Raw genomic sequence first — 57671 nt, 5'->3', positions numbered from 1 at the left:
ATATTGTATTAACATGCATACCACTGATGCCAGAAAAATGGGAGAAACGGAACAACGTTTATATTGTGTTAGCACTTGGAGAGAGTGTACATTTTACACAGATGCAGAAAAAGTAGCTCTTGAGCTGACAGAGTACGTGACTTTAATCCCGACAAAACGTGTGCCAGATGAGCTTTATCACCGAGTACGTGAACATTATGACGAGAGACAATATGTTGACCTTGTTCTAATAATCAATCAAATTAACAGTTGGAATAGAATTTCTATTGCGATGGGGAGTATAGCAACTGAAAAATAATCACTCTAAACGAATTACATTCTCTAGTGAAAAAAGCCGATTTCTGTTTCAAGAAATCAGCTTTTATTATGTTTAAAGTGGAGCAGTCATACAAAATATCAGGTTGACCAACTATTATGTGCTACAAATCATATTTTTCAATCTGAAGGTGTTCATTATGTTGCTCCTACTTTTATTCCACATATTGTAATGGTAAAATACAAGAAAGTGCAATGGTTTCCTATTGATGGAATACCTGATAACATTACCATTACAACAGATTATGCTCTAAAACAGTTTAGACTTAGGGGGGAGTATGGATACAATTTTATTTGATCTAGATGGGACCCTTCACGATAGTGAGAAATGGTATATTCAGGCATGCTGTGCCTCCTTAGAAACAATTAAGATGGGTCAACTTACCGACGAAGAGAAAAGTTACTTAATTGGAAAGCCACTTACGAGAATCATAGATGAGTGGTTTAAGGGAAAGGAAAAAGAGATACTGGGTTCATTTTTCAGACACTATGAAATGATAAATGACCAGATTCAGGAATATAACGGTGTTTACGAAGTGCTGGCTGAATTAAAAGATAGAGGGGTAACAATGGGAATTGTTTCCTCGAAATATAAAAAGTATGTTATTCAGGAATTACACAAAACAAGGCTTTATCCTTTTTTCAAAGTTATTGTAGGGTTGGAAGATTGTAGTGAGCCCAAACCAAATCCTGAACCGTTGTTAAAAGCAGTTCAGGAATTACAAAAAGCACCAGAGAATTGCATTTATATCGGAGATCAGCCTACAGATGTTTTAGCAGCTAATGCAGCTGGTATCAAGAGTTTTGGCGCTTTGTGGGGAGAAGGGAAGAAGGAAAAGTTAATAAGTGCTTCACCTACCGGTTTATTACAAAAGCCCGAAGAAATATTAGTCATTCATCATGCTATTCCAATATTGAACTGATTTTTAAGAACAAATGGTACCATTTCAAAAAAGGATGGTGCCTATCCCCCATAAGTTTTTTTCCTTGATAAAATGTATTCACGGATGGAGATCATATGTAGATATTTTATCGAGCAGTTCCTTGGGAACTAGAAAAGTGCCCTTGAACGGTATTTTACGCGATCAATTCTCCTTATCCAACTAATGTGAACAGAGGATCAATAATAGTTATATTCAAGAGGCCACATGGCATAAGACCTAGTTCAATCTGAGCTCATGTAAGGTTTCTGTGAACTCTTCCAACGTTCCTGCCCATCAAACCCCCACCAAATATACCGTTTTCATTTTTCTGTCATGCAAAGAATTTTACGATAAATAGCCTGTGGTAAGTTCTTATAGATAGAACTATTTATTAATTTTCTAATGAAGTATGTTTCCTGCATTGAAAAACTGAATCTGCAAAGCACCCATCCCAACATTAGCTTATCTTAAACAAAACGATATTTCGTTTAGCAAGCACTTTATTTAGTAGTTCTATTTCTTCATCAGAAGATGATTTAATTAGCTACTCTTCTGTAACATAAACTTCTTTATAGGTTTTTCCACCGTTGACTAATAAATGATCCCAATTTTTACTGCAAAGTGGATTTCATTTTTCCTACTATCTCTTAGACTTGCCAGGAAGGATAGATTAGCATTTATGTAATAGTTTGCATAGCCCAACTGAAAAAAATCCACCCTTGAGTGAACGTGTGCGATTTCATTCAGGTGCCGAATACCTTTGGACTTTATTATTATCTAATCAATTGACTCTCTTTTTGGGAGAAAGAAACATTCTTATCACGAAAGTCTTTTTTATGCTATTATATGTAAATGCAGAACAAATGGGATAGAAAGCTTTAGACAAATTAGCGAATGGTTTCTTTTTCTTGCTCGGATTGATTTAAGGGTCATCATCGTACAGTTCTGCCGGAAACATTTGTGAAATCAGTTGCTAATTTTGATATTTTCCATATGAGGATATTTTGAACTGCAATTCATAAATTCAGAAATAGTTGATCGCTTTACATTTGTTCTCCTGATTAAATTATGGATCCAATCATTTTACTGTATCATTAATTCTCAAATTGGATAACATCCCCCAATGCTTTTATTATTCTGCTCTTTTTTTAATAAACTTATCGAACATATGAACATTTATCCTATCTTTTATAATATAATTCCATTTCGGAAATTGGAAAAGCAACAGGAGGAAATAATAGAGTTCATATAAAAAAAATTTTAACTTCATGTCCTTCCCTTATTAATACTTGGTTCATGTACAAAGAAAACAGCGATAAAAAATATCTGACGATTTAAATTTTACTTGGGCAAAAGCGGTAATCAAATAATGCAAATGGATTTGGGCATCGTTGATCCGATTGAAATGCAACAAGAATATATTTCAGCTGCAGCGAACGGGAACATTGGTGTACGGATATATTAATGCGATGGAAGGAGACAAATGGAACAAAGAACTTTATCATCAGTTCAAAGAAGATGATTTTTATAAAGATGAAAATGGAACTAAGATTTACTTTGAGCAATGGGATTCTTACATGATGGATATGACCTCATTTCATTATCAGGAAATTTTAATGAAAGAGATAGAGAAGCAGGTTGTTCAAAAAGGTTTGGATGGTGTATTTCTTGATACGGTAGGAAATATTTCCTATTTGCAACTGCATGAGCAGCAAATGCAAAATGAAGCTATTAGGGAATTTATGAAAAAGTAAAGCGCTCCATTACACAGCCCCTTAGATTAATTTTATCATGTGGGAAGTTTTTTCGTATGATGAAGTTTGAGATGATGGCTGGGCGTTAGCTAAAATGGAACGACAAAAGCGAAGAGAGCAATACGGTTTACAGTACTTGCAATAGGTTTTGATGATGAAGTAGAAAGTAGGGAATTAGCCAAAATGTATGGTTTCAAATACTTACATAATGACAAAGGTTCCTAATAATAACGAATGGTGATAATATCGCAATAATTCTTCCCATACGGAAATAAGAGGGAGAAAAGCTTGATATAATAAAAACTTGAGAGTTTTATTTGTTACCTGCGACAGTTATTATAAAACTATCAATGCTTGGTTGAGAATTTTTTTGCCGGAAAGGAAAATATATCCGGAGGAAAAAGCTTTTCAATATTGCTGGCGGATATACAACAGTAACATTTGGAGGAAACATGGATGAAGAAGAATATCGCGCTCAGCATTGCAGGACTGGCAGCAGTTCCTTTTGGTGTTTATTTTGCTTTTACATCTAATAGTGATAATCAAATTGATGCCATTACAAGTAAAGAGGAAGCATCCAGCCTGGAAATAACAGCGCCGATTAAATATATAGCAACGAGCAAAGAAAAAATAACAGCAAAAAAAGATATTGGAGAAATATCCGATGAGACAACCCTCATTATGAGAATGATCGAAATGAGCCTTCAAAAGGTGAATATCGGAGGTAAAAAGAATACGCCTGCCGGGATTGACCCTGATTCGATTCGCCGGATTCAAATGACGAAAGGCAATATATATTATTTAAAACAACATACGGATTCGATTGAGCTCTCCAGGAATACGAGAGGCGAGCCCTATACGTATGAAAATATTTTAAACAGATGGCTCGAAGGGAATTTTGACGATATTACCGAGGAAGTGGAATTCCTTCTGAGCTTAACTTCCAAGCCGTATGGAAAATATGATGGCGGGGAAGTCACTGAAAAAAGCAGAGTGGAAGAACAGCAATATATTCAGCATTTTTTTGGGGAAGAAAATTGAGCAAATAAAAAATGTACCAAGAAGGCGACATATCCTGCTTTCTATGGTACATTTTTTCTTTTACATTTCTTTTATTAATTGAATCTCCTTGAATGCCTGATGCAGATTTGCCTTTACACTGATGTTACTTAAATCTAATCCTAGAGTGACGATGGTCTGTGCAACTTCCGGACGGATTCCTGTAATAATGGTTTTTACCCCTATCAAGGATAAGGCATCAATCACCTTGAAGAGTTGGTCGGCAACCATTGTATCTACAATCAGAACACCTGAAATATCAAGGACGAGATGAGTGAGCTGCAATTTGCCAGCCTGCTTCAATGTTTCTTCCATAAGATGTTGAGCTCTTTCTGTATCCATATTCCCTATAAGCGGCAGGACGCCTACTCCAGGTACGAGAGGGACTACAGGAACAGATAACTCTAAAAAGGAAGTTTTTGCGCTTTCAAGCGAACTTTGGAACGCTTTTACATATGTAAGACTGAAATCATGAACGGCTTTATCTAAAAGTGGATCAATAATGGATATCAGATCGAATATTATCGCTGCCGATAGATTGAGTTTTATTGCTTCTTCTTTCAGTGCTTTCCAAATATAAATCCGGTAATATGAAGTATCTTTCAATGCTTCGTCCAGTTGAATTCCAAGCTTGTAAATATATTGCCCTGTTTCTTCAGCCCACTTACGCATTTCTTCATAGGCAGTTTGCTGTTCCGACGGCCGCATCAAAGCTTCTCCGAATAGTGCAATGAAATTCGCTCTAATTTCAATAATTTGATCATTGATTTGTTGAAATGACTCTTGATCTTCTGTTGACACCCTTGCGTCCGCTAACCTTTTTTCATGGATTTCCTGAGCAATCTCTTTTTTCCTATTTATGATGGTTTTACCCAAATATAGCAATTGGTTATCCATAAAAATCTTCCTGCCTCCCTATATGAAAAATGGGTTCCATGGGCTTAATGGACTAGTTTCATATATTAATTGTAAATGGTATTTCTTTTTCAAGCAAACATCATTGACAATGATTTTAATTTGATATAATATTCAAAATAATCAAATGTTTAAAAGTGCCGGATAGTTTGCTATGAAAAATAAAGGAGGCTGAAGGAATAAAAGTTACTCTCAAAAGGAGGTACATCTTTTGTCAAATGTGGGTCTGCTATATGTCGGTGGAGTATTGTTCATCAATTCTTTAATGCTACTTGGCAGAATCGATGGAAAAAGCGCTTCGGTCTTTAATATTTTTATCGGGATCCTTCAGGTATTCACTCCTATTTATTTAATAGTAAAAGCGGACGGAAATATGCCGGAGATATTGGGTGCAGCAAGTATTTTTTTATTTGGATTCACCTACTTATATGTCGGTCTGACAAATTGGTTTGGCCTTGAAACATCCGGGTTGGGATGGTACTGTCTTTGGGTGGCAATCTTGGCGCTTGGATTTTCTTATGTCAGTTTCAGTTCTGCTGATCTGAAGTTTGGAATCATTTGGTTGTTTTGGTCATATTTATGGTTCTTATTCTATTTGGTTTTGGCAAAAAAAATGGATATAGGGCGCTACGTCGGGAAAGTAACTTTTGTAATGGCTTGGATTACTTGTACGATTCCTGCTTTTTTAGGTTTGGCAGAGCTATGGAATAGTGTAAGTAACACTGTCGCGATGATTGTGGCAGGACTCGCACTCCTTTATTTTATAACAGCATATTTTTCCGAGAGGGCATCACCTGCAGCACAAAAAAATGTACCTTCATAGAAAGGTTGTATCTGGCGAAAGAAATCTAACTTTCGCCTTTTTTCTTTTTCCTTAGTAAATAAGATTTGACAATATACCCCTATGCGTATAAAATAAGCGTCATATTGAAATTCTTAAGGAAGACGATACTCTAGAAGATCATTTTACCGGCATCAACTGTGTAGAACAGGAATACTTTAACCTTTTACGTGTCATATAAAACTCCTGTTCCAGGTACATTCATATTCGGGTTCTCTATTTAAAAAGGCATAATCAGAATTTGGATTCGTCGCCAGCAAAATAGGGGTTTTCATATTCAAAGTATTCAATCCCTGACAATCAGATGGCTTATTAAATAGAAAAAGAGCCCTATATTTAGGAATAACAATTTAGGAGGTAACTCAATGAAGTATGATGACCAAATGAAAAATAGAATTAAACGCATTGAGGGACAGCTAAGAGGGATATTGAGGATGATGGAAGAAAATAAAGATTGTAAAGAGGTGATTATCCAGCTGTCGGCCGCACGGACCGCAATCGATCGGACCATCGGTGTGGTAGTAAGCTCCAACTTGGTGGAATGTGTTCAAAAGGCCAATGAATCAGGGGAAGCCAATACGGAAGAGCTTGTGAAGGAAGCGGTAAATTTATTGGTAAAGAGTCGTTAAAAAAAGAGAGTTGACATTCTCTTTTATTTTTAATAATATTATACCCATAGGGGTACAGGTATAAAATATTTTTAAACTTAACAATACTCGGTAGGGTATAAACGAGGAGGAGCAATGTTGGAGGAAAAGAAAAAAACGACAATCGTATTGTTCAGCGGCGATTACGATAAAGCGATGGCAGCATACATCATCGCTAATGGTGCCGCAGCCTATGACCACGAAGTAACCATTTTTCACACATTTTGGGGTTTGAACGCGCTACGCAAGGAGGAAAACATCCCAGTTCAAAAAGGGTTGATGGAAAAGGTGTTTGGCAAAATGATGCCAAGAGGTGCAGACCGAATGGGAATTTCCAAAATGAACTTTGCGGGACTGGGGCCGAAAATGATTAAAGGCATCATGAAAAAACATAATGCCATTCCATTGCCTCAGTTGATTGAAATGGCTAAGGAACAGGATATCAAATTAGTAGCCTGTACAATGACGATGGATCTGCTTGGACTGCAACAGGAGGAGCTCTTGGATGGAATCGAATATGCAGGTGTAGCGGCATATCTTGCAGATGCAGAAATAGGTCATGTGAATCTGTTTATTTAGGCAGAAGGATTGAAGAAATATGGAAACAAAATCGTCCAAGAGGATGAGAACCTAAGAATGGCAGATACTCTAGAAAAAAGAGTATGCGAATCGGGCGAATGTCTATGCGGGGTGAACGCCTATTTTTAGAAGGAGGAAGGCATAATGAAGGAAATCAGTGCAAAAGAATTGGAACAAAAACTGGCCCAGGGGGAAAAATTAAACATCATAGATGTCCGTGAGGTCGATGAAGTCACAGCAGGAAAAATTCCTGAAGCTATTCACATTCCATTGGGATTGATTGAATTTAAAATGAATGAGCTCGACAAATCAAAAGAATATATCATGGTCTGCCGTTCAGGAGGAAGAAGCGGCCGGGCAACGCAATTTTTGGAAAGTCAAGGATACAAAGTAGTGAACATGTCTGGCGGCATGCTTGATTGGGAAGGAAAAACAGAATAATTAACTGGAGGTTAAAGGATGATCAACATGAATGCTGATGTCATTTTGGACGCAAAAGGGTTGGCATGTCCTATGCCGATCGTCAAGACAAAAAAGGCAATGAATGAGCTGGACGCAGGAAAGGTCCTTGAAGTTCAAGCGACTGATAAAGGCTCAAAAGCCGATGTCAAAGCTTGGGCGGAAAGCACAGGCCATCAATATTTGGGCACTTTAGAAGACGGCGATATATTGAAGCATTTTCTCAGAAAATCCTCCAACGAGGAAACAGAAGTCAAAGAGTATCCCCATGTTGTTAATAACGATGAGTTACAAAAGAAAATCGAATCAAAAGAAGACATTATCGTGCTGGATGTAAGGGAAACTGCCGAATATGCTTTTAACCATATTTTAAATGCCATCTCCATCCCTTTGGGAGAACTAGAAGAGAGGGCAGATAAATTACAGAAGGAAAAGGAAATTTTCGTTGTGTGCCGTACAGGGAACCGGAGCGACATGGCGGCGCAAAAGCTAAAAGAAAAAGGTTTTGAAAAAGTGTTTAATGTAATTCCGGGCATGAGTGAATGGACCGGGGATACAGAAGGTATCAATCATAAAGGAGGTCAGCGATAATGCCAGTTACTGTGTATACAACGACGAGATGTCCATACTGCGTTATGTTAAAGAACTTTTTGAAAGAGAAAGAAATTGCTTTCCATGAGGTGAATGTTGAAAGCAATCCTGAAAAATGAAGCAATTGATAAAAACAACAGGACAAATGGGTGTTCCGCAAACTGAAATCAACGGCCAGTGGATTATCGGCTTTGATCCCAACAGTATTATGGACGCTTTAAAAAAGTAAATTTTTTTAATAAGAAATATACCTAGGGGGGTAAAAAATGGCGGTATCAGTTATGACATCAAAAGAAGTTACGAAAAAAATCGTGAACAACGAAAAGTTGTTTATCCTGGATGTACGGAATGAAAGTGATTTTCAGGACTGGAAAATTGAAGGGAAAAACGTGGAACATTTAAATATTCCATATTTCGAACTGCTTGATGGTGTGGAAGGAATTTTAGACAAAATCCCTGCAGACAAAGAGGTTCTGGTGGTTTGTGCTAAGGAAGGATCGTCAGTGTTGGTGGCTGAAATGCTTGTCGAGCAAGGGGTGGATGTATCATACCTGGAAGGCGGCATGAAGGCTTGGAGTGAACACTTGGAACCTGTGAAAATTGGAGACTTGAAAGACGGTGGAGAGATTTATCAATTTGTCCGGATTGGAAAAGGCTGCTTGTCCTACGTGGTTATTTCGGGCAAAGAAGCTGCAGTGATTGATGCGACTCGGATGACAGATGTTTTTATAGAGTTTGCCAAAAGCAAAAATGCGAACATTACACATGTGCTCGATACTCATCTTCATGCCGACCATATTTCAGGAGGCAGAGAGATCGCTGAGCAGGAAAATGCGGCATACTGGCTTCCTTCAAAGGATGCATCGGAAGTGACTTTTGCCTATGAACCGCTTGAAGGTGGGAAAGTGATTACTATCGGAAATACAGCGATTGACATTCATGCACTCTATTCTCCAGGGCATACAATTGGATCTACATCATTTATTGTAGATGAAAAATATTTGTTATCGGGAGATATCCTGTTTGTAGATTCCATTGGAAGGCCGGACCTTGCCGGATTGGCACATGACTGGGTGGGCGACTTGCAGGAAACATTGTATTCCCGTTATAAAAAGCTATCCAAAGAACTAACTGTTCTGCCGGCGCACTTTATGATGATCGATGAATTGAATGAAGACGGAAGCGTTTCTGAAAAATTGGGAACTCTTTTTGAAAACAATCATGGGCTTAATGTTGAAAACGATGAGGAGTTTAGAAGATTAGTAACTGAAAATCTGCCGCCACAGCCTAACGCTTATCAGGAAATACGCGAAACAAACATGGGAAAAATCAAACCTGACCTGGAAAAACAACGAGAAATGGAAATTGGTCCAAACCGCTGTGCGGTAAGATAAAAAATATTAGGAGGAATAACGAATGGAAGCAGAAAAATTTTTAGATGCAAAAGGATTGGCATGCCCTATGCCGGTTGTAAGAGTAAAAAAAGCGATCAATGAAATGGAGTCCGGACAAATATTGGAGGTACATGCTACCGATAAAGGGTCAACAAATGACTTGACGGCATGGGCTAAATCAGGCGGTCATGAACTATTGAAAACCGAAGAAGAAAATGGCGTTTACAAATTTTGGATTAAAAAAGCCTGATAATAAAAAAGGGAACCGATTGGTTCCCTTTTTCAAAGAAGATTCTATAAATAGTCGGCCGTACTTTCGCATTTCTCAAAAGGAGGTTAAGCGATGGATTTTACATTTATCCTCGTCATTTTTTTAATAGGTTTTATCGGCTCTTATATTTCGGGCATGCTTGGGATTGGCGGCTCCATTATTAAATACCCAATGCTATTATATCTCCCTCCATTGTTCGGGTTAGCGGCATTCAGCGCCCATGAAGTTTCCGGGATCAGTGCCGTTCAGGTGTTATTTGCAACGATGGGCGGAGTATGGGCCTACCGAAAGGGCGGCTATTTAAATAAAACATTGATTGGATATATGGGAATCAGCATTTTGATTGGAAGTTTTATCGGGGGCTATGGCTCGAAGCTAATGACAGAGGGCGGAATTAACTTAATATATGGGATATTGGCATTGATAGCCGCCATCATGATGTTTATTCCCAAAAAAGGGATTGATGATATCCCATTCGACCAAGTGAAATTCAATAAGTGGCTTGCAGCCCTCCTTGCTATCATTGTCGGTTTAGGAGCCGGGATTGTAGGGGCAGCCGGTGCATTTTTGTTAGTGCCCATCATGCTTGTCGTTTTAAAAATTCCAACCCGCATGACAATCGCTTCATCTTTAGCAATTACCTTCATTTCATCCATTGGAGCAACTGTAGGGAAGGTCACTACAGGGCAAGTGGACTACTTTCCTGCGTTCATCATGATTGTTGCAAGCCTGATTGCTTCGCCCCTTGGTGCGATGGCAGGTAAAAAAGTGAACACAAAAATATTGCAATTCATTTTGGCAGTACTGATCGTTGCTACGGCTGTTAAGATTTGGATGGATATCATTTAGATGAAAGGCTCTGTAAAATCTTTCTGTGAATAAAGGCTTATTTTTCGAATTCACTCTTGAATTTTTATGAAGAGTCTAATATAGTTGAGACAAATCGAATAGCAATAACTGGGGGTGCCCAAAGAGCTGGGCTGAGAGCGGAAACGCGATGAAGTTTCTTGACCCTTTGGACCTGATCTGGTTAATGCCAGCGTAGGGAAGTTAATAAGTGCATCAAATTGAATTTATACATTTTTAGGCCGGGTCCAGCCATTTTTGTTGGTTCCCGGCCTTTGTGTATTTTCTGCACGTATTGCTGCCTATCAGATCTCGTCCTTTAACTAAAAGATGAAGGAGAGATTTTTTTATGTCAATGTCGTTGTCAGATGAAAAAAGTATTGCTGTCATGTCCAATTTTCCAAAGAGCAAAAAGGTATATGTGGAAGGAGCCAGACCGGATATAAAGGTTCCCATGAGGGAGATTGAATTAAATTCTACGAAGACGGAAGGAATAGAGGAGTCTAATGCTCCTGTTCGGGTATATGATACAAGCGGGCCATATACGGATCCGGAATATACAGTTGATATTACAAAAGGATTGCCTCCACTTCGAAGTAAATGGATTCGGGAGCGCGGCGATGTGGAGGAATATGAGGGCCGTTTGATCAAGCCCGAAGACAATGGCTTTAAATCAAACGATAATCCAAAAGTGGAGCGGGATGTATTTCCGGGGTTAAAACGAAAACCTATTCGGGCGAAAAAGGGAAAATGTGTTACCCAGCTTCATTATGCCAAACAAGGGATCATTACGTCCGAAATGGAGTTCATTGCAATAAGAGAAAATTTGACACCTGAGTTTGTACGCGATGAAGTGGCAAAAGGTCGTGCCATCATTCCATCGAATATCAATCACCCAGAGGCGGAACCGATGATCATCGGACGGAATTTCCATGTTAAGATAAATGCGAATATTGGGAATTCCGCTGTGAGCTCCTCCATTGCGGAAGAAGTGGAAAAAATGACTTGGGCTACTCGATGGGGTGCCGATACAATCATGGATTTATCAACAGGAAAAAATATACATACGACCCGGGAGTGGATCGTCCGAAACTCACCGGTTCCGATCGGCACCGTTCCTATTTATCAGGCATTGGAAAAGGTGAATGGGATTGCTGAGAACCTTAACTGGGAAATTTACCGAGACACATTGATTGAACAAGCAGAACAGGGTGTCGATTATTTTACGATTCATGCGGGTGTACTACTAAGGTATGTTCCATTAACCGCTGGTCGTGTAACAGGCATTGTTTCTAGAGGCGGCTCAATCATGGCGCAATGGTGCCTCTATCATCATAAAGAGAACTTTTTATACACTCATTTTGAAGATATCTGTGAAATTATGAAAGCATACGATATTGCTTTTTCTTTGGGGGATGGATTGCGCCCGGGGTCAATCGCTGATGCGAATGATGAAGCGCAGTTTGCGGAACTGGAAACGCTCGGAGAGCTTACAAAGATCGCATGGGAGCATGACGTCCAAGTGATGGTTGAAGGTCCCGGACATGTTCCAATGCACCTGATCAAGGAGAATATGGACAGACAGCTTGAAGCATGTCATGAAGCGCCGTTCTATACGCTTGGACCACTTACAACTGATATTGCCCCTGGCTATGACCACATCACTTCCGCGATTGGGGCGGCAATGATTGGATGGTACGGAACAGCGATGTTGTGTTATGTAACTCCAAAAGAACATTTGGGACTGCCAAATAAGGATGATGTACGTGAAGGGGTCATTACTTATAAGATAGCTGCCCATGCTGCAGATTTGGCGAAGGGGCACCCGGGCGCTCAGATTAGGGATGATGCCATTTCAAAAGCTCGTTTTGAATTCCGCTGGGAGGACCAGTTCAATTTATCTCTGGATCCGGAGCGGGCAATGGAGTATCACGATGAAACATTGCCCGCAGATGCGGCAAAAACAGCCCATTTTTGCTCCATGTGCGGTCCGAAATTTTGCAGCATGAGAATCTCTCATGATATCCGCAAATATGCAGCAGAAAATAACCTCAATACACAGGAAGCGATCGAAAGGGGGATGAAAAACAAAGCTGCCGAATTCAGGGAAGCTGGTAGTAGTATTTATCTATAGTTTTCTCGGGGGGTGCATGATGAGCGTACAAAAAATTAAAGAAGAAATCCAACAGTTGGAACTGCGTATCAAATTTTTGAAAATCCGGGCGAAAAAGATCCAGCAATCCTGTCATCATCAATATGATGGGAATCAGTTTTACGAAACCTGCAAAAAGTGCGGAAAAGTGAATGTCTTATATTACTGATGAAGAGTTATCATGGACGATTAAACCTCTTAATCATAGTAGGTTAAAGAAAAGAAAACCACAATCAAACCTGAACTATAATAATGAGGAAGGAAGTAGTTCAAAAATGAACCATACCATAATACACATTAGAACGGAAAACGGCGTTTGCAGATGCACCAAAGCGAAGAGTTGAGATGCCTGGAGATAATCGTCAGCACCCTGGATGTCCGCAAATTTGTGAAGAAATGGGGGGATGAGGTGGCCCACCGGATATAAGCTTTACCGGTTGTTTATGGTGATGGACATTGCGTTCGAAATCATTGCCACTTCCCTCATCCCACAACAGCTGGCACAGCATATAAAGTCAGATAATAGAGGCGCCCTTCGGGAGGAATAGCCGAGAAGGAAATATTGTAACCGGTATTGGTTTCAATTTAAACTAACTAAAAACCTAAAAATCTATTGACAGTTTCGTTCATATCAGTGTTTCCAAACCAGAAGAGTCCTTTAACCTTTCCGAGGAAAGTGAAAACCCGCGAAACATCTCGCGGGTTTTCATGGTTCTTATAAAAGCGACTCTGTTTAAACTTGGGGTCTATAGGAAGTACAGCCATTCGTAACATTTCCTTTTAAAGTTTTAAAAGATAGCAATCGTAACCAACTCAGAATGATTTCAGATAAAAGCCCCTTTAATAAATGGAACTTTTACTCATTTCATTCCTTATTTGAGTAGGATACACCTAAAATAATACCGCAAACTACACAGAAGCCGATTACCCCATAGAGCCATATGGATAACATTGGATTTACCCACATAATTATCTCTCCTTTCGGGAAGTTTTCCTTTTGATAGAGTGTTTACAAATTATCCGTCAGATGCTGGTCTTTTTAAGATAAACGCCATGCCCCACATAACTATAATTCCTATTAGGGTAGCCCAAGCTCCTGATGCCATTAAGCTTCTTTCAAACCCTCCGAAATAAATGATTAAATATGAAAACAATCCTATTACCATTGAAAGCTCAGCGGCACGTGGAGAGGCTTTTTTCCTTGTAAATACTGCATATAAAAGTGGCCCCATCGTGCCCGACGAAACACCTGCAATGCCGATCCACATAAGGTCTGCCATGAACTGTGGCGGATTTAAAACAATGAGGAAAGCAATGATCCCTACAATAATGACAGTCCATCGGCTAATTTTCAGCGCAACCCGATTAGATTTTTCTTCATCTGCTCGAATGATCCCTCTTTTAACTAACACTTTTCTATATATGTCGTTGGCAAATACTGTTGAAATCACGACAAAAATTCCATCGGTTGTTGATAAGGAAGCAGCCAAAATAACTACACCAACAATTGCTGCTAGAATAGCAGGCATTCCCCAAGTAACATATTCAAGTAGAGCCAAGTCTGCTAATTCTATAGAAGGCAGTGCCGCCCGTGCATACAAACCGCCAAAAAGCACAACCAGACAAAGAACCGCTGTCACCATATATGTTATTATCATTTTCCGCAAATCCTTAGGATTTTTAAGCGAGAGCACCTTGTTGAATAGTTGCGGTTGTGATGAAAAAGCGAACTGAATAATAAAAATAGCGGCAATTACGTAAACTCCATAGTAATTTCCCGACTCCGGGTTGATCACTTTTATAAGATTAATATCCTGTGATGCCAAATTTTCTGTAATATTTGTAAACGCTTTTGTAATACTTCCGTTTCCGAATATAACGATACCTGAAACAAAAACAATAACACCTGTTATCGCCATAATAATAGCCTGAACAGCATCTGTATACACGTCAGCGTATGAACCACCAGCAAAAACATATCCCACAACAATGAGCGCGATAAAGACCAATCCTCCAATGTAACTGAATCCCAGCATTTTGGAGAAAATTTGAGCCCCTGCTGTAAATTGTGCTGCAATGTAAAAGATGTTAAAAAGCATGATGATCCCGGTTCCTATTCGTAGGAAATCACTATTATAATAATCACCAAGCCAGTCAGGAAGAGAAAGGGATTTTTGTGATTTATTCAGTTCTCTGACAACTTTTCCTACAGCAATAATACCAAGAGCGCCTCCGCCGAATTGCCCTAAAAACATCCATAGATTACTATAGCCCCACGCATATGAATATCCTGGATAACCCATGAAGGTTGCGGCACTAAAGAAGGTAGCTGCAAAGGAAAGGCCTAAAACATAAGGTCCCAGGTTAGCTCCGCTTATCGCGAAGTCTTCAATGGTTGTAGTTTTTTTGGCAGCAATATAGCTAAGATAAACCATAGCTATTAAAAAGATTATAAGCATAATCCACAAATATACTGAAATCATAAAGTCATCTCCAATCTCTTTAAAAATGTCATATATAATCAAATTGATACTAGAACATATTGTATAAAGACGGGACCCTGTTAGAGATGGAAGGGGCCTTTTCTCTCACTCTGTTTTTTCTATTAAGGTCAATATCAGCAAATATCATAGCTTCCTCTTCACCAGTACTTGATAGGACCACTCCCATGGGGTCAACAATCATACTCCGCCCACAGAATAATTCACTGGATTGATTGGAACCGCATACAAAAATGGTATTTTCAATCGCCCTGGCTTTAATCAATATTTCCCAATGTTCTTCTTTTAAAGTACCGCTGTACCAGGCAGCAGGAGTCAAAAGAATATCTACATCATTGATCGCCAGCAGCCTGCTCAATTCTGGAAAGCGCAATTCATAGCATATAACCAATCCAAATTTACCTAGTTCGGTTTCAATTATTTGAAAAGGAGCTGTTCCCGGAACAAATTGATCAGATTCACGAACTCCCCATGCATCGCAAAGGTGGGTTTTCCTATAGGATGTTAGCAGCTCTCCTGTTTTTGAAATGAAAACAACACTATTGTAAGCGCGCTCATTTTGATCCGGAACAGATTCAAAAATACCGCATACTACATATATACCGTTCTCTCTCGCAGCATGCATGAGAGTGCTTACAAACTGGCCGTCCAGTGGTTCTGCTATGTCGGCCGGTGTTAGACCAGAAGTCTTAGAATATAGATACATATACATTTCAGGGAATAAAATCAGATCTGCACCTGCATTTTTCGCCTTTTTTATATAGTCGAGAGCCCTCTTTAAATTCAATTTTTTATCCGCCGAGGCTGCTATTTGCACACTGGCTATTCTCAATCAATATCACCACCTTTCCATCATTTCTCCGTTAATCATTCCCAAACTTCCCATCCAGCTACATATAATATTCGATCAAAGTGGATGGTCCAGTTAAGAATAACAAAGACAATTTTAATGGTCAATATAAAAAACATTTAAATTTAGATTATTATTGAAATTATCTGTTGTATTTCATATAATTTAACTGGACCAACCAGATAAGAAGGCGGAGAAAGGACAGGGTGTTCATGACAATGCCATCAAATAAAAAAAAGCGGGTGTATCAAACGATTGTCGAACATATTAAATCCGCAATTGAAAGAAAAGAAATGATTCCAGGCGATAAGCTGCCATCTGAACGAACACTTGCCGCGCATTTATCTGTTTCAAGGACATCTGTTAAAGAAGCATACAGTGTTTTGGAATCTGCCGGCTTGGTTGAAATTAAACATGGAAGCGGAGTCATTCTATTAGAAGACAACCTGGATGACGTCATTATGAAAATGAATGTTGTCGTACGTGGGGAATCCTTTGATATAGTGGAATTAATGGAATTCAGACAAGCAATTGAAGGAGAGACGACATATTTGGCTGCTGTCAGATGTAATGAGGAAGATTTAGTTACACTTCACAACGCATATTTGAAATTTGAAAAGGCGGTAACGGCAAAAGAAATTACGGTGAAGGAAATAGGCGCCAAAGAAGATTTGGACTTTCATATGTGCATTGCAAGAATCTCCAGAAATCTACTATTCGTTGAGGTTATGTATATGATTTACGGTCGTCTGTATGAAGCACTTAAAGATGCTTCCATTAAAACTGTTCAGATACCCGGTAGAAATAAAACGGTCCTTTCAGAACATTATCAGATATTTACTGCTATCAAAGATAAAAATCCCGAATTAGCAAGAAAGGCAATGTCAGACCACTTACAAAGTGTCAAACAAATCTATCTTTAAAACACAGCGAATGAAAGTGAGTTATTTTAATAGAATTCGAAGTGAGGGAAAACAAATGACCAATCAGGAAGATAAAAGGGTTGTATTAATCAGTACAGGCGGAACCATCGCAAGTAAGAGAAACCCTGAAACCGGTCTGTTAACCGCAGGAGTGCTGACAGGTGAAGAGTTATCGGAAATGTGCGATTTACCGAGCCATATTCAGGCTGAAGTCATATCAGTATTCCAAATACCGAGCAACCATATGACTTTTGAACACTTGCTTAAGTTAAAAATGAAAATTGAAGAGGTCTTTAAAGAAGATAATGTTGCTGGTGTAGTGGTGACTCATGGAACCGACACACTTGAAGAAACTGCTTACTTTCTGGATTTGACGATATCCGATGAAAGGCCTGTAGTCGTTACTGGTTCGCAAAGAGGTCCGACTGTGATGGGGACTGATGCTTTTGTTAATTTGCGCCAAGCGATCATTTTGGCATCCGATATTCAATCACGAAATATGGGAACGGTTGTTTTATTCAATGAAAGAATTTTTTCAGCCCGTTATGTAAAGAAAAAACATGCTTCAAATGTAGCCGGATTTACTTCCTTTGGATTTGGATATCTTGGGATTGTTGATCAGGAACATGTATTTATATACCAGAAGCCGGTCAAAAGAGAGACTTACAAGCTTAAGGAAGGGCTTCCGGCGGTAGAATTAATCAAATGCGCTCTAGGATCCGATGGGAAATTTGTTCAATATGCTGCAGATGCAGGTGCAAAAGGAATTATTGTTGAGGCCCCGGGGAGAGGCCATGCACCTCCGGCTATCATGGATGGGATAAATTATGCCATTCACAAGGGAATTCCGATTGTACTTACAACAAGTGGAGAGGAAGGGGAAGTGAAAGTTGTTTATGACTTTCCAGGAAGCGCCTACGATATGGAGAAAAAAGGAGTTATTTTAGGGAGGGATTACGACAGTAAGAAAGCAAGAATAAAGCTGGCTGTCCTTTTGTCAGCAGGTGTTAAGAATATAAAAGAGACCTTTACTTATTAAAAAATAAGCTGTTTTCGTGAACGAAAACAGCTTACTTTATTTAAACAGCAGCTGATTTTTTTCTGATAATTTTCCTTTGCCAAGAAGCCGAAACAAATAATGTCACTACAAGGACAACCAACCCCAGTAAAAACGGGTAGATGATGTGAACATCATAAATTAATCCTGCAATGAGCGGTCCAAGCACATTCCCTATGCTCATATAGGCATTGTTCATCCCCATGGCGAATCCTTGTTCATTCCCGGCCAACTTGGAAATAAGAGTGTTCAGCACCGGTCTTAAAATGGAAGTTGCCATGAAAATGATCAGTGTAACAATGAAGAAGAGAACGTAGCTGGAAGCAAACATTGAAAATAAAAACCCTGCCGCTGCAACTGCCAAAAAGATATTCATCACTTTCCCCTCGCCCAAGAGGGATACAAGGCGGTCGACCACAAAAAGCTGCACGATGACGCTGATGATGCCTGAAACAGTAACCATGACCGCTATTTCCTGCGGAGTTGCTTTAAAAGCATTATCGAGATATAGTCCGATAATCGATTCGTAAGCCATCAAGCCGAAGCTCATGACAAGTACGATAATCAGAGGGATAAAATAGGGTTTTCGGACGGACTGCGTCAGTTTTTTTAACATGGAGTCGTCCACGGGCCCACTGGCCGCCATTTCAAGATCTTTACTTTCTTTCAGGACAATAACAGAAAAAATTACAGCTACCACTCCCACAATCGCAGATACGAGAAGCGGCATTTTCAGCCCATAGTCTGCTAAAAAGCCCCCGATACCTGGACCAATGACGATGCCCAATGACATAGCAGCGGAGATATAGCTGTTGCCTTTTGCTCGCTGTTCAAGCGTAGTGATATCAGCTACATAAGCAAAAATGGCTGGAATCAGCAATGCGGCCCCAATTCCGCCAATAACGCGCGAAAGATATAAGATACCGACCGAATTGGAAAAATAAAAGATGAACATGGAAAGTGCCAATCCGCTCAATCCAAAAATGATCATTTTTCTTCTTCCATATTGGTCTGTCCACTTACCGGCAATCGGGGACATAATAAATTGCGCGCCTGCAAAAATGGCGATCATTAAACCGGCAGCTGTTCCGCCTTGGCCAATGGAAATTAAGTAGGCCGGCAGTATAGGGATAATGATCCCGAAGCTCCCTATAGCGATAAACATGTTAATCATCAAAATAAACAATTTTCTTTTTTGATCAGGCTGCACAACAATCCCCTCTTTCTTCCTAATAAAACTTAGCTTCTTAATAAAACAATATATGGGAGGAAAAGTCAATAACATTTTTCATTAATAAAACAGCCGCCGGTTTGTCCGGCGGCTAATGTTATTGCCTATAATACGGAAGCTGCAATCATTCCAAATATGAAAAGCAGAATATTGTAATGAAGGAAGGTCGGTACGCAAGTTTCCCATATATGGTGGTGCCTGCCGTCGGCATTCAGGCCTGCAGTCGGTCCGAGTGTACTATCGGAGGCAGGAGATCCTGCATCACCCAGTGCTCCGGCTGTCCCGATTAATGCAGCTGTGGCAAGCGGGGAAAGGCCGGCTGCGGCGCAAAGGGGAACATAGAGTGCAGCCAAAATCGGAATCGTGCCGAATGATGAGCCGATGCCCATCGTGATGACTAAACCGACGAGAAGCATGAAAAAGGCAAGAAGCATGGGAGAGTTCCCTACGATGCTTGTCGTTTTCTCCACAAGCTCAGTTACGGAACCTGTTTCTTTCAATACAGTCGCATAACCTGAAGCTACGAGCATAACGAATGCGATCATGCCCATCATCCCGATGCCTTCTTGGACGACTTTGTCTCCATCATTAAATTTAACGACTCTTGTGATGAATAAGATGATAATACCCGTCAGTGCCCCCAAGACGAGAGATTCAGAAACTATCTGAACCACTAAAGCGGCAATAATGGCAATTACGGTAAAGGTGTGCCCCATATTCCAAGAAGCAGGGGTCGGTTCATTTATAATGCCTTCAGCCATGTCTATTTCCGTGGGAGAAGATTGGATAGCGGGCTTGGAGACGCGATCTTTTCTGTAAGAAATGAAAATAGCAATCAATAGGCCGACAATCATGCCTGATCCAGGAATGATCATGGACAAACTCACGTCATTCAATGAAATATTCATACCATTGGAAATCATTTCGTCGCGGATGATTCCGTGGAAAATCAATCCGAAACCGGCAGGAATCATTACATATGGAGCCTTCAAACCAAATGTCAACGCGGAAGCGACAGCCCTCCTGTCCAATTTGAGCCGGTCAAATAACCCCAGGAGCGGCGGGATAAGAATAGGAATAAATGCAATGTGGACAGGGACCACATTTTGGGATAAGCAGGCAATACCTGCAATGGCCAGTGCAAGAATCGTTTTTTTACCGGTAAAAACTTTCAGCATTTGATTGACCAGAAGTGTCGTAATGCCTGAAAGTCCGATCATGACTGCAAAGATCCCAAGTAAAATATAGCTGAGTGCTGTGTTTGCTTGACCGCCCATCCCTGAAATCATTAGATTTACAGAGTCAGAGAAACCCATTCCGGATATAAGGCCTGCCGTCAGGGAAGCGATGAGGATTGCAAATAAGACATTCACACGAAGAAGACTTAATGCAACCATGACAATGACACTCACTATTACTGCATTAGTCACCATGACTTAACCTCATTTCTATTTTTTAATACCATACTCTATCATCCATTTGGCTGGAGAAAATGTCAACGGTAAATTGCATGGAAGTATTCTATTCTCTTTTGGTAGATTGTGTGTATAATCCAGACTTTTAACCATTTTTAAACAGTAACAGGAATTTCCCTATTTGCAGCGAAATCAATCTTAATGAAAAAATGAAAGGCGGGGTGTGACGAGTGCTGGAGGTACAGGACTCTCTAAAGAACTCTGTATGGAGCAGGTTTGTTCGGGAAGGTGTTCTGGATGAAAGCAGGATCAATAAAAGAATCTCGGAGTCTTGGTATATTTGTCGTCGGGACGGAGTGAATCCGTACAATGGGAAAGGTGAAAAGATACTTCAACAAAATCAATTTCTTCAGCGGAAAAATGCCAACAGTCAATTGCTGTATGCTGCTCTACCATTCATTAAGAATCTGCAAAAGTTTTTTTCCCAGACAAAATCCCTATTTTTGCTTGTTGATGCTGATGGATATGTCCTTTACATGGACGGAGACCCAATGGCATTGGAAAAGGCAGGTGCCATCAACTTTGTCGAGGGAGTGAAGTGGACGGAAAAAGAAGTTGGAACGAACGCTGTAGGAACAGCGCTCAGGACAAAAGAACCGATTGCCATCGTAGGAGCGGAGCATTTTGCGGTCGCGTCTCATTCATGGGGTTGCGCATCTTCGCCAATCCTCGGAGAAAATGGGTGTATTGATGGGGTACTGAATATTTCATACCCATTGGAATATGGTATTCACGATCAAATACTGCCGACAGTTGTATCCGCTGCTTACGCCATTGAGCAGAAGCTGATCAATATGGCAAAAGATAAAGAAATCGAATTGATGCAATATGCCTCCTTTATCACCTCCAAAGAAGCACTATCACTTGTTTGCAATGAAAAAGGAAAAATCATTTGGTCAAGCCCCCACTTGCAAAGAGAACTTTCGAACGTGAAGACGCTGAATGTAGAGGACGTTTTAAATGAAAATTTCATTGCTTTGGAGAAACTGCCTATCTATTCCCAAAATCAATTTGATTTGATCGGATTTAACATATTATTGAAAAAAACTGAACCAATAGAGAGAACAAAAAAATTACGGATGGACCCGGCCTTTAAATTTGGTGGTGTCTGCGGTGAAAGTGAAAAATTTCGGAAGGTCCTTTTCCAAGCTGAAAGAGCAGCCAAATCCAATATCACTATCCATATCCATGGTGAGACAGGAACAGGAAAAGAGGTCATGGCCCGTTCCATCCATTTGAATAGTGCAAGGAAACAGGGCCCATTTATAGCTGTAAATTGCGGGACCCTTCCAAAGGATTTGATAGCGAGTGAATTGTTCGGATATGCCGGGGGAGCTTTTACCGGTGCAAAACGTGATGGATATAAAGGAAAGTTCCAACAGGCAAATGGGGGAACATTATTTTTGGATGAGGTTGCAGAAATACCACAGGAAATACAGGTAGCCTTGCTGAGAGCTCTTGAGGAAAAGGAGATTGTTCCTGTCGGCGGAACAAAACCGGTCCCTGTTGATGTAAGGATCATTACCGCTACCCATCGCGACTTGTCCGAATTGGTCAGAAAGGGGTACATGAGGGAGGATTTCTTTTATAGGATATTTGTCTATCCAATTTACTTGCCGCCTTTAAGAGATAGGATTGAAGACATCCCTCACTTTATTCAGAAATATTGTCGTTCAAATAATTGGCCTGTGACATTTTCAAGTGATTTACTTGAATGCCTGCAAGAATACAGATGGCCAGGAAACATAAGGGAGCTTCAAAATTTTCTGGATCGCCTGCGGGTTGAATTTGAAACAAGGCCGCCGACGTTAACTGAAATGCAAACGCTCCTTAGTCCTTTCGACAAGCCTGTCAGTCATTCGGAGGTATTGCAGTTAAATGAAGCATTGACATATAGGGAACGGATTGAAAAAGCGAAGATGATGGATGTCCTCCTAGCCACTGAAGGAAATGTCACAAAAGCAGCTGAACAGCTTAATATTTCACGAAGTACGCTTTATCGGAAAATAAAGAAATTCAATTTGTAAATGATGAGAAAATATGAGACGGATTGAGACAGTGTCCGAAATCGTCCCATACTCCATAAAAATCAGATGCCCTTCAGGCTTCTGATTTTTTCTTTATGAGCAAGATTTATCTGCTTTTTAAAGAAATACCTTCTGATTGGCACATAATTTGCACTATTTTCAATATATAAAAATGATAGGAGGAGAGGAAATGACGCTTTCAGCAACAGTCAGTTTGACGGAGCAAAAGGCCAAATGGATGTATGAAAGAATGTGTAAAATTCGTCAGTTTGAAGACAAAGTCCATGAGATTTTTCAAACGGGTGTACTTCCGGGATTTGTACATCTCTACGCAGGACAGGAAGCGGTGGCAGTAGGAGTGTGTGCCCATTTGGATCATAAGGACAGCATCACAAGCACCCATAGGGGACATGGGCACTGCATTGCAAAGGGTTGCGACTTGGATGGAATGATGGCTGAAATTTATGGGAAAGTGACCGGTTTATGCAAAGGGAAGGGGGGTTCCATGCATATTGCGGATGTAGAAAAAGGGATGCTTGGCGCAAACGGGATTGTCGGCGGAGGTTTTCCTTTGGCCGTCGGTGCTGCTTTGACGGCAAAAACGCTGAACACTGATAAGGTGGCGGTCTGCTTTTTCGGCGATGGGGCAAATAACCACGGAACTTTTCATGAAGGAATCAATATGGCTGCCATCTGGAATCTTCCTGTCATATTTGTTGCGGAAAACAACGGCTACGCCGAAGCGACACCTTTTCATTATGCCTCCAGCTGTACCAACATAGCCGATAGGGCCGCTGCCTATAACATTCCAGGAGAGAAAGTGGATGGCAAAGATGTAATGGCTGTTTATGCTGCGGCTGAACGTGCTGTCAAACGTGCCAGGAATGGGGAAGGGCCCACATTGTTAGAGTGTGTCACCTACCGAAATTATGGACATTTCGAGGGAGATGCCCAAACTTATAAAACAGCAGAAGATAAAGAAAAGCATCTGAATGAAAGGGATGCGATTGAAATTTTCAGGGAATATGTTTTGACCAACCGGCTCATCAGCAAAGATGATTTGGATCATATTGACCATAAAGTGAAAGAAGCGATGGAACAAGCAGTCAAATTCTCTGAAGAGAGTCCTTTCCCGTCAAAAGAAGATCTTCTAAAAGATGTTTATGTTTCTTACTAAAGTGATGGAGGTGGAGAAAAATGACAAGAAAAATATCATATTCAGAAGCTATTAATGAAGCAATGAAATTGGCGATGAGACGGGATGAAAGAATTATTTTGATGGGAGAAGATGTAGCTGGAGGGGCAGAGATCGATCATTTGCAGGATGAAGATGCGTGGGGCGGCGTCATGGGTGTTACGAAGGGACTTGTGACTGAATTCGGAAGAGACCGGGTTCTGGATACACCGATTGCCGAGGCGGGATATATTGGCGCCTCAGTAACGGCGGCGGCTACCGGACTTCGCCCGATCGCTGAGCTGATGTTCAATGACTTTATTGGAAGCTGTCTGGATGAAGTGATGAATCAAGGGGCTAAATTGCGATATATGTTTGGTGGAAAAGCGAAGGTTCCGCTGACAATCCGGACAATGCATGGAGCAGGGTTTCGAGCGGCTGCCCAGCATTCGCAAAGCCTTTACGCCCTTTTTACCCATATACCGGGATTAAAAGTAGTGGTCCCTTCAACTCCGAGAGATGCCAAGGGTCTCCTGTTGGCATCCGTTTTCGATGATGATCCTGTCATCTTTTTTGAAGACAAAACGCTCTATAATATGAAGGGTGAAGTGGAAGAAGAATTTTTCACTATTCCGCTTGGTAAGGCGGATATTAAGAGGGAGGGGAGTGATCTAACGATTGTTGCTATTGGAAAGCAGGTTCAAACGGCATTGGAGTCAGCGGAAAAGCTTGCTGTAAGAGGAATCGAAACTGAAGTTGTTGATCCTCGAAGCTTGTCGCCACTCGATGAAGAAACGATTTTAAACTCTGTAGCCAAAACAAACCGCCTGATCATCATTGATGAAGCAAACCCCAGATGTAGCGCTGCAACAGACATATCTGCGCTTGTAGCAGACAAAGGGTTTGATTTTTTGGACGCTCCAATCAAAATGATCACGGCTCCTCATAGCCCTGTACCATTCTCACCAGTACTGGAAGATTTGTATTTGCCGTCAGTTGATAAGGTTTTACAAGCAGTGAGCGAAATGATTGGTGATGAAACAGTCGCGGTGCAATGACTGAAATGGTGCGTGTTGCACGTTGCGCGCAACACGCTTCTTTCCATAAAATGCGAGGAGGGCGGAATATGGCCGTACAAATTATTATGCCTAAGCTTGGAATGGGAATGAAGGAAGGAACCGTGGTCGAATGGCTTAAAAAGAAAGGTGATAAGGTTGAGAAGGGGGAACCGGTCGCAGTTATCAGTTCGGATAAAATAGAAAAAGACATCGAAGCCCCCGATAGCGGCGTCCTTTTGGAAGTTGCCGCAGAAGAGGATGAAACGGTTGCAGTGGGAGAAGCGATTGGATATATTGGTGAGTCCGGAGAAAATGTCAGTTCCCCTTCAAAAAATAATTCAATGCCAGCTGTTTCTACCATGGAAACGGCTGTTACAGCGGAAAAAAAACTTGAACACCCGCCAATAAACATGCAGATAAAAGTAAGGGTTTCTCCGGCTGCAAGAAAGCTTGCAAAAGCGGAAGGGATCGATGTGAATACAATTAGCGGAACTGGGCCCCAGGGAAGAGTGACAAGAGAAGATGTTGAAAAAGCGATTATAAACAAAAAAACGGAAAAAAATGAGCCAGCCATGAAGGAACAACAATCTGATTCTGTTGATGTTAGACAGGTCACTGGAATGAGAAAGGTCATTGCCGAAAGAATGTTTTCCAGCATTCAACAAAGTGCTCAACTGACAATCCATATGCGTGCAAATGTAACGGAAATGCTCGAACTACGCAATAAGATCAATATGGGACAGGAAAAAACCAACCTGACAGTGACCGATTTTATTGCCAGGGCTTCTGTACTAGCACTACAAAAACATAAAAATATGAATGGGACATTTGTGAACAACCAAATAAATCTCTATGAATCGGTTCATTTGGGCATAGCTGTGGCATTGGAGGCCGGATTGGTGGTCCCTGTCATCCCTCAGTCGGAACAGTATTCCATGGAGGAGCTTTCCAACCGGATTAAACAGCTAAGCAAAAAGGCGAGAGAAGGATCTCTTGACGCTTCCGAAATGAAGGGTTCTACTTTTACAATCACTAGTCTTGGGGCATCAGGAGTAGAGTTTTTCACCCCCATTTTAAATCCGCCGGAAGTGGGGATTCTAGGTGTTGGCCTTATTACGGATACCCCTGTGTTCGTCGGGGAGGAGCTGAAACGGCAGTCATTGCTCCCATTGAGTTTGACCTTCGATCATCGGGCAATCGACGGAGTCCCGGCAAGTGCATTTTTGACAACAATTACAAGACTTCTGGAACATCCTTTTCAAATGCTGATTAAATGAATTGCATTTTTAAACCGGAGTAATATGAACAATTTGTGACAACTGTTGCCGAATTGTGTCGACTTTTGTATAATATGATTTGCATGCAACGAAATGTATGCTTGAGCAGTTGTATTGCTGATGGGTCAAACCCGAAGACTGCTCCATACATAACCTTTTACTAACGCAGTGTTTCGTTCCAATGAAGGACGAAGCACTGCGTTTCCATTTTTCTATTGTTTAAGTGCCAGTACATAGTCTCGGGCTTCTCCACCGTTTATGTGAGTGAACATGGAGGCGAGCGAACCAACAAGTTCCCGGGCATTATGTAATTGGATCTTTGGTGTAAGGTAAACGATCTGTAGGGCGCTTGTCGTGTTTGATGTAATGGCTGTTCTTGATGAATCAACAAATGGGCTGCCGAATGGCCCTTCGTCGTCTGATGTGACAAGCAAGTTCTCCGCGTTATTTTTCCGCCCGTTCAGTCCCTCATATTGTTCTCCTGCTCTTCCTTTTCGAAGCACGACATTCCCTTTTATTTGATCTTTGTCATAAATGCCCAAAGGGATTTTATATTCAAGTGAAAAGAAGTTGTTAAGGTCCGTGGCCGAATTCAATGGAGGAAGAAAGTTTTGCTTTTTTACTCTTCTATAAAGGGCTTCCGCGGAATGCCTATAGCGGTTTGGATCTTTCCCAAGCTTTTTGAAGATTGCTCTCCACTCTTTGATTTCCTCATAGTCGGTTACGTTTTTATCCTCAAGTTCAAAATAGGCAGACTCCTGAAAAAGCTGCAGTCTTCCTTTTAACATTTGCGGTGAGTCCCCAACTGTAATATTGTCATAGTAAATGACTCCGATTTTCATGTCCGGAATGTCTTCATAGAGAGAGGGGGCTATGTTCACTTCCAATGTTTTCACCTCCAAATTCTGTTTTAAATAGTTTATCATATAGTTGCGGATATGACAGTTAAGCCAAATTGGTTTTTAAATAAGATCTTTTGAAGGAGGGGGGAAGGACTGTGGACTACAAAAAGTTAAAGCATGAAATTATCGCTTACAGCAGAGAAATCGGAATTGATAAAATTGGATTTACGAGTGCAGATCCTTTTGTTGAAATGAAAAACCTCTTGATCAGGCAGGAGGAGCTTGGCTATCAATCAGGTTTTGAACACAAAAATATTGAGGAACGAACGCATCCGGAGCTCATTTTTGACGAACCCCGAGCCATTATTGCTATTGCCCTTGCCTACCCTTCAAAAATGAATGATGCTCCAAGAGGCGAACCTGGAAATCGAAGGGGCATTTTCTGCAAGGCATCATGGGGAGTGGATTACCATGTATTGGTTCGTGAAAAGCTTGAACAGCTGGCAGCCTTCATTGACAGTAAGATCCGTGATGCCAGGTTCAAGCTGATGGTCGATACAGGAGAATTGGTTGACAGGGCTGTAGCGGAAAGGGCGGGGATCGGCTGGAGTGGAAAAAACTGCTCGATTATCACCCCGGAATTCGGGTCGTATGTATATCTAGGTGAAATGATTACAAACCTTCCTTTTGAGCCGGACGAGCCAATGCAGGATCAATGCGGGGAATGCACAAAATGTCTGGATGCATGCCCGACAGGGGCGCTTGTACAGCCTGGACAGCTGGATGCTCAAAGCTGTATAGCATTTCTTACGCAGACGAAAGGTCTCCTTCCGGATGAATTCCGTGATAAAGTCGGAAACCGTTTATATGGATGTGATACTTGCCAAGTCGTTTGCCCCAAAAATAAAGGGGTTGACTTCCATCTGCATCCTGAGATGGAACCCGATCCTGACATTGCAAAACCCTTGCTTAAGCCGCTGCTTGATATTTCAAATCGGGAATTCAAAGAAAAATATGGGGAAGTATCGGGATCCTGGCGCGGTAAAAAACCTATTCAGCGCAATGCTATTATAGCTTTGGCCCACTTTAAAGAGGCATCAGCTGTCAACGATTTAATCAAAATACTAAATGAAGATGTAAGGCCGGAAATCAGGGGGACAGCTGCCTGGACACTTGGAAAAATCGGGGGCGAGAAGGCAAGAGAAGCACTGATGCTTGCCCAGGCCGGTGAAGAAAATCCGCTTGTATTGGGTGAGATAGATAAAGGCCTTCAGTTTTTTGAGAAATAAAGTATAAGTTTTTGAATGATGATTATTGAGTCTGTGGTGTGATTTGTCTTAGTGTGACGGACAAGACGTCCTTGTATGGGTGAAACGGCAGAGGACTCTTACAATTTTCTAAAGCGGACAACGTGTTTGTCCGCTTTTTTTGTAGAAAAATGTTTGAAAGTATGTCAAGGGGGAACGAGTAGTACTGTAAGAGGAAAAATTCTTTGAAGGAGGAATCACATAATGGCTAATAAAGACAACGATCGCAAAATGACAGTAGAAGAAGCAGGACGTAAAGGCGGAGAAACCACTTCAAGGAATCATGATAAGGACTTCTATGAAGAAATCGGGCGCAAAGGTGGAGAAGCCACAGCAGAAAGCCACGACAGAGATTTCTATGAGGAAATCGGGCGCAAAGGCGGCGAAGCCACGGCAGAAAATCACGACAGAGATTTCTACGAGGAAATCGGGCGTAAGGGCGGCGAAGCCACAGCAGAAAATCACGATAAGGACTTCTACGAAAAAATCGGCCGTAAAGGTGGAGAAGCAACTTCCAAAAATCATGATAGGGATTTCTACGAAGAAATCGGCGAAAAAGGCGGAAACGCTCGGGCCAAACAGCGGGATGATAACTAAATCTTATTTTAAACTGACCCATAATTCTGGAAAAGAAGAAGGCGTTAAAAGCGCCTTCTTCTTTTTGTACGTTATAGAAGACGGTATTTGTATTATGTAGTGTTTTGCTTAGCGATTTTTGTTTTATAAAAATAAATACCTTTCTGCACGCATATATATCGGCGAGGAGGGATGAAGTGAGAGAGCGGCTGCAGAAGATGCTGGAAAGAAAAGTAAGTGAGTTTGTGGGGGAGAAGAAAACAAGGGATGAAAATATTATCCGGAAAAAGGAAGCTATGTCCAAACGAAACGCGGATATTGTAAGGACTTATGCAGTCGGAAAAATTTCAAAGGCTGAAACAAAAGATGGATTTCGTCATCTTTATTATAATGTACACCTGAAACATCTTATAAAACAGGGCGATTTCTTTTATGTGGAAGAAGAACTACAAAGGAGAAAAGCGTCTTTTGCCAAAAATGAACTATATGAAGATATGGAAATCCCAGTTGATTTTACGTTAAAAAAACGAGAAAAATATACACTCGAAGCAGATAGAAATCCGGTGGGTGAGCGGTACTCATATGACCGTCTGAAGGTGGTTCAATATGCTGAGAGATGGTGGAATGATTATAATCCTGCCTACCAGAAATTTGAAGTTGATTGTACGAATTATGTATCTCAATGCATCCATGCCGGGGGAGCTCCTATGAGGGGATATCCTAACCGGAGCAAGGGATGGTGGTATCGAAATAAAAATTGGAGTTTCAGCTGGTCGGTCGCACATGCGTTGAAAAACTACCTGCAAAACTCAACCGCAGGGCTTCGTGCAAGGGAAGTTCAGGAACCTCAGGAACTTCAGTTGGGAGATGTCATCTGCTATGACTTTCAGGGTGACGGGCGTTTTGACCATAATACTGTAGTGACAGGGAAAGATGCATATGGCATGCCTCTTGTAAACGCACATACGTATAACAGCCGCATGCGGTACTGGGCATACGAAGATTCCTCAGCCTACACACCAAATATTCAATATAAAATGTTCCATATTATCGATGATGGTTCATAGATATGGATAAACCAGTTCCTTTTCATTCATCAAGGTGTTATAATATCACGGTATTTTGATGAATGAGGTGACACTCCTTGGCCATACATGTAGTACTATATCAACCTGAAATACCTGCTAACACGGGTAATATTGCAAGAACCTGCGCAGCAACGGATACCTTTCTGCATCTTATCCGTCCTCTCGGATTTTCTACTGATGATAAGATGTTGAAAAGAGCAGGGCTTGATTATTGGAAGTATGTAAATATCGTTTACCATGATTCTTTAGACGACTTTTTCGCTTCAAGCGAGGGTGGCGAGTATTTCTTTTTGACGAAATTCGGTAAGAAACCGCACACATCTTTCTCATACGATAATCCGGACACAGATTATTATTTTATATTCGGCAGGGAAACAACCGGGCTTCCGAAGGAACTGCTGGAAGAAAATATTGACAGGTGTCTTAGGATTCCGATGACCGAAAATGTAAGGGCACTGAATTTATCTAATACAGCGGCCATCCTTGTTTACGAGGCGTTGCGTCAGCAAGGGTATCCCGGATTGCAATAAAAATCGAAAGAGTTTTCTCTCGGTCAGGCAAAAGAAATGTGAATCGTTTAGGATCATATCAAGCTTTTCACTTCGGACTAAATGGTCGGGTTTCTTGGCTATGTTTTCCGTTCAGCTTTTCTTTCGGTCACTAATATCCCTCGTTTAGCTAAACTGGAAAACTCCTTCAATGAAAAAGAAAAAAGGCTGTCACAGAAAATCAGTTTTTACTGGCTTTCTTGACAGTCCTTTTTTCATTCATAAAAATGGTGACTACTTTTTAAATACTCCTGGCTTATCTTCACGGCCGGATGTGAAAATTGCAGATAAGAATGCAATGGACACTCCCAACAATAAAATTGTTCTCATTATTATGTAAGCCTCCTTTTTAATCATAGTCGTCCCTGAAGCTTATTATATCCGATTTTCGTCATAATGTGAATGGAGCACTCATATTGTAAATATGGCGATCCCCTGAAAAAAATATACTCCATAGCAATGTCTCTTAATCGAGACATGTTCAGCCGTAAGGATGCATATGGTTAATTAAACATTCCTCATCAAGCAAACAGGGAGGTCCTTATGGATATTCTAAAAAAGATTGAACAATACAGGTCTCAAGAGGAGAAGTTGAGGTGGGAAGGCACCTTTGCCGATTATTTGAAATTAGTCAAAGAAAAGCCATGGGTAGCACAGTCGGCACACTCCCGTATATACAATATGATCAGGGATGCGGGTGTTGAAGAAGAAAACGGTCATAAAATATATCGCTTTTTCAGTCATGAAATGTTTGGGTTGGAGGAAGCACTGGAAAAGCTTGTTGAAGAATATTTCCATCCAGCGGCAAAGCGCCTTGATGTAAGAAAAAGGATCCTATTACTGATGGGTCCTGTCAGTGGCGGGAAATCCACACTTGTCACGATGTTAAAGAGAGGACTTGAAGCTTATTCAAGGACGGACCGGGGGGCGGTATTTGCCATTAAGGGCTGTCCAATGCACGAAGATCCCCTTCATTTAATACCTCAGCATTTACGGGAAGATTTTTATCAGGAATATGGGATAAAAGTGGAAGGAAATCTTTCTCCTTTAAATACGATGAGGCTTGAAGAGGATTATGGCGGGAGGATTGAAGACGTGCTTGTGGAACGGATATTCCTTTCAGAAGATAAACGGGTAGGAATCGGAACATTCAGTCCATCCGATCCGAAATCACAGGATATAGCTGACCTGACCGGAAGCATTGATTTTTCAACCATTGCTGAATATGGATCGGAATCGGATCCTCGGGCATATCGGTTTGACGGTGAATTGAACAAGGCCAATCGAGGTCTGATGGAGTTTCAGGAAATGCTGAAGTGCGACGAGAAATTCCTCTGGCATTTGCTGTCGCTGACACAGGAAGGAAACTTCAAAGCCGGCAGGTTTGCCCTTATTTCGGCAGACGAATTGATTGTAGCGCATACGAACGAAACTGAGTATCGTTCTTTCATTTCCAATAAGAAAAATGAAGCCCTTCACTCACGGATCATCGTCATGCCTGTTCCGTATAACTTGAAGGTTTCTCAAGAAGAACGGATCTATGAAAAAATGATCCGCGACAGTGACGTGGCAGATGTCCATATTGCACCGCATACTTTGAAAGTTGCAGCAATGTTTACTGTCCTGACAAGATTGAAAGAACCGAAACGCGGGGATATCGATCTTTTGAAAAAGATGCGGCTCTACGACGGTGAAAATGTGGAAGGTTATAATTCATCCGATCTCAATGAATTGAAAAAGGAATATCAGGATGAAGGAATGAGTGGAATAGATCCAAGATATGTAATTAACCGGATTTCCTCCACGATCATCCGTAAAAAAGTGCCGTCCATCAATGCATTGGATGTGCTGCGTTCCTTAAAAGAAGGACTTGACCAGCACCCGTCCATTACACAAGAGCTGCGTGAAAAATATTTGAACTTCATTTCCGTTGCCCGGAAAGAATACGATGAAATGGCGAAAAAGGAAGTCCAGAAGGCGTTTGTATATTCATACGAAGAGTCTGCTAAAACATTGATGGACAATTACCTTGATAATGTAGAGGCATTCTGCAATAAATCGAAGCTGCGCGATCCTCTGACAGGGGAAGAAATCAATCCGGATGAAAAATTGATGCGGTCCATTGAGGAACAGATCGGCATTTCCGAAAATGCGAAGAAGACGTTCCGAGAAGAAATCTTAATACGTATTTCAGCGCTTGCACGTAAAGGGAAGCGGTTTGATTACAGATCACATGCACGACTGCGAGAAGCCATCCAGAAGAAGTTATTTGCAGACTTGAAGGATGTTGTCAAAATCACGACTTCGGCAAAAACACCGGATGAGCAGCAATTGAAAAAGATAAATGAGGTTGTAGCCCGCCTCATTGATGAGCACGGTTATAACTCGACATCAGCGAATGAATTGCTCCGCTATGTCGGAAGCTTGTTGAACAGATAATATGTGGCCCCTTCCAAAGGAGTGAACAACATGTTCCCGACGGAGGAAGGGGTTTTTTCTTATTGGACCCGTTGTCCCATTCTCGCAAACTTCTGTAAATAAATCTGTTATTCTGCATAAGATAGAGTAATAAACGGTGAGAGTACAGCTGTTGCAAAGTTGAAGGAAGTTATAGTTTTTAGGGCCAGATAATTGTCCAGCTTCGACGGACAGGAAATACTAGTGCAAGCGAAGCAACAGGGTGCTGCGCTTTTATTATCACCGTAGTTTAAAAAATGCAAGGGGGGCGTCGTAAACATGTCAAACTCACAGTCTCATCAGTTTGCTGTCTCTCAAGAAGATTGGTCCCTCCATCGAAAAGGTTATGACGATCAACAACGACACCAGGAGAAGGTACAGGAGGCCATTCGAAACAATCTTCCGGACTTGATCACTGAAGAAAGTATCATTATGTCAGATGGCCGTGATGTTGTTAAAATTCCGATCAGATCTTTAGATGAATATAAAATCAGATATAATTATGATAAAAATAAACATGTCGGCCAAGGCGATGGGGACAGCCAAGTGGGAGATGTAGTAGCCAGGGACGGTTCCCAGCAGCCGGGTCCGGGTAAAGGGCAGGGCGCAGGCGACCAGCCGGGCGAAGACTTTTATGAAGCGGAAGTTTCAATGTTGGATTTGGAAGAAGCACTGTTCAAAGAATTGGAACTGCCGAATCTGAAAAGAAAAGAACAGGATGCCAACCAGATAACGCATATTGAATACAATGATGTTCGAAAAACAGGATTGATGGGCAACATTGACAAGAAAAGGACGATGATGAGTGCCTTTAAACGGAATGCCATGAAGGGTGATCCTAATTTTTATCCTATTTTTCCGGAGGACTTGAAGTTTCGGACATGGAATGAAGTCCAAAAGCCTGAATCGAATGCGGTTGTCATCGCGATGATGGATACAAGCGGTTCAATGGGTGTCTGGGAAAAGTATATGGCACGAAGTTTCTTCTTCTGGATGACCCGGTTTTTACGGACAAAATATGAGAAAGTTGTCATCGAATTCATAGCTCATCATACGGAAGCGAAAGTCGTATCGGAAGAGGATTTTTTTTCAAAAGGAGAAAGCGGCGGAACAATCTGTTCTTCGGTTTATAGGAAAGCGTTGGAAGTCATCGGGGACAAATATGATCCCTCCCGTTACAATATTTATCCGTTTCATTTTTCTGATGGGGATAATCTCACTTCAGACAACGCCAGATGCATCAAACTTGTAGGCGAGCTGATGGAAAAATCGAACATGTTCGGATATGGTGAGGTCAATCAATACCAGAGAAATTCCACTTTGATGTCAGCTTATAAAAATATTAAAGATGAGAAGTTCCACTATTATATTTTAAAGCAGAAGGCCGATGTATATCATGCCATGAAGAGCTTTTTTAAAAAGGAAGCTGAAGCAAAGATGGCATGATCTACCGGCAAAAAATGCAGGAGGAGAGCTCTATGCAAGAGCGAAACCTCCTGCCATTTTTATATTATCCGACCTCACAAGTTTGCTAAAAAGAACTCCTTCTGCTCAAAAGTTTTTCAAATGGATTTTATTCCTCCTGAAGCTTCAAGAAAGTAATTTTGCATTAACATTTCAGAAAGCTGGTTGGATAAGAAATGGATTTTTCATAATTTTCATATAAATAGAATGGGAGGTATCCTTTTCTTTGAAATAATTTTCTGATTTTATAGTTGACAGCATAACAAATTAAAAGTATTCTTTAGATAAATATAACGGAAATTACTCAATTGGACAATTTTTCGTTATATTGAAAAATCTGGATGAAAGCGCCTACAAAAAACGTTGCTTTTGAAAGGAGTGCGTTTGATGGATGTGGCAGCAGGGGTATCTTACGAAGAAAAGCTGGATCGTTTTTTGAAGAGAATAAATGATGGAGAAAAAATTGAGGCGAATGACTGGATGCCGGATGATTACCGGCTGACATTGATTAAGTTGATTTCCATGCATGGTATCAGTGAAATCATGGGAGCCCTACCGGAAAAGGAATGGGTGCCGAAGGCCCCATCACTTCGCAGAAAGCTGGGGATCATGGCGAAAGTGCAGGATGAAATGGGACACGGCCAGCTTCTTTTGCGTGTAGTCGAGGATTTATTGGCGCCGCTTGGCAAAGGGAGGGAAGATATTATGAATGATCTTCTGAATGGAGATTTGAAGTTTCATAATGTTTTCCATATGGAAGCTCCAACATGGGCAGATGCCGGATTGATTGGCTGGCTGGTTGATGGAGCAGCTATCATCACGCAGACAAATATGCTCGGTGCCTCTTATGGTCCTTATGCGCGAGCTCTCCAAAGAATTTGCGCGGAAGAGGTATTTCATGCCCAGCATGGCGAATCCATCATTTTGGCACTAGCGGAAGGCTCGCAGGAACAAAAGGACATGATCCAAGATGCAATCAACAGGTGGTGGCCGTCGCTACTTATGTTTTTCGGCCCCGCTTCAGCTGCAACAACCGGCTCGACTAAACAAGATATAACAATCAAATATAAAATCAGGACTAAAACCAATGAACAGCTGCGACAGGATTTTCTTTCGAAATATATTCCGAGGGTCCTATCGCTCGGCCTTACAATCCCGGATGAAACTTTGAGGTTTGACGAGGACAAACAGCAGTGGATCTATAAGCAGCCCGATTGGAGTGAGTTCAAGAAGATCATTTCTAATAAAGGGCCCAAATCCGAAAGCAGGCTCCAGTTAAGAAGGACGGCCTTCAAGGAACATGAATGGGTCAGAAGGGCTCTTGGCTAAAAAAGCTATTTAATATCGGGAAGGAGGAAGGAAGGTAGCGAATGGGCAATGAAAAAACGGATGGATTTCATCAAATATATGAGGTGTTCAGCAAGAGAAGTCACAAAGGGGATTTTCAGCATCAATTCAGCTTGCTGGCCCCAAACAAGGAAATGGCATTTGTCATGGCCCAAGAGAATTTCATGCGCAGGGAACCGGTTGTTGATATTTGGGTAGTGAAACGGGATGATATTCGAATGATGCAGCCCGAAGAACGGCAAATGGTCAATCGGCTTGATAACAAAGATTACCGTTTGACAAAAGGTTACGGATACCTGCGCAAGAAATGGCGTCAATATGAGCAGAAAATGTTGGACGAAAAGGAGATCCTGTCCTGGGGGGATGACGGCAAGACACCGAAAACGACGCGTTAAGTTCTCCACGTCATACGTCTTCATTTTTTTAGCAATATTTGTATTCATCATTTTATAGAGAAAAGGAGATTGAAAGATGTTTAAAATGATCGCGTTATTCAAGAAACCTGAAAACACAGAGGAATTTGACAAATATTACTTTGAGACACATATCCCGCTGACAGAAAAAATCCCGGGGCTTCGGAAAGTGGAAATCACAAAATTCACAGGGTCTCCAATGGGCGAAAGTCCCTACTATTTGATGTGCGAAATGTACTATGACAGCTTTGAAGCCTTCAAAGAAGCTTCAAAAACGGAGGAGTCCAAAGCTTCAGGAAAAGATGTCATGAAATTTGCGGGCGATGTTGTCACATTTATGTTTGGTGAGAAAGTAAATGAGTGATTACCGGTTTATTCAGACGGAGGTCGATGGCCGAGTCGGTATTGTTTGGCTGAACAGGCCGGATGTTTTGAATGCATTAAACCGGACCATGGTACATGAAATTCTCGAAGTCTTTGAAGAATATGACCGCAATGATGACATTCGTGTAATATTTCTCGGCGGAAAGGGAAGAGCTTTTGCGGCAGGAGCAGATATTGATGAAATGTCCGAAGATGATTCTATATCCATGGAGCTGTTGAACCAGTTTGCCGACTGGGATCGATTAAGCCTTGTAAAAAAACCGGTAATTGGGGCAGTACACGGTTTTTGTCTTGGTGGTGGATTTGAGCTGGCGCTTGTTTGTGATCTATTGTTTGCAGCAGAAGATACTAAATTCGCTTTTCCGGAAATCAATCTTGCTGTTATGCCTGGAGCCGGTGGAACCCAAAGGTTGACCAAGTTGATCGGAAAGACAAAAGCACTTGAATGGATTTGGGGCGGAGACATGCACCCTGCGGAAGAAGCCCATGAATTAGGGATTGTCAACAAGTTATATCCGAAAGAAAACCTGATAGAAGAAGCTCTCGCATATGCAAAGGAGTTGGCTGAAAAGCCCCCGCTTGCAGTCCGCCTGATTAAAGAGGCTGTCAACAAAGCGGTGGATTATCCGCTGCAGGAGGGAATGTTTTTTGAGAGAAAGAATTTTTACCTGTTATTTTCTTCGGAAGATCAAAAAGAGGGCATGAAAGCATTTATTGAAAAAAGAAAGCCAGATTTCAAGGGACGTTAAAGGAGGGGTTACATGTCTGATACAATATTATATGAAGTAAAAAATTCCACTGCTTGGATCACTTTAAATCGTCCCGATAAGCTGAATGCCTTTAATAAGGCAATGCATTCCGACTTACTGAAAGCGCTTCAAGACGCGGAGAATGACAAAACCGTCAGGGCGATTGTGTTAACGGGAGCAGGCAGGGCATTCTCTGCAGGACAGGATTTGTCTGAGGTGGACAATTCGATAGATTACAGTGAACTGTTGAGAAACCGGTATAATCCAATTATTCATAAAATGGCTAATATCGGGAAGCCAATCATCGCCGCAGTAAACGGTACGGCTGCCGGGGCGGGATTCAGCCTGGCATTGGCGGCTGATTTCCGACTTGTATCTGAAAAAGCAAGTTTTTTAAATGCGTTCATCCATATTGGACTTGTGCCTGACTCCGGCAATACCTACTATTTGCCGAGAATAGTAGGTCATTCAAAAGCTCTTGAACTCATGGTTCTTGGGGAAAAGGTGGTTGCCGAGGAAGCATTGAGACTTGGACTTGCGACAAAAGTCATATCCCCGGAGAATTGGAAAAGTGAGGTATCAATGTTTGCCGGCAGACTTGCATCCATGCCGACAAAAGCCATTGCTCTGATCAAAGAGGGTCTATTGAAATCATGGGATTCTACCTTGGGGGAGGTTCTTGAGGGAGAAGCTCATGCACAAGGGCTTGCTGGTACTACCAGTGACCATATGGAAGGGGTCCAAGCCTTTTTGGAAAAGAGGAAGCCTCTGTTTAATGGAGATTGATAGGCAATTCTTCCGGGCAACCTTCTAAACTTATTGACTAACAAGTCCAACCATTGTACCATTACGTTAATTATTGTCCTTTAAAACTAGGCAATAAAATAGTAAGAATAGGGGGAAAATAAATGAAATTAAGGTGGAAAAGAAGTGCAATGGCTTTATTCAGCGGTGCAGTGTTAATGCTCGCGGCCTGCGGAAATAATACTGCTGCACCGGAAAAAGAGGAGAAGTCGGATGAGACAGCAAAGCAGGAAGAATCCAAGACTTACAAAATCGGAGTGACTCAAATAGTAGAGCATCCATCATTGAATGCGGCGTTTGATGGTTTTGAAGCGGCACTTAAGGATGCGGGGATCAATGCTGAATATGATAAGCAAATTGCACAAGGTGACAACAGTGCAAACACGTCTATTGCGAATAATCTCGTAAGTGGCGGAGTGGATCTTATTTTCGCCAACTCTACACCGAGTGCCCAGGCAGCGGCCAGCGCAACTAGCGACATTCCGATTGTGTTCACTTCCGTTACTGATGCAGTAGGAGCGGAATTGGTAGATTCAAATGAAAAACCGGGTGGAAATGTAACCGGTACAGTTGATACGCATCCGGATGCTATTCCAAGCACATTGAAATTTTTGAAGGATGAACTGAATGCCAAAAAAGTTGGCATGGTCTTCAATTCTGGTGAGCAAAACTCGCGTGCACAAGTAGACTCCATTAAAAAGCTGATTGAAGATGAGGGATTGGGCCTGGAAATTGTAGAAGCTTCTGTGGCAACATCCGCTGATGTAAAACAAGCCGCTGAATCTCTAGTCGGCAAGGTGGATTCGATGTATACAATTACAGATAACACTGTGGTTTCCGCGCTCGAATCTGTAGTATCTGTCGCAAATGACAATAAGCTTCCGATGATGGTTGGCGAATTTGACTCTGTTGGAAGAGGCGGACTTGGCGCATATGGATTTGAATATTATGATATTGGTTATGAAGCTGGTGAAATGGCTGTAAAAATTCTAAAAGGTGAAGGCGAACCTGCGGAAATGCCGGTCCAATATCCTCAAAATCTGAAATTTGTCATTAATAAGGATACTGCTGAAGCTATAAAATTAGACATTAAAGATGATTGGAACGCGGAAGACGTTAAAGATCTTGAAAAATAAGGAGATGATTCTACATGTTTGCAGCTTTGTTTGGCTCCGTTGAGCAAGGAATCATCTATGCGATTATGGCCCTTGGCGTGTACCTTTCTTTCCGGGTTCTTGATTTTCCGGATCTTACCGTCGATGGAAGTTTTGTAACAGGTGCTGCGGTTGCCGCCACGATGATATTCTTCGGATATCATCCGGCGGCAGCTACGGCTGTTGCACTGGTCGTTGGATTTCTTGCTGGCTGTATTACAGGATTATTGCATACGAAGGGTAAAATCAACCCCCTTTTATCCGGTATATTAATGATGATTGCCCTATATTCTATAAATTTACGGATAATGGGAATGACTTCCGATAGTTCTGTCGGGAGACCGAATATCCCGCTGTTGAATGCTGAAACAATATTCTCGAAATTCCAAGCGTTCTGGGGGAATCTTGGGATTGATGCGGCATTGAACAATATGTTGGGAGCAATCGGCATACAGCATCTTCCATCCACATGGGGTACGCTGATTCTTATGGCAGTTTTGACTTTGGTCATTAAATTTGCAGCCGATTGGTTCTTGCAGACAGAAGTGGGTCTTGCCATCAGGGCAACCGGCGACAATAAACGGATGATTAGAAGTTTTTCAGCAAATACTGATAATCTAGTAATCATAGGACTAGGAATTTCAAACGCAATGGTAGCTTTATCAGGAGCATTGATTGCCCAATATGCGAAATTCTCGGATATCGGTATGGGGATCGGGATGATCATCATCGGTCTTGCATCCGTCATTATTGGTGAAGCTATTTTTGGTACAAAGACGATTGTGAGGACAACACTTGCTGTAGTAGCCGGTGCAATCATTTACCGAATTGTCCTTGGATTAGCCTTGAGAATAAAATTACTTGATACTGGAGACATGAAACTAATTACGGCCGTCATTGTCATTGCTGCGCTAGTCATGCCTCAATTCATTGAAAAAAGAAGAGAAAACAGAAGAAAAGTCAAGTGGCATGCCGAAAGAATGGCGGCTTTGGAAGCGTCCAAAAACAAGGAGGTAGAAACCGTTGCTGAAGCTCGAACAGATTAGCAAAATCTTCAATGAAGGCACACCTGATGAGAAAATAGCCCTGGATCGAGTAAGCTATTCTTTAAAAGAAGGCGACTTCGTCACAGTGATCGGCAGTAACGGTGCTGGAAAATCCACTTTGATGAATATGATATCAGGTGTTCTTACCCCGGATGTCGGGACAGTTGAAATAGATTCTAAAAATGTGACAAAGCTCCCTGAATATAGACGTTCCCATTTTATAGGGAGAGTGTTTCAGGATCCGATGGCAGGAACTGCGCCTACCATGACGATTGAAGAAAACTTGGCAATGGCTTATTCCAGGAATAAGAAGCGCACCTTGAAAAAAGGAGTGGACAGGAAAAGAAAGGATTTTTTCCGAACTTCTTTGGAAACCCTTCATTTGAACTTGGAAAACCGCTTAAATGCCAAAGTGGGATTGCTGTCCGGAGGAGAAAGGCAGGCATTGTCATTATTGATGGCCACTTTTACCCAACCTTCCATTTTACTGCTTGATGAGCATACAGCTGCACTTGACCCGGCAAGAGCTGAATTAATTACGAACCTGACCAAAGAGCTTGTGGAAAAAGATAACTTGACAACACTGATGGTTACACATAATATGCAGCAGGCACTTGATCTTGGAAACAGGCTCATCATGATGGACAAAGGCCAAATCATCCTTGAAGTGGACGAAGACAAAAAGAAGGAATTGACTATTGAGAAACTGCTTGCTGAGTTCCAAAGAATTCGCGGCGAACAGTTTGCAAGTGATAAAGCACTATTATCTAGCTGATAGTTTATTTCATTGTATATTTTTGAAAGGCCGTACTGAAAAGTCCTGCGGACTATCATTCCCTTGTAAACCTTAATGTGAAAGAATACATCTATGCAAAAAAAATAATAGTATTTCACGGGAGTTTTGAGTAAACGGAACTCCTTTTTTTAAAAATAACAGCCTTCGGGAGAAGCCTAAGAGTTTTTTTGCAAAATCAAGAACTTGAAAAGGAGGGTCCCTGAACTGGATACAGGGCTAAAAGTATTCATTGTCATCCAGAATACGTTAATTGGTCATTTTACATTACCGCATGTGAAGATTCATTGGAAGATGTTCTGGCAATCCAGAAGGAAAGACGTCAAATATAAGGTGGTAGATGCGGTCTTTGGCGGAAGTAATCAATAAATATCGGGGATTTGAATAAAAAAGTTAATCCCCGGAACTACTCCGTCCTATCGGCCAACTTGTTTAATCACCACTGCATTTCTTGACAGCCGCAGAATTGGATAACAACATCTAACTAGGAAAATAGAGCCATTGCTTTATCGGGCCATCCAAGCAATATGGAATTAGAGGAAATTCATCCTCCTCAACGACACAAAGTAACACCCAAGGCATTAAGGTTGTTTAGCATTGTGTAAGCGTTTACAATGGAGAGGAACGTATGCGCCTCAAGTTCTGTGTAGGGTCGGCTTCAATGCAGTTTTAGGTGAGCGCCGGTTGACCGACCGAGCCGAAGAGGCTAATGAAGGATAGGTCTAGGAATACATCTGCCAAGGTTGGATGACGTAGAAGTTTTTATGCCATGGCAAACCAGTGATGTACTGAATGATGAAAGGGAAGACTGTTGTGGATCTTCCAAAAATTGACAGATAACGACATTACAGCGTGCCTTAAGAAAAGGAATGGTCTTTGCTCTTTCATTTGCAACTTTCAGTACCGGCAAATGGATACAGCTAACGCATGATGGTATGGAGACGACTACCAGCTTGTTATGACAACTCTATGACTCGCTGCTGCGGATCCGACTAACCCTTCTATTCTGAAAAGAAACAGTTATTACAAGAAACATCCCGACGAAATGGCAGAAGGCATGACAATCCTTGTGATCATCTACCCAAAGGAGGAGTAGCATGGGCGGGAAATTTGCTATGGTCGTTTATGTAGACGGAGATGGAAATCTGGTGAACGAGGAACTGAAAAATGAATGGACAGAGGATCTAGTAAAAAATTTTTATCGACAGATGGTTCTGATGAGGACATTTGACAGGAAAGCAATCAATATGCAGCGCCAGGGGAGGCTTGGAACTTATGCTCCTTTTGAAGGGCAGGAAGCAGCACAGGTCGGAAGTGCGTATGCGCTCAGGCAGGATGATTGGATATTTCCGACCTATAGGGACCATGCTGCTACGATGACATTCGGAATGCCCATGGATACGGTGCTGCTATACTGGAACGGAAGATCGGAAGGATGCATTCCGCCTGAAGATAAAAGAATCTTTCCGCCGGCTGTCCCTCTTGCCACTCAACTTCCGCATGCAGCAGGAGCCGCTATGGCAGAACAATACAAAGGTACAGACAATGCGGTAATTGTTTACTTTGGTGACGGTTCCACATCTGAAGGAGATTTCCATGAAGGGATGAATTTTGCAAGCATCTTTAAAGCTCCGGTCGTCTTTTTTAACCAAAACAATAAATTTGCTATTTCAGTCCCGATTGAACGTCAGATGAATTCCAGGACAATTGCTCAAAAAGCTGTTGCTTATGATATACCAGGTGTGAGGATTGATGGTAACGATGTGTTTGCTGCTTATTTTGCGACGAAGAAGGCTTTGGAAAGGGCGCGAGCAGGAGAAGGCCCGACACTTATTGAAGCCGTTACATGGAGATATGGTGCCCATACTACGGCAGATGACCCGACCAAATATCGGGATCAATCATTGAGCGAGAAAAAACGGGAAGCTGGGGATCCGATTTTACGGTTGGAAAGATTTATGAAAATTGAAGGCATATGGGAAGAGGCTTGGAGTGAATCTGTTTGGGAAGAGGCATCTCAGACAGTTGAAGAGGCAGTCAAGATGATGGAGGCCTATCCGGAAGCAGATCCACATGATTTGTTTGATCATGTATTTGAAGAAAAAACGTGGACGATCCAGGAGCAGAAAGACCAATATTTGGATTATTTGCGAGGTGTCCAATCATGAGCATTTCAGCACCTGCTTATCAAAAAATGACCTTGGTCCAGGCGGTGACTGACGGATTAAGAACGATGATGAAGGAACAGGAAGAAATCATCTTGATGGGAGAAGATATTGGTATCAATGGTGGAGTGTTCCGGGCAACCGATGGTTTGATCCAAGAATTCGGGGAACACCGAGTCATAGATACGCCCATAAGTGAAGCCGGAATTGCTGGAACAGCCATTGGAATGGCAGTCAACGGGCTGATTCCGGTGATAGAGATGCAATTTCTCGGATTCATTTACCCAGCTTTTGAACAGATCATGACACATGCCACGAGAGTCAGAATGAGGACGAAAGGGCATTTTCATGTTCCACTTGTCATACGTGCACCCTATGGAGCAGGTATTCGGGCACCGGAAATCCATTCTGATAGTGTCGAAGCATTATTCACTCATATGCCGGGAATTAAAGTCGTCTGTCCAGCCAATCCATATGATGCAAAAGGATTGCTCATTGCCAGCATAGAAGATCCCGACCCCGTTCTTTTTCTTGAGTCAATGAGAACATATCGCGCATTCCGGGAAGATGTGCCTAAAGAGAAGTATAAAGTGGAAATTGGTAAAGCAAAAAAACTAATGTCCGGGGATGATGTTACTGTGATCGCCTGGGGAGCAATGGTTCCAATTGCAGCCCAGGCAGCAGAAAAAATGAAAGGAAAAGGGGTCCACTGTGATGTGTTGGATTTGCGGACACTGTACCCGCTTGACCGTGACATGATTGCAGAATCGGTTCAAAAAACCGGAAGAGCGGTTATTGTTCATGAAGCCCATGCAACAAGCGGATTGGGAACGGAAATCATAGCACTAATCAATGATACCTCTTTTCTCTATTTAAAATCGCCGGTTGAAAGGATCACTGGCTTCGATGTTCCGGTCCCGTTCTATTCATTGGAACAGCATTATTTGCCGACAACGGACCGTGTTGCGAAAGCAATCGAAAAGACAGTCAATTTTTAAATAAGAACTGGGTGAAAAAGTCTAATCACTGAGGATTAGACTTTTTGTATGCAGTTTTTCTAAACAAAGCAGTCATTGTCTCCAAAGACCAGAAAAGAAATTTCCCCGAAATCGAATACTGGCCCCCTAACGCCAAGCCTCTTAAACTGGCCACCAAGGCCTGTAAAAATGAGCACAATGAAAAAACGATCATCAACCTGGTGATGATCGTTTTAATATACTTGATTTCTTTTACTAGTGTGGCATGAATGCCAATTGATAGAAAAACAAGACTGCAAAAATGTATAAAAGCGGATGTACCTCACGCCATTTCCCCTTGACGATTTTCATTAATGGGTAAGAAATGAATCCAAGAGCAATGCCTGTAGCAATGCTTGATGTCAACGGCATGCTCAATATGATTAAAAATGCAGGGAAGCCTTCATCTATCTCTTTCCAATTAATTTCAGAGACGGCACCTATCATCAAACTGCCGACAATGATGAGGGCAGGAGCTGTAATGGCGGACAGTCCTGAAACCGCACTGACAAGCGGACCGAAAAATGCAGCGATGATAAATAGGACTGCAACGGTGACTGTTGTTAGTCCAGTCCGGCCACCAGCAGCCACACCAGATGAAGATTCGATATAAGCGCTTGTGGGGCTTGTCCCGAACATGGCACCCACTGTTGTTGCCACTGAGTCAGCCAGAAGAGCCTGTCGAGCCCGCGGAAATGAGTTGCCTTTCATCAGTCCCGCCTGCTGAGCAACACCGATCATCGTTCCGGTTGTATCAAAAATTGTGACCAGAAGGAATGAAAAGACGACGGCAAAAAGAAAATGCTGGAAAACATCCCCGAACGCTGTAATTGGATTTGTGACAAGAAGACCTTCCGGCAGAGACGGCTTCTGTACAAACCCATGGTCGAATGACAAGTGGCCCGTAAAAAAGGCGACAAGTGCCGTTATAATCATTCCAATAAATAAAGCTCCATGGACATTAAGCGCCATCAAAACAAGTGTAACTGCAAGCCCGAGCAGGGCAAGTAAAACACCTGGGGAGTGAAGATCACCCAAAGCTACAAGATTAGACGGATGAGCTACAATGATCCCTGTCAACCTCATTCCGATAAATGCGATGAACAACCCGATACCCGCTGTAATTCCGTGTTTCAAATTGGCTGGTATCGCTTCAATCAATATTTTGCGAAAAGGTGTCAAGGATAAAAGGATAAAAATGACACCAGCGACAAATACGGCTGCAAACGCAATTGTATAGGATATATTATGAGACCCGACAACAGAGTAGGCGAAATACGCATTCAATCCCATCCCCGGCCCAATAGCAATCGGGTAATTGGCAGCAAGTGCCATCCACAATGTCCCGACAACCGTTGCAATGATGGTTGCCGTAAAAACCTGTTCAAAAGAGACGCCCGCATCCCTTAAAATCATCGGGTTGACAACCACAACATAAACCATTGTCAAAAAAGTTGTGATACCTGCCAGAATTTCTGTTTTAACATCTGTTTGATTTTCTTTTAGTTTGAACATGTCGGTACCTCCGGTTAAGGGTTAACTGTCAAGGGCAATCCTGGAAACAGGATTGCCCGGCATTTATACAAAAATATTTAAAAGGTAATATATAAGTGCTGACAGCAAAATTGTAATCGGCAGTGTGATAAACCACGTAACTATCATAGTCTTGGCTGTATCCCATTTAACCCCTCTTACCCGGTGGGATGTACCGACTCCGAGAATGGACGACGAAATGACATGGGTGGTACTAACCGGTAAATGAATGTATGTAGCTCCAAATATGATTAATGCTGAGCTAAGGTCGGCGGCAACGCCATTCACCGGCCGTATCTTCATGATTTTACCTCCAACGGTTTTTATGATTTTCCAACCGCCAACAGAGGTACCCAATCCCATTGCTGTTGCACAGGATAACTGTACCCATGCCGGGATGTCAGTCGTTGTATGAAGGTTATTGGCAATAAGGGCCATTGTTATGATCCCCATCGCTTTTTGGGCATCATTCATTCCATGGGTATATGCCTGCAATGAAGCAGTGAATACTTGAAAATAACGGAAACGTTTATTGGTTTTTGCCAGATTTAAATTTTTGAAACTGGTTTTAAAAATGGAATAAATGATAAAGCCTACTACGAATGCAATAATAGGCGAAAAAATCAGTGCCTCGATAATTTTGATAAAACCTTTAAAGTTAATTGATGCAACACCTGCGGATGCAATCGCTGCACCGGCAATGGAACCAATCAGAGCATGCGAAGAACTGCTTGGAATTCCAAAATACCAGGTAATCAAGTTCCAGGCAATGGCCGAAATCAAAGCAGCCATGATAACGATTGACCCATTCTGCAAAGTAAAAGGGTCCACTATATCTTTTGTGATAGTCTGGGCAACCCCAGTAAATGTCATTGCCCCCAGAAAGTTCATTGTAGCCGCTAGAATAATGGCAACCCGCGGTCTTAGTGCTTTAGTTGAAACAGCTGTGGCAATTGCGTTGGCTGTATCATGAAACCCATTGATAAAGTCAAAAGCAAGAGCGAGAATAACGATCAATATGGTGATCAATAATAATGAATCCATTAACGAAGACTCCCTTAAGCGTTTTTCATTACAATGCTTTCAAGTGTATTGGCAACACTTTGGCAATCGTCAGCGATTTGTTCCATGTGCTCGTACACTTCTTTATATTTGATTAACTGAATAGGGTCTTGTTCTGTTGCAAAAAGATTTTTCATGGACTCGCGCAAGACATCGTCGCATTTGGATTCGTAGTCTTTTATTTTGATGGCGTGCGGACGGATTTCCGGAAGCTTTTTACTGAATATTAAACCGATGGAAATCTCAATTTCAATTGCACATTTGCGAATAGTTTCCACAAAATCGACCATATATTCATCAGCTTTTACGATGTGGTACATTTCAAATAGCCCGGCTGTATGCTCCATGCCGTCAAGTACATCATCCATGATCATGGAAAGATCCCAAAGATCTTCACGTTCTATCGGGGTTATGAAGGAATTGTTCAATTCTGTGATCATTTCATGAACAAGTGAATCTCCGATGTTTTCGTATTCCTTCATTTTTTCCGCGAAAATTTTTGTATCATCTGCATTGCCAAGTTTATAATCGGCAAAATAATCAGCACTTACTTTCAAGTTTCCCGCAATTTTCTCCAATAATGTGGCAAACTTGTCTTTTTTCCTGTTAAAGACCATTTTTAAATTCCCACCCTTTTCCAAGGTTATTATACCAAACGATTTTATTTTAGCTCATATTGAAGAAAGTTAAAAGTTTCTGTCGAATAAATATTGTGAACAAATTATTCGTCTTCATGCCCGATAACGGATACAATGAGAGAAAATAGAGGAGGGACTGTGTATGATCAAAAATTTGCAGGATGTAAAAAAATTGCATAACGGGACGGAAATGCCGTACATAGGACTCGGGGTTTATCTGATGAAAGAGGAAGATGAAGCTGCGGCTGCGATAAAATATGCAATTGAGCACGGTTACAGGTCCATTGATACAGCTCATATTTATGGAAATGAACAGACTGTCGGAAAAGCGATCAAGGAGTCCGGAGTTCCGAGGGAGGAACTTTTTATTACAACAAAAGTTTGGAATACTGACCAGGGGTATGATTCGACACTAACAGCATTTGAACAAAGCATGGAAAAATTGGATATGGAATATCTAGACCTTTATCTTATCCATTGGGCTGTAAAAGACAAGTACAAGGATACTTGGCGTGCACTTGAAAGGCTTTATGATGAAAAAGTGGTAAAGGCCATCGGAGTATGCAACTTCCAAATCCACCATCTGGAAGACCTGGCGGCCAACAGCAATGAAAAGCCCGTTGTCAATCAGGTGGAACTGCATCCACGCTTAACACAGGAACCATTGCGTGAGTATTGCGAGCAGCATGACATAGCTGTTGAAGCATGGTCACCGATTGCGCGAGGCCGTCTTCTGGAAGAGCCGACATTGAAACATCTTGCGGACAAACATGGAAAAACTACGGCTCAAATCATATTGCGCTGGCATTTACAAAACGGCCACATCATTATTCCGAAATCAGTACGCGAAGAAAGAATCCGAGAAAATGCTGATTTATTTGAATTTGAATTAACAATGAGTGAAATGAATGAAATTAACGCATTGAACATGAATGAGAGATTCGGTCCTGATCCGGATAACTTTGGTTTTAAATAAGAGTGGGGGCAAAGAGGCCTCCTTTTTTTATTTGAAAAAAACTCCATTTAATTTCCTACCATTCCCATGAATAGAGAAATTCAACGTATGTTATCCTTAAAAGACCATTATGAATACTAAAGGCAGGGTCAGGTAATGAGAGTGGTTTTTGCGGCAAGCTTGGAACAGAAAAAGATGATCAGCGATTTGATTGACCATCTTTATCATTCCGTATTTCCTTTATACTTTGAAGAAGGGGAAATAAAGGATTTCATTCGCTGGGAGGTTTTGAAAACTCCTGAGGAAGAGGAAGAATGGCTGGAAACGGCAAGTGATGCATTTCATATCATAGCTTCACTCCAGGTACTGATTTCTTTACTTGAGTTGGATTCCCTTCCTGTTAATCATCCCGAGTATCAAAGAATTTTCACTCAAAACAAATGGATTTTGGAACGTTATCATATTTCTTTTCCCTTTACATATTGTCAATTTTCTTCACTTCATAGACATGATATGGCATTTGGGATGTTTTCCAGGGCCGCCAATGAATATTTGATATAAGGAAATATAGGTGGCAGTTTTGCAGCTTATTTTTAATCACAAATCATGTAAACATCCGTGGGTATTCTTTGGAGCTTTTGCTATGTGATCCCAGAAGCATGCTGCACAAGCACATTCATCCTGCGGCATGCTTCAAACGAGTCATGTGCTTATGGCTTTTAATCCGGACATACCACATATCTAATCTGTACTATTTGACAAAAGGATCGGCTAAAAAGCCGATCCTATTTCACGTTCTCCTTTAACCAAGCTTCTATTTCCTCCTGAGAATGTTCACCTACGAGCCTTGCATCTTCTTCTCCATCCTTGAAATGCATCAGGGTAGGGGTGTATTTGACCCTGTACTGATTCCATCCATCCTCGAACTCAAGAAGATTGAATTTGTAAACATTTACGTCCGTCTTTTCCGCAGCAGGAATTAATCTCGGAGTTGTATTCATACAGTGCGAGCATTCAGGGCTGAAGAAATAAACTGTTACATCTTCCTTGTCTTTCAGCTTTTTTTTCAACTCGTCAGGCAGAATGATGTTCTGATATAAAGGATCGTCCAGCAAGGCTACGGTTGAGGACTTGAGGTCCTCCTTCTGATAAACATTCCCTTCAGATTTTTTCGCCTGTTGCCATTTGGTCAATCCTCCGATGGCAGCAAATAAAGCAATGATGACAATTAAAAAAATTATTAACTTTTTCATTTATGGTCCACTCCCTTGTTCATTCTCAACAACAGCAAACTGATAGTGAAAATCAGGATAAAAGCAATAAGGGCAAGAAAAGGAATTGTGATAAAGCCAAACCAGTTTATGTATTGTCCTGTGCATGGAACACGGCCGCACGCCGGAGCTCCGGAAGTGAAAAAAGGTACCTTCTGGATTAAATAGTGATAAAGGGAAAGGCAAAGTCCAACTCCGGAAAAGACAGCCGAATATAAGGCGATGCCGTAATGTTTTTTAACCGAAGCAATCCCAAGGAGGATGGTTAAAGGGTACATTAAAATCCTTTGGTACCAACAAAGCTCACAAGGTTCAAATTGCTTTATTTCGGAAAAATATAAACTCCCCAGTGTCGCAATAACGGAGACCGCCCATGCCAAAAAAAGCATATTTTCCTGATTTTTTTCTGATTTTGACTTCATTTGCATCAACTGCCTTTAGTTTTTTTCAATAAGAATTTATCTTGATTATAGTATTAATCTCTTATGAATGTAAAAAATATGAGCAGCTTGTAACAGGATTGTTAAACTTTAGATAAATAAATGGCTGCCGGATTTCCGACAGCCATTAATATTTATATGGGGATTAGGGGGGATTGCTCAAAAATGTCCCTATTGTCTGTAGTTGTCGCAGCATGCTCCAAAAAGCGGAGCAGCGAGAATAGCTGGCGTTCAATAAGTGAATAATCTCTGGAAAAATAATATGCGTGCAAAAAGCGTTCAATTCTCTTTGACAGCATATCGTCTTTTGTTCTGACCATCAGGACGATTAAATTATCCCATTCAGATCTGTGTGTATAATATAGCGCACGGTCATAATCCAGCAAATGAACTCCCTCCTTTTTAGGAGTTACTTTTATTATTGACTGAATTGATCCATGCCTTTGGTGTAAATGTTGACATTGGGATAGCTGTGACATGTCAATTGATGATACGTATATAAACTGGCTGCTGAGGGAAAATAAAAAGATTTTACTCCTTCATGATTGCCCTTTTTTATTCATACATTGTGGATAAAGGAGGGGAATTCCCAATGAGTGCGGATGCGAAAGCATTGGAATATGCCATAAATGAAATTACAGAAATTGCCAGCGGGTTCGGCCTTGATTTTTATCCTATGCGTTATGAAATTTGCCCTGCAGATATCATTTATACATTTGGAGCTTACGGAATGCCGACTCGTTTTTCCCACTGGAGCTTTGGAAAACAATTTTTTAAAATGAAGCTGCATTATGACTTCGGGTTAAGCAAGATATATGAACTTGTTATCAATTCAGATCCTTGTTATGCTTTCCTTCTTGATTCGAACTCACTTATTCAAAATAAGTTGATTGTAGCCCATGTACTTGCCCACTGCGATTTCTTCAAAAATAATGTACGCTTTAGAAATACGAAACGGGATATGGTTGAAAGTATGGCTGCAACAGCGGAGAGAATCAGGCAATACGAAATTGAATACGGAAGGCGGGAAGTCGAGGAGTTCTTGGACGCCGTCCTTTCGATAGAAGAACATATTGACCCTTCATTGCTCCGACCCTCACTTGATTGGAAAGAGGATGAGGAAGAATGGGAGGAAGAGGAAGGAAAATCAGTATCGGAATTTGACGATCTCTGGGATCTGGATGAACAGCAGCCAAAGAAAGAAAGGAAAAAGCGTAAGAAAAAGTTTCCGCCACAGCCTGAAAAAGACCTGCTGCTTTTTATCGAACAGTACAGCAGGGAGCTTTCCGATTGGCAGCGGGATATTATGACAATGGTACGGGAGGAAATGCTTTACTTTTGGCCGCAGCTTGAAACGAAAATCATGAATGAGGGCTGGGCCTCCTATTGGCATCAAAGAATTATCAGGGAAATGGATTTATCCAGCGATGAAGCGATTGAATTCGCCAAACTGAATGCTGGAGTCATTCAACCGTCAAAAACAAGCATTAACCCTTATTACTTGGGTTTGAAAATATTCGAAGATATCGAAGAACGCTGGGATAATCCGGATGAGGAGTTGAAAAAGCAGGGAGTCGAACCGGGCTCAGGGAGAGAGAAAATGTTCGAAGTAAGAGAGCTTGATTCAGACATCTCTTTTCTACGAAATTATTTAACAAAAGACCTTGTTACAAGGGAAGACATGTATCTGTTTCAGAAACAGGGCCGGGATTATAAAATTGTCGATAAGGACTGGAAAGAAGTAAGGGACCAGCTTGTCAATATGAGGGTCAACGGCGGCTTTCCATATTTGACCGTCAATGATGGGGATTATATGAAAAATGGGGAATTATACATTAAGCATTCCTATGAAGGGGTTGAATTGGATTTAAAATATTTGGAGAAAGTGCTGCCGTACATTTACCAGCTTTGGGGGAGGTCAATTCATTTAGAGAGTGTTGTGGAGAACCGCCCAATGATTTTCAGCTATGATGGGAAGAACATTCAAAGGAAATTTTTATAAAGTGATAAACTTACGTTGGAACAACTTCGAATAAGGTCAACCCGAACATAAGGTTGTAAAAGCACACCATTACAGGTGTGTTTTTTGTGTTTAAGAAGTGATAATTGAGGAATTATTACGGTATAAGGAATTCCCGCCAGACTATTAGGAGGAGGGACTTATATCATGTTTTTAGACAGTTATGTAAATCAAAAGGTTCAAATCAAGTTTAAAAACTTACCTGAATCCCTATCAGGGGCTGTAACAGGAATTTATCATCCGGACAAGTGGTGTATAGCAAAATTGATTTATACGGAATCAATGGGAATCTGGGTTGAAAATCCCTGTTATGAAAGGACGAAAATAAAGGAAGATGACGGGAGTGATATTCCTGCCTCTGAACAGTTTACAGAGAGCTGCCCTACACATATATTAATCAAATGGGATTATATTGACTCTGTCATCGTTTTCCCTGCTGATGAAATGCTTGGAGCCGGGAAAGAAGCCAAATTGATCGGTTTTCATTCATAAAAATAGGCTGGGTGCATGATTTTTCAAGCACCTGGCCTATTTTTTCTCTATGTGCCTGCATGGAGTTTTTCATGATGAATAAACGCCAACTGCTGCGTTTCCTTAACATCCCCAAACCCAACATTGGCAACGGCTGGAATGGGAAAGGTGGAACCGGAAGCAGAATCTTACGATCTGATTGCTTCAGTTACCACAGGTACTAATCCTATTAGCTTACACTTTTTCCATCCCCAATTCGTACCTCTCCATCAAAAATGAAGTACTGTAACTGACGCTGTTTGCCGTTATTTGCACATTACGCACCAAAGTTGTCTAGCTAAGGTGAACAAACAGAATATCAATACTAGGACACATTTTCAGTCACTTTTGCCGCAGGATCAGCACTGGCTTTTTTAGATTCATTACGTACATTTGAGACAAATTATCGAAGAAATTAAGGGAAAAAACTTGATTTATTGGTATAGTAAATGAAAGACATGAAACTGTTGGAGCTTATAAGCGAATACATCCGGCAAGTACATAGAAATTAGGTCAGATACGCGGGTTTCGATAAAATGGTGGAGGAAGCTAGAAACGGTGTAGATACACTATTTAATTGACTGCCAGCCGCTCTTTGGAATAGGTCAGCTTAGTGCTTCTTGAGGAACAAACGCATCACTTGATTGCCGATTCTATTAAATCAGGATAAGGCGATGATACAATTGAATCAATCAATTGATCGATAAAGACATGATCTGAACTCAATTCTGTAAGGGAGGGAGGACTTTAAGGTGCCCAACAGAAAAATGGATATACCAATAGAAGGCATGACGTGTGCTGCCTGTTCGAACCGGATTGAAAAGGTATTGAACAAGATGCCGGGAGTTGAAGCGAATGTCAATCTTGCTTTAGAACGGGCATCTGTTACGATTACCAATGAGCAAATTTCATCTCGAGACATTACGAAAAAAATAGAAGATCTTGGTTACGGTGTAAAAGCCGAACAAATTGATTTAGATATATACGGAATGACGTGTTCGGCCTGTTCCGTAAGAATTGAAAAGGTCCTTAATAAAATGGAAGGTATCCAATCGGCAACAGTCAATCTTGCGGCTGAGATGGCAGCCGTGGAGCTTGAGCAGGGAGTGTCCGCTTCGGATGTCATAGGAAAAATCCAAGCACTCGGATACGATGCCAAAGTGAAGACGACAAAGTCGGATAAAGATGATATCAAGTCGAAGGAATATAAAAAACAAAAAAAGAAATTTATCCTTTCTGCTTTCTTTTCCTTGCCATTGCTTTATACAATGCTGGGACATTTGCCTGACAAATTGGCTTTTCCGGTTCCTGCTATTTTAATGAATTCCTGGCTTCAGTTTCTTTTGGCAGCACCGGTCCAATTTTATTTCGGAGGACAATTTTACAAGGGTGCTTATAAATCATTAAAAAATAAGAGTGCGAATATGGATGTTCTTGTAGCGCTCGGTACATCAGCTGCTTTCTTTTACAGTATTCTGGAAGGAATCCGTTCATGGATCCATCCTGGATACGAACCGCATCTGTACTTCGAAACAAGTGCGGTATTGATTACGCTGATTCTCCTAGGCAAACTTTTTGAAACTCGGGCAAAAGGCAAAACAACTGAAGCCTTGTCCCAGTTAGTAAGTCTGCAGGCAAAAAATGCAAGTGTTCTGAGTGAAGAAAAAGAACAGCAAATACCGGTAGAAGAGGTGAAAGCAGGAGACATTATCGTTGTCCGGCCAGGTGAAAAAATTCCTGTAGACGGCGAATTGATCTTTGGTGAAACGGCAATAGATGAATCGATGATTACCGGCGAGTCAATACCGGTAGAAAAACGGCCTGGTCAACAGGTTATCGGCGCAACGATCAATAAGCATGGAATGATCCGGGTAAGAGCAACGAAAGTAGGGAAAGATACGGCCCTCGCCGGGATTATTAAAATCGTTGAGGCGGCACAGGGAAGCAAGGCTCCTATCCAGAGGATCGCAGACAAAATTTCCGGGATATTTGTGCCGATTGTTGTAGGTATAGCCATTATTACCTTTTTAATATGGTTCTTAATTGCCGATCCCGGAAATGTTGCTAAAGCACTGGAATCAGCGATCACTGTTCTTGTCATCGCCTGTCCGTGTGCCCTTGGGCTGGCTACCCCAACTTCCATCATGGTAGGCTCAGGGAAGGGCGCGGAAACTGGCATCTTGTTTAAAGGTGGGGAGTACCTGGAAATGGCCCATAAAGTGAATGCAGTCATTTTGGATAAGACGGGAACAATTACAGTGGGGAAACCTTCCGTTACGGATATTGACCTGGATGGTGAAGAGGCTCTTTCTTATCTTGTTTCGGTTGAGAATGCTTCTGAGCACCCGTTGGCAGATGCGGTTGTCAGATATGGACAAGAGCGTGGCGTCGAAATGAAGCAGGTGACCGATTTTCAGGCAATTTCAGGGCACGGGGTCAAAGCCGTAATTGATGGTCACCATATATTGATCGGAACGAGAAAGCTGATGAGCGCCAATCTTGTTTTATACCAAGAAAAAGTCATAAAGACTGAAGAACTTGAAAGCCAAGGAAAAACAGTCATGTTTATTGCCGTGGATGGAAGGTTGTCAGGAATAGTGGCGGTTGCGGATACCGTTAAAAACCATGCGAAAGAGGCTGTCACCCGTTTGAAGGAAGAAGGCATTGAAGTCCTTATGCTGACAGGAGATAATGAAAGAACTGCAAAGGCGATTGCTCATCAAGTTGGAATTGATCAGGTGTTTGCTGAAGTGTTGCCTGAGAATAAAGCTGAAAAAGTAAAAGAGTTGAAAGCCGCGGGTAAAGTGGTAGCGATGGTGGGAGATGGAATCAATGATGCGCCAGCCCTTGCACTCTCTGATGTAGGGATTGCCATTGGAACTGGGACAGACGTCGCCATTGAAGCTGCCGATGTGACCATCCTCGGAGGAGATTTGCAGCTCATTCCGAAGGCTTTTCGACTGAGCCATGCAGTTATGAGAAATATCCATCAAAACTTTTTCTGGGCGCTTGCTTATAATGCAGCTGGAATTCCGATTGCGGCCGCTGGGCTACTGGCTCCTTGGGTTGCTGGTGCTGCCATGGCCTTCAGCTCGGTATCGGTTGTCACTAATTCATTGCGATTAAAAAGAGTTAAATTATAGATCGATTAGGAGGAGATTAATATGCAAGAAACAGTTTTAAAAGTGGAGGGTATGACTTGCGGACATTGTAAACAATCTGTCGAAAAAGCATTAACAGCCCTTACAGGTATTAAAAAAGCAGAGGCGGACCTGGCTCAGGGAAACGTAAAGGTTTTGTTTGATCCATCCAAAACGGATACGCGGAAAATGAAAGAAGCCGTAGAAGATCAAGGATATGATGTGGGCGAATAGTATGTTAGAATAACCTCCTTTTCAGGGGGTTATTTTATTAGATTAAAAGATCAAATACCTTTGAAAAGTATGAGTTCACAGCTAAGGGATGGCCGGGTATCATGAACTTGAGCCAATTGTGATAGAAAGCGGTCCACTCATTTTTTCGGTCAATTGATGAACTGAGGCTTTGCTTGTTTTTGTAGAGATCCTGTTTTAAAGTTTAAAATTCAACTGGAACATGACGACTGGCGACTGCAATTTTACCAGAAAGTATTTGCGACTCATCAATATTTTTATCCTTCGAGTGAAATCAAATTTGAAGCTCAAATAAGAGGGGAAACATGCCATCCGGATTTTTCATATAATCGAAGTCTGTCTTTCAATGGGTACTTGATGACCTTTGGGTCTCTAATTCTTTTTAAGAAAAAACAACGATATCAGATGGGAAACCTATGCCGTCACAGCAAGAGGGTACATCGGTTTTTTAGCAATTATCTTTTTAATTGGAAATTATTTTATCAATTTACGATGAATCCGGGACAGCGGTCATTAATGGCAGTAAAAGGTACCCGTATTGACGGTAAATGCCGAATAACGGTCACTAATGTCAGTAAAAGGTACCCGTATTTAGGAAAAACCCCGGATAACGGTCACTAATAGCAGTAAAAGGTACCCGTATTTAGGGAAAATCCCGAATAACGGTCACTAATAGCAGTTAAAGGTACCCATATATAGGAAAAACCCCGGATAACGGTCACTAATAGCATTTAAAGGTACCCGTATTTAGGAAATTCCCGGATAAACGGTCACTAATGTCAGTTAAAGGTACCCGTATTTAGGGAAAATCTCGAAGATCGGTCACTAATGTCCGTAAAAGGTACCCGTATTTACGATAAATGCCGAAAATCGGTCACTAATAGCAGTAAAAGGTACCCGTATTTAGGAATTTCCCGGATAAACGGTCACTAATGTCAGTAAAAGGTACCCGTATTTAGGAAATTCCCGGATAAACGGTCACTAATAGCAGTAAAAGGTACCCGTATTTAGGAAAAACCCCGGATAACGGTCACTAATAGCAGTTAAAGGTACCCGTATTTAAGGTAAATCCGGCATATCGGTCACTAATGTCATTTAAAGGTTCCTGTATTTAAGGTAAATCCGGCATATCGGTCACTAATGGCAGTAAAGGTTCCCGAAATTACGGTAAATCCCGCAGATCGGTCATTAATCGCAGTTAAAGGTTCTCATATTTACGGTAACCAACTTGCCTGTCGAAGAATGGAATCTGGCAAAAGCTTATTTCTTAAGTTAGAATTCAACTATGGGCAGCAGTTGAGCCCCTATTTCCGACCAATCCACAAAACTCAAGGAGTGTGATCAACGTGAAAGTTCTCGTGGTAGGTGCAAATGGCCA

57 protein-coding genes, 1 pseudogene and 1 riboswitch (2 of these 59 cut by a window edge) are annotated in these 57671 nt (G+C 41.5%); of the genes and pseudogenes, 46 read left to right on the top strand and 12 right to left on the bottom strand.

Translation table 11 applies throughout. The annotated features are described in order from the left end of the window. The 4 genes from C509_RS0103820 to C509_RS0103795 form a co-directional block, all read left to right on the top strand. On the top strand, nt 1–298 hold the 3' portion of the coding sequence (locus C509_RS0103820; RefSeq protein WP_018705586.1) for a carboxymuconolactone decarboxylase family protein. Its footprint begins 146 nt before the window's first position; the window shows 298 of its 444 coding nt (coding positions 147–444); its start codon lies beyond the left edge, outside the window; its stop codon occupies nt 296–298. Nucleotides 299–593: 295 nt separating this feature from the next. Then, the gene (locus C509_RS0103815) at nt 594–1238 is read left to right on the top strand and encodes an HAD family hydrolase (protein WP_018705585.1); all 645 of its coding nucleotides are present in this window, start codon (nt 594–596) and stop codon (nt 1236–1238) included. A 1448-nt stretch (nt 1239–2686) separates the two neighbouring features. Further along, entirely contained in the window at nt 2687–2992 is a 306-nt protein-coding gene (locus tag C509_RS24995; RefSeq protein WP_018705582.1) for a putative glycoside hydrolase, read from the top strand. A gap of 456 nt (nt 2993–3448) precedes the next feature. Further along, a complete protein-coding gene (locus C509_RS0103795) occupies nt 3449–4033 on the top strand; it encodes a DUF6241 domain-containing protein (protein WP_018705581.1) in 585 nt (194 codons plus the stop codon). A 60-nt stretch (nt 4034–4093) separates the two neighbouring features. Here C509_RS0103795 and C509_RS0103790 read toward each other — a convergent pair whose 3' ends face one another. Continuing rightward, on the bottom strand, nt 4094–4948 hold the full coding sequence (locus C509_RS0103790; RefSeq protein WP_018705580.1) for an STAS domain-containing protein: 855 nt from the start codon (nt 4946–4948) through the stop codon (nt 4094–4096). A gap of 238 nt (nt 4949–5186) precedes the next feature. On the opposite strand from C509_RS0103790, the gene C509_RS0103785 reads away from it, so the two are divergent. The 12 genes and pseudogenes from C509_RS0103785 to C509_RS25960 all read left to right on the top strand — a co-directional run bounded on the left by C509_RS0103785 (nt 5187) and on the right by C509_RS25960 (nt 13294). Next, a complete protein-coding gene (locus tag C509_RS0103785) occupies nt 5187–5789 on the top strand; it encodes an AmiS/UreI family transporter (protein WP_245542426.1) in 603 nt (200 codons plus the stop codon). A 383-nt stretch (nt 5790–6172) separates the two neighbouring features. Continuing rightward, nucleotides 6173–6436, top strand: a complete 264-nt coding sequence (locus tag C509_RS0103780) for a metal-sensitive transcriptional regulator (RefSeq protein WP_018705578.1) — start codon at nt 6173–6175, stop codon at nt 6434–6436. A gap of 114 nt (nt 6437–6550) precedes the next feature. Continuing rightward, nucleotides 6551–7033, top strand: coding sequence for a DsrE/DsrF/DrsH-like family protein (locus C509_RS0103775; protein ID WP_026319665.1), 483 nt, complete (start codon nt 6551–6553; stop codon nt 7031–7033). A gap of 144 nt (nt 7034–7177) precedes the next feature. After that, nucleotides 7178–7474, top strand: a complete 297-nt coding sequence (locus C509_RS0103770) for a rhodanese-like domain-containing protein (protein ID WP_018705576.1) — start codon at nt 7178–7180, stop codon at nt 7472–7474. An 18-nt stretch (nt 7475–7492) separates the two neighbouring features. Further along, nucleotides 7493–8083, top strand: coding sequence for a sulfurtransferase TusA family protein (locus tag C509_RS0103765; RefSeq protein ID WP_018705575.1), 591 nt, complete (start codon nt 7493–7495; stop codon nt 8081–8083). Beyond that, a pseudogene (locus C509_RS24615) lies at nt 8080–8312 on the top strand (glutaredoxin family protein). Before C509_RS0103765 ends, C509_RS24615 begins: the two are co-directional and overlap by 4 nt. 37 nt (nt 8313–8349) lie before the next feature. After that, entirely contained in the window at nt 8350–9477 is a 1128-nt protein-coding gene (locus C509_RS0103755; protein WP_018705574.1) for an MBL fold metallo-hydrolase, read from the top strand. A 22-nt stretch (nt 9478–9499) separates the two neighbouring features. Then, nucleotides 9500–9727 carry a sulfurtransferase TusA family protein gene (locus tag C509_RS0103750; RefSeq protein ID WP_018705573.1) on the top strand — a complete coding sequence of 76 codons (228 nt, stop codon included), beginning with the start codon at nt 9500–9502 and terminating at the stop codon, nt 9725–9727. 93 nt (nt 9728–9820) lie between these two features. Continuing rightward, nucleotides 9821–10597, top strand: coding sequence for a sulfite exporter TauE/SafE family protein (locus tag C509_RS0103745; RefSeq protein WP_018705572.1), 777 nt, complete (start codon nt 9821–9823; stop codon nt 10595–10597). A gap of 100 nt (nt 10598–10697) precedes the next feature. Further along, nucleotides 10698–10813: riboswitch (TPP riboswitch) on the top strand. A gap of 130 nt (nt 10814–10943) precedes the next feature. Next, nucleotides 10944–12728, top strand: coding sequence for a phosphomethylpyrimidine synthase ThiC (thiC, locus tag C509_RS0103740; protein WP_018705571.1), 1785 nt, complete (start codon nt 10944–10946; stop codon nt 12726–12728). A gap of 19 nt (nt 12729–12747) precedes the next feature. Further along, nucleotides 12748–12915: a hypothetical protein gene (locus C509_RS0103735; RefSeq protein WP_018705570.1), complete on the top strand. Its 168-nt coding sequence runs from the start codon at nt 12748–12750 to the stop codon at nt 12913–12915. 235 nt (nt 12916–13150) lie between these two features. Further along, complete coding sequence (locus C509_RS25960) at nt 13151–13294, top strand: hypothetical protein (RefSeq protein ID WP_018705569.1); 144 nt, start codon at nt 13151–13153, stop codon at nt 13292–13294. A gap of 468 nt (nt 13295–13762) precedes the next feature. On the opposite strand, the gene C509_RS0103720 is transcribed toward C509_RS25960, so the two are convergent. Both C509_RS0103720 and C509_RS0103715 read right to left on the bottom strand, forming a co-directional pair. Continuing rightward, nucleotides 13763–15229, bottom strand: a complete 1467-nt coding sequence (locus C509_RS0103720; protein ID WP_018705567.1) for a sodium:solute symporter family transporter — start codon at nt 15227–15229, stop codon at nt 13763–13765. 49 nt (nt 15230–15278) lie between these two features. Continuing rightward, nucleotides 15279–16079 (bottom strand): carbon-nitrogen hydrolase family protein, encoded by an 801-nt coding sequence (locus C509_RS0103715; RefSeq protein WP_018705566.1) that lies wholly within the window; start codon nt 16077–16079, stop codon nt 15279–15281. Nucleotides 16080–16315: 236 nt separating this feature from the next. Between C509_RS0103715 and C509_RS0103710 the strand changes: the two genes are divergently transcribed. Both C509_RS0103710 and C509_RS0103705 read left to right on the top strand, forming a co-directional pair. After that, nucleotides 16316–17020, top strand: a complete 705-nt coding sequence (locus tag C509_RS0103710) for a FadR/GntR family transcriptional regulator (protein ID WP_018705565.1) — start codon at nt 16316–16318, stop codon at nt 17018–17020. 55 nt (nt 17021–17075) lie between these two features. Continuing rightward, nucleotides 17076–18059: an asparaginase gene (locus C509_RS0103705; protein ID WP_018705564.1), complete on the top strand. Its 984-nt coding sequence runs from the start codon at nt 17076–17078 to the stop codon at nt 18057–18059. A 40-nt stretch (nt 18060–18099) separates the two neighbouring features. Here C509_RS0103705 and C509_RS0103700 read toward each other — a convergent pair whose 3' ends face one another. Together C509_RS0103700 and C509_RS0103695 are read right to left on the bottom strand one after the other, a co-directional pair. Further along, nucleotides 18100–19287 (bottom strand): MFS transporter, encoded by a 1188-nt coding sequence (locus C509_RS0103700; protein WP_018705563.1) that lies wholly within the window; start codon nt 19285–19287, stop codon nt 18100–18102. Between the two features lie 125 nt (nt 19288–19412). Further along, the gene (locus tag C509_RS0103695) at nt 19413–20741 is read right to left on the bottom strand and encodes a Na+/H+ antiporter family protein (RefSeq protein WP_018705562.1); all 1329 of its coding nucleotides are present in this window, start codon (nt 20739–20741) and stop codon (nt 19413–19415) included. Nucleotides 20742–20953: 212 nt separating this feature from the next. On the opposite strand from C509_RS0103695, the gene C509_RS0103690 reads away from it, so the two are divergent. The 4 genes from C509_RS0103690 (at nt 20954) to C509_RS0103675 (ending at nt 26319) form a co-directional block, all read left to right on the top strand. Continuing rightward, complete coding sequence (locus C509_RS0103690) at nt 20954–22810, top strand: sigma-54-dependent Fis family transcriptional regulator (RefSeq protein ID WP_018705561.1); 1857 nt, start codon at nt 20954–20956, stop codon at nt 22808–22810. Nucleotides 22811–23000: 190 nt separating this feature from the next. Further along, nucleotides 23001–23987, top strand: coding sequence for a thiamine pyrophosphate-dependent dehydrogenase E1 component subunit alpha (locus C509_RS0103685; protein WP_018705560.1), 987 nt, complete (start codon nt 23001–23003; stop codon nt 23985–23987). 20 nt (nt 23988–24007) lie between these two features. After that, nucleotides 24008–25042, top strand: coding sequence for an alpha-ketoacid dehydrogenase subunit beta (locus C509_RS0103680; RefSeq protein WP_018705559.1), 1035 nt, complete (start codon nt 24008–24010; stop codon nt 25040–25042). A 68-nt stretch (nt 25043–25110) separates the two neighbouring features. Further along, on the top strand, nt 25111–26319 hold the full coding sequence (locus C509_RS0103675) for a dihydrolipoamide acetyltransferase family protein (RefSeq protein ID WP_018705558.1): 1209 nt from the start codon (nt 25111–25113) through the stop codon (nt 26317–26319). Between the two features lie 212 nt (nt 26320–26531). Here the strand turns inward: C509_RS0103675 and C509_RS0103670 are convergent, their stop codons facing one another. Then, nucleotides 26532–27206, bottom strand: coding sequence for a B3/B4 domain-containing protein (locus C509_RS0103670; RefSeq protein WP_018705557.1), 675 nt, complete (start codon nt 27204–27206; stop codon nt 26532–26534). Between the two features lie 110 nt (nt 27207–27316). Here C509_RS0103670 and queG point away from each other — a divergent pair, with 110 nt between their 5' ends. From queG to C509_RS0103580, 17 genes are all read left to right on the top strand, one after another. Then, nucleotides 27317–28450, top strand: coding sequence for a tRNA epoxyqueuosine(34) reductase QueG (gene queG, locus C509_RS0103665; protein WP_018705556.1), 1134 nt, complete (start codon nt 27317–27319; stop codon nt 28448–28450). Nucleotides 28451–28672: 222 nt separating this feature from the next. Next, nucleotides 28673–29065: a KGG domain-containing protein gene (locus C509_RS0103660; protein ID WP_018705555.1), complete on the top strand. Its 393-nt coding sequence runs from the start codon at nt 28673–28675 to the stop codon at nt 29063–29065. A gap of 176 nt (nt 29066–29241) precedes the next feature. Then, nucleotides 29242–30111 (top strand): amidase domain-containing protein, encoded by an 870-nt coding sequence (locus tag C509_RS0103655; protein WP_018705554.1) that lies wholly within the window; start codon nt 29242–29244, stop codon nt 30109–30111. A gap of 77 nt (nt 30112–30188) precedes the next feature. After that, nucleotides 30189–30662, top strand: coding sequence for a tRNA (uridine(34)/cytosine(34)/5-carboxymethylaminomethyluridine(34)-2'-O)-methyltransferase TrmL (trmL, locus tag C509_RS0103650; RefSeq protein WP_018705553.1), 474 nt, complete (start codon nt 30189–30191; stop codon nt 30660–30662). A 561-nt stretch (nt 30663–31223) separates the two neighbouring features. Further along, nucleotides 31224–33119: a PrkA family serine protein kinase gene (locus tag C509_RS0103640; RefSeq protein WP_018705551.1), complete on the top strand. Its 1896-nt coding sequence runs from the start codon at nt 31224–31226 to the stop codon at nt 33117–33119. Between the two features lie 297 nt (nt 33120–33416). Beyond that, nucleotides 33417–34583, top strand: a complete 1167-nt coding sequence (gene yhbH / locus C509_RS0103635; protein WP_018705550.1) for a sporulation protein YhbH — start codon at nt 33417–33419, stop codon at nt 34581–34583. A 405-nt stretch (nt 34584–34988) separates the two neighbouring features. After that, on the top strand, nt 34989–35930 hold the full coding sequence (paaA, locus tag C509_RS0103630) for a 1,2-phenylacetyl-CoA epoxidase subunit PaaA (RefSeq protein WP_018705549.1): 942 nt from the start codon (nt 34989–34991) through the stop codon (nt 35928–35930). A gap of 41 nt (nt 35931–35971) precedes the next feature. Further along, nucleotides 35972–36343 carry a 1,2-phenylacetyl-CoA epoxidase subunit PaaB gene (paaB, locus tag C509_RS0103625; RefSeq protein WP_018705548.1) on the top strand — a complete coding sequence of 124 codons (372 nt, stop codon included), beginning with the start codon at nt 35972–35974 and terminating at the stop codon, nt 36341–36343. A 76-nt stretch (nt 36344–36419) separates the two neighbouring features. Beyond that, nucleotides 36420–36725, top strand: coding sequence for an EthD family reductase (locus C509_RS0103620; protein ID WP_018705547.1), 306 nt, complete (start codon nt 36420–36422; stop codon nt 36723–36725). Further along, nucleotides 36718–37494: an enoyl-CoA hydratase gene (locus C509_RS0103615; RefSeq protein WP_018705546.1), complete on the top strand. Its 777-nt coding sequence runs from the start codon at nt 36718–36720 to the stop codon at nt 37492–37494. The genes C509_RS0103620 and C509_RS0103615 overlap by 8 nt, the downstream gene beginning before the upstream one ends. A 12-nt stretch (nt 37495–37506) precedes the next feature. Then, nucleotides 37507–38280, top strand: a complete 774-nt coding sequence (locus tag C509_RS0103610) for an enoyl-CoA hydratase-related protein (RefSeq protein WP_018705545.1) — start codon at nt 37507–37509, stop codon at nt 38278–38280. Between the two features lie 122 nt (nt 38281–38402). Next, the gene (locus tag C509_RS0103605; protein WP_018705544.1) at nt 38403–39434 is read left to right on the top strand and encodes an ABC transporter substrate-binding protein; all 1032 of its coding nucleotides are present in this window, start codon (nt 38403–38405) and stop codon (nt 39432–39434) included. A gap of 14 nt (nt 39435–39448) precedes the next feature. Continuing rightward, nucleotides 39449–40498, top strand: coding sequence for an ABC transporter permease (locus C509_RS0103600; protein ID WP_018705543.1), 1050 nt, complete (start codon nt 39449–39451; stop codon nt 40496–40498). Then, a complete protein-coding gene (locus tag C509_RS0103595; RefSeq protein ID WP_018705542.1) occupies nt 40476–41273 on the top strand; it encodes an ABC transporter ATP-binding protein in 798 nt (265 codons plus the stop codon). The genes C509_RS0103600 and C509_RS0103595 overlap by 23 nt, the downstream gene beginning before the upstream one ends. A 204-nt stretch (nt 41274–41477) precedes the next feature. Further along, the gene (locus tag C509_RS26360; protein WP_018705541.1) at nt 41478–41660 is read left to right on the top strand and encodes a hypothetical protein; all 183 of its coding nucleotides are present in this window, start codon (nt 41478–41480) and stop codon (nt 41658–41660) included. Nucleotides 41661–42388: 728 nt separating this feature from the next. Next, nucleotides 42389–43459 (top strand): pyruvate dehydrogenase (acetyl-transferring) E1 component subunit alpha, encoded by a 1071-nt coding sequence (gene pdhA / locus C509_RS0103585; RefSeq protein WP_018705540.1) that lies wholly within the window; start codon nt 42389–42391, stop codon nt 43457–43459. After that, nucleotides 43456–44454, top strand: a complete 999-nt coding sequence (locus tag C509_RS0103580; protein WP_018705539.1) for an alpha-ketoacid dehydrogenase subunit beta — start codon at nt 43456–43458, stop codon at nt 44452–44454. Before pdhA ends, C509_RS0103580 begins: the two co-directional genes overlap by 4 nt. Nucleotides 44455–44688: 234 nt before the next feature. Here C509_RS0103580 and C509_RS0103570 read toward each other — a convergent pair whose 3' ends face one another. The 3 genes from C509_RS0103570 to C509_RS0103560 all read right to left on the bottom strand — a co-directional run bounded on the left by C509_RS0103570 (nt 44689) and on the right by C509_RS0103560 (nt 47684). After that, nucleotides 44689–45987 (bottom strand): NCS2 family permease, encoded by a 1299-nt coding sequence (locus tag C509_RS0103570; protein ID WP_018705537.1) that lies wholly within the window; start codon nt 45985–45987, stop codon nt 44689–44691. A gap of 63 nt (nt 45988–46050) precedes the next feature. Further along, entirely contained in the window at nt 46051–47049 is a 999-nt protein-coding gene (locus C509_RS0103565; RefSeq protein ID WP_018705536.1) for an inorganic phosphate transporter, read from the bottom strand. A 14-nt stretch (nt 47050–47063) separates the two neighbouring features. After that, entirely contained in the window at nt 47064–47684 is a 621-nt protein-coding gene (locus tag C509_RS0103560; protein WP_018705535.1) for a DUF47 domain-containing protein, read from the bottom strand. 163 nt (nt 47685–47847) lie between these two features. Between C509_RS0103560 and C509_RS0103555 the strand changes: the two genes are divergently transcribed. Beyond that, entirely contained in the window at nt 47848–48681 is an 834-nt protein-coding gene (locus tag C509_RS0103555) for an aldo/keto reductase (RefSeq protein WP_018705534.1), read from the top strand. Between the two features lie 135 nt (nt 48682–48816). After that, nucleotides 48817–49221 carry a DUF5365 family protein gene (locus C509_RS23290; protein WP_018705533.1) on the top strand — a complete coding sequence of 135 codons (405 nt, stop codon included), beginning with the start codon at nt 48817–48819 and terminating at the stop codon, nt 49219–49221. Between the two features lie 224 nt (nt 49222–49445). Here the strand turns inward: C509_RS23290 and C509_RS0103545 are convergent, their stop codons facing one another. The 3 genes from C509_RS0103545 to C509_RS0103535 all read right to left on the bottom strand — a co-directional run bounded on the left by C509_RS0103545 (nt 49446) and on the right by C509_RS0103535 (nt 50757). Continuing rightward, nucleotides 49446–49913 carry a thioredoxin family protein gene (locus tag C509_RS0103545; protein ID WP_018705532.1) on the bottom strand — a complete coding sequence of 156 codons (468 nt, stop codon included), beginning with the start codon at nt 49911–49913 and terminating at the stop codon, nt 49446–49448. After that, nucleotides 49910–50353: a disulfide formation protein C gene (locus C509_RS0103540; RefSeq protein ID WP_018705531.1), complete on the bottom strand. Its 444-nt coding sequence runs from the start codon at nt 50351–50353 to the stop codon at nt 49910–49912. The genes C509_RS0103545 and C509_RS0103540 overlap by 4 nt, the downstream gene beginning before the upstream one ends. Nucleotides 50354–50505: 152 nt before the next feature. Beyond that, a complete protein-coding gene (locus C509_RS0103535) occupies nt 50506–50757 on the bottom strand; it encodes a YhdB family protein (protein ID WP_018705530.1) in 252 nt (83 codons plus the stop codon). 206 nt (nt 50758–50963) lie between these two features. Between C509_RS0103535 and C509_RS0103530 the strand changes: the two genes are divergently transcribed. The 5 genes from C509_RS0103530 to C509_RS0103510 form a co-directional block, all read left to right on the top strand. After that, nucleotides 50964–52373 (top strand): SpoVR family protein, encoded by a 1410-nt coding sequence (locus C509_RS0103530; RefSeq protein ID WP_018705529.1) that lies wholly within the window; start codon nt 50964–50966, stop codon nt 52371–52373. A gap of 165 nt (nt 52374–52538) precedes the next feature. Continuing rightward, on the top strand, nt 52539–52883 hold the full coding sequence (locus C509_RS0103525) for a hypothetical protein (RefSeq protein ID WP_018705528.1): 345 nt from the start codon (nt 52539–52541) through the stop codon (nt 52881–52883). Between the two features lie 785 nt (nt 52884–53668). Next, the gene (locus tag C509_RS0103520; RefSeq protein ID WP_033369718.1) at nt 53669–56044 is read left to right on the top strand and encodes a heavy metal translocating P-type ATPase; all 2376 of its coding nucleotides are present in this window, start codon (nt 53669–53671) and stop codon (nt 56042–56044) included. Between the two features lie 21 nt (nt 56045–56065). Next, nucleotides 56066–56275: a copper chaperone CopZ gene (gene copZ, locus C509_RS0103515; RefSeq protein WP_018705526.1), complete on the top strand. Its 210-nt coding sequence runs from the start codon at nt 56066–56068 to the stop codon at nt 56273–56275. Between the two features lie 1364 nt (nt 56276–57639). Beyond that, on the top strand, nt 57640–57671 hold the 5' portion of the coding sequence (locus C509_RS0103510) for an SDR family oxidoreductase (protein ID WP_018705525.1). It continues 613 nt past the right edge of the window; the window shows 32 of its 645 coding nt (coding positions 1–32); the start codon lies at nt 57640–57642; its stop codon lies beyond the right edge, outside the window.

The organism is Siminovitchia fordii DSM 16014 = CIP 108821, from assembly GCF_000374565.1.
GTDB classification, from domain to species: domain Bacteria; phylum Bacillota; class Bacilli; order Bacillales; family Bacillaceae_C; genus Siminovitchia; species Siminovitchia fordii.
Note: the sequence above shows the minus strand (reverse complement) of the source record. Positions and strands in the feature narration are given on the sequence as shown.

What these genes read in the sequence shown, in the direction of transcription:
- C509_RS0103815 (WP_018705585.1), top strand. Translation starts at nt 594, where the DNA reads ATGGATACAATTTTATTTGATCTAGATGGGACCCTTCACGATAGTGAG.
- C509_RS0103795 (WP_018705581.1), top strand. Translation starts at nt 3,449, where the DNA reads ATGAAGAAGAATATCGCGCTCAGCATTGCAGGACTGGCAGCAGTTCCT.
- C509_RS0103790 (WP_018705580.1), bottom strand. Translation starts at nt 4,948, where the DNA reads ATGGATAACCAATTGCTATATTTGGGTAAAACCATCATAAATAGGAAA.
- C509_RS0103780 (WP_018705578.1), top strand. Translation starts at nt 6,173, where the DNA reads ATGAAGTATGATGACCAAATGAAAAATAGAATTAAACGCATTGAGGGA.
- C509_RS0103775 (WP_026319665.1), top strand. Translation starts at nt 6,551, where the DNA reads ATGTTGGAGGAAAAGAAAAAAACGACAATCGTATTGTTCAGCGGCGAT.
- C509_RS0103770 (WP_018705576.1), top strand. Translation starts at nt 7,178, where the DNA reads ATGAAGGAAATCAGTGCAAAAGAATTGGAACAAAAACTGGCCCAGGGG.
- C509_RS0103765 (WP_018705575.1), top strand. Translation starts at nt 7,493, where the DNA reads ATGATCAACATGAATGCTGATGTCATTTTGGACGCAAAAGGGTTGGCA.
- C509_RS0103755 (WP_018705574.1), top strand. Translation starts at nt 8,350, where the DNA reads ATGGCGGTATCAGTTATGACATCAAAAGAAGTTACGAAAAAAATCGTG.
- C509_RS0103750 (WP_018705573.1), top strand. Translation starts at nt 9,500, where the DNA reads ATGGAAGCAGAAAAATTTTTAGATGCAAAAGGATTGGCATGCCCTATG.
- C509_RS0103745 (WP_018705572.1), top strand. Translation starts at nt 9,821, where the DNA reads ATGGATTTTACATTTATCCTCGTCATTTTTTTAATAGGTTTTATCGGC.
- thiC (WP_018705571.1), top strand. Translation starts at nt 10,944, where the DNA reads ATGTCAATGTCGTTGTCAGATGAAAAAAGTATTGCTGTCATGTCCAAT.
- C509_RS0103735 (WP_018705570.1), top strand. Translation starts at nt 12,748, where the DNA reads ATGAGCGTACAAAAAATTAAAGAAGAAATCCAACAGTTGGAACTGCGT.
- C509_RS25960 (WP_018705569.1), top strand. Translation starts at nt 13,151, where the DNA reads ATGAGGTGGCCCACCGGATATAAGCTTTACCGGTTGTTTATGGTGATG.
- C509_RS0103720 (WP_018705567.1), bottom strand. Translation starts at nt 15,229, where the DNA reads ATGATTTCAGTATATTTGTGGATTATGCTTATAATCTTTTTAATAGCT.
- C509_RS0103710 (WP_018705565.1), top strand. Translation starts at nt 16,316, where the DNA reads ATGCCATCAAATAAAAAAAAGCGGGTGTATCAAACGATTGTCGAACAT.
- C509_RS0103705 (WP_018705564.1), top strand. Translation starts at nt 17,076, where the DNA reads ATGACCAATCAGGAAGATAAAAGGGTTGTATTAATCAGTACAGGCGGA.
- C509_RS0103695 (WP_018705562.1), bottom strand. Translation starts at nt 20,741, where the DNA reads ATGGTGACTAATGCAGTAATAGTGAGTGTCATTGTCATGGTTGCATTA.
- C509_RS0103685 (WP_018705560.1), top strand. Translation starts at nt 23,001, where the DNA reads ATGACGCTTTCAGCAACAGTCAGTTTGACGGAGCAAAAGGCCAAATGG.
- C509_RS0103680 (WP_018705559.1), top strand. Translation starts at nt 24,008, where the DNA reads ATGACAAGAAAAATATCATATTCAGAAGCTATTAATGAAGCAATGAAA.
- C509_RS0103675 (WP_018705558.1), top strand. Translation starts at nt 25,111, where the DNA reads ATGGCCGTACAAATTATTATGCCTAAGCTTGGAATGGGAATGAAGGAA.
- C509_RS0103660 (WP_018705555.1), top strand. Translation starts at nt 28,673, where the DNA reads ATGGCTAATAAAGACAACGATCGCAAAATGACAGTAGAAGAAGCAGGA.
- C509_RS0103640 (WP_018705551.1), top strand. Translation starts at nt 31,224, where the DNA reads ATGGATATTCTAAAAAAGATTGAACAATACAGGTCTCAAGAGGAGAAG.
- yhbH (WP_018705550.1), top strand. Translation starts at nt 33,417, where the DNA reads ATGTCAAACTCACAGTCTCATCAGTTTGCTGTCTCTCAAGAAGATTGG.
- paaA (WP_018705549.1), top strand. Translation starts at nt 34,989, where the DNA reads ATGGATGTGGCAGCAGGGGTATCTTACGAAGAAAAGCTGGATCGTTTT.
- paaB (WP_018705548.1), top strand. Translation starts at nt 35,972, where the DNA reads ATGGGCAATGAAAAAACGGATGGATTTCATCAAATATATGAGGTGTTC.
- C509_RS0103620 (WP_018705547.1), top strand. Translation starts at nt 36,420, where the DNA reads ATGTTTAAAATGATCGCGTTATTCAAGAAACCTGAAAACACAGAGGAA.
- C509_RS0103615 (WP_018705546.1), top strand. Translation starts at nt 36,718, where the DNA reads ATGAGTGATTACCGGTTTATTCAGACGGAGGTCGATGGCCGAGTCGGT.
- C509_RS0103610 (WP_018705545.1), top strand. Translation starts at nt 37,507, where the DNA reads ATGTCTGATACAATATTATATGAAGTAAAAAATTCCACTGCTTGGATC.
- C509_RS0103605 (WP_018705544.1), top strand. Translation starts at nt 38,403, where the DNA reads ATGAAATTAAGGTGGAAAAGAAGTGCAATGGCTTTATTCAGCGGTGCA.
- C509_RS0103600 (WP_018705543.1), top strand. Translation starts at nt 39,449, where the DNA reads ATGTTTGCAGCTTTGTTTGGCTCCGTTGAGCAAGGAATCATCTATGCG.
- pdhA (WP_018705540.1), top strand. Translation starts at nt 42,389, where the DNA reads ATGGGCGGGAAATTTGCTATGGTCGTTTATGTAGACGGAGATGGAAAT.
- C509_RS0103580 (WP_018705539.1), top strand. Translation starts at nt 43,456, where the DNA reads ATGAGCATTTCAGCACCTGCTTATCAAAAAATGACCTTGGTCCAGGCG.
- C509_RS0103570 (WP_018705537.1), bottom strand. Translation starts at nt 45,987, where the DNA reads ATGTTCAAACTAAAAGAAAATCAAACAGATGTTAAAACAGAAATTCTG.
- C509_RS0103565 (WP_018705536.1), bottom strand. Translation starts at nt 47,049, where the DNA reads ATGGATTCATTATTATTGATCACCATATTGATCGTTATTCTCGCTCTT.
- C509_RS0103560 (WP_018705535.1), bottom strand. Translation starts at nt 47,684, where the DNA reads ATGGTCTTTAACAGGAAAAAAGACAAGTTTGCCACATTATTGGAGAAA.
- C509_RS0103555 (WP_018705534.1), top strand. Translation starts at nt 47,848, where the DNA reads ATGATCAAAAATTTGCAGGATGTAAAAAAATTGCATAACGGGACGGAA.
- C509_RS23290 (WP_018705533.1), top strand. Translation starts at nt 48,817, where the DNA reads ATGAGAGTGGTTTTTGCGGCAAGCTTGGAACAGAAAAAGATGATCAGC.
- C509_RS0103545 (WP_018705532.1), bottom strand. Translation starts at nt 49,913, where the DNA reads ATGAAAAAGTTAATAATTTTTTTAATTGTCATCATTGCTTTATTTGCT.
- C509_RS0103540 (WP_018705531.1), bottom strand. Translation starts at nt 50,353, where the DNA reads ATGAAGTCAAAATCAGAAAAAAATCAGGAAAATATGCTTTTTTTGGCA.
- C509_RS0103530 (WP_018705529.1), top strand. Translation starts at nt 50,964, where the DNA reads ATGAGTGCGGATGCGAAAGCATTGGAATATGCCATAAATGAAATTACA.
- C509_RS0103525 (WP_018705528.1), top strand. Translation starts at nt 52,539, where the DNA reads ATGTTTTTAGACAGTTATGTAAATCAAAAGGTTCAAATCAAGTTTAAA.
- C509_RS0103520 (WP_033369718.1), top strand. Translation starts at nt 53,669, where the DNA reads ATGGATATACCAATAGAAGGCATGACGTGTGCTGCCTGTTCGAACCGG.
- copZ (WP_018705526.1), top strand. Translation starts at nt 56,066, where the DNA reads ATGCAAGAAACAGTTTTAAAAGTGGAGGGTATGACTTGCGGACATTGT.